The following is a 57,409-nucleotide window of genomic DNA, read 5'->3' on the forward strand; positions in this document are numbered from 1 at the left end:
TGGGGTCCTTGCGGACCTTGACCTGGCGGTACTGCATCTCCAGCGCGTCGTAGATCATCAGGCGGCCGACCAGCGGCTCGCCCGTGCCCGTGAGGACCTTGATCGCCTCGGTGACCTGGATGGAGCCGATCGACGCACACAGCACGCCGAGCACGCCGCCCTCGGCGCAGGACGGGACCATGCCGGGCGGCGGGGGCTCGGGGTAGAGGCAGCGGTAGCACGGGCCGTGCTCGCTCCAGAAGACGGATGCCTGACCGTCGAAGCGGTAGATCGAGCCCCAGACGTACGGCTTGTTGAGGAGCACGCACGCGTCGTTGACCAGGTAGCGGGTCGCGAAGTTGTCCGTGCCGTCGACGATCAGGTCGTACTGGCCGAAGATGTCCATCACGTTGTCGGCTTCGAGCCGCTCTTCGTGAAGGATCACGTTCACGTACGGGTTGATGCCGAGGACCGAGTCCTTCGCGGACTCCGCCTTGGAACGGCCGATGTCCGCCTGGCTGTGGATGATCTGGCGCTGCAGGTTCGACTCGTCGACCTCGTCGAACTCCACGATGCCCAGAGTGCCGACACCGGCCGCGGCCAGGTACATCAGCGCGGGCGAGCCCAGGCCACCGGCGCCGACACACAGCACCTTGGCGTTCTTCAGCCGCTTCTGCCCGTCCATCCCGACATCGGGAATGATCAGGTGGCGGGAGTACCTGCGGACCTCATCGACGGTGAGCTCCGGAGCGGGCTCGACCAGGGGTGGCAGCGACGTTGTCATCAGTTCTTTCCTCCGGTTCGGTCCGCCTCGCAAGGAGAGACGGCGGTGGCCCGGCCGGCCCACTGCGGCACCGGGCGTGGGTCGGGCACGGGCGTCCAGCGTCCGGAGACGGTCTCGTAGGTCCACTTCGGCCCGTGCGTCACCAGACCGTTCAGGGCGTCGAGGAGCCGGTCGATGTCCGCGAGGGTCGACGGAACGCCGAAACTCGCCCGGAGCGCGCCGCTGGGTGGAGCCCCGAGCCGTTCCAGGAGCGGATGAGCGCAGAACCTTCCGCTGCGGACGCCGATGCCGCACTCAGCTGCCAAGTACGCGGCGGCCAGGCCGGAGTCGAATCCGTCCACGACGAACGGCACGATTCCCACGGCGTCCTGCAGGTCCGGCCAGATGCTGAGGGTACGCACGCCGGGTATCGTCCGGAGGCCGTCCTCCAGCCGTACGCGCAGCGCCTGTTCGTGCCTCGCCCAGTGCTCGGGGTCGAGCTCGCCGAGTACCTCGCAGGCCCGGGCAAGTGCCGCGACGCCCAGCACGTTCGGGGTGCCTGCCTCGTGCCGTTCGGGTGCGGCGGCCCAGCTGGTGTGCTCGATGCCCACTTCGCGCACGGCACCGCCACCGCGCAAGTAGGGAGTGGCCGCGTCCAGCCAGTCGCGTGGACCGACCAGTGCTCCGGCGCCGTACGGGGCGTACAGCTTGTGCCCCGAGAAGGCGACGTAGTCCACGCCGGACGAAGCCAGGCTGAAGCGCCGATGCGGTACGACCTGGGCCCCGTCGACGACCACTCTGGCCCCGTGTTCGTGTGCGAGCCGCACAACCTCGGCAACGGGGACCACTTCGCCCGTGACGTTGGACGCGCCTGTGATCGCAAGCAGGTGAACCGGTGCCGACGTCAGTTCCCGTTCCAGCAGCCGGAGCGTCTGCGCCCAGGTCGGGGCGGCGCGGACAAGCCTGTGATCGCACATGGCCCACGGCAGCAGGTTGGCGTGGTGTTCGGTCTCCAGGGACACCACACGGGCTCCCCGAGGCAGGCAGTGGGCCAGCAGGTTGAGGGCGTCGGTGGTGTTGCGGGTGAAGACGACTGTGTCCGTCTCACGGGCGCCGGCGAACCGGGAGACGCCCATACGGGCCTGCTCGTAGAGCCCCGAGGTCACCGAGGAGGTATAGCCGGCCCCCCGGTGCACGCTCGCGTAGTACGGCAGGACCGTTGCGAGGTGGTCGGCCACCAGGGTCAGGGCAGGACTGCTCGCGGCATGGTCGAGGTTGACGTATCCGACATCACCCCCTGATACGACGGGGATTCGCAGGTCGGCGCCCACCGCCGCGAGCAGCGGCCGGTCGGGGGCCGCCAGAGCGCCGGCCGAACCGGCGACGACCGTGTTCGGGGTCATGCGCGCCCTTCCTCACGGTCGGACAGTTCGATACGGATGCGGCGCTTACCCGTGCCCTTGCTCTCGCACTTCTTCACCCGCAGACGGCCGATCTGCTTGGTGGAGCCGACGTGAGTCCCGCCGTCGGCCTGGACGTCGAGGCCCACGATGTCGACGACACGTACGTCCGTGATGTCAGGCGGCAGCAGGTTGGTGGCTGTCCGGATCAGGTCGGGGTTCTGGAAGGCCTCAGCGGCGGGCAGGGTCCGCACGTCAATCCGCCGGTCCTGCTCGATCTCCACAGCGCAGAGCTCTTCGATGTGTTCCTTGAAACCCGGCGCGAGCTCGGACAGTGTGAAGTCCATGCGGCCGACACCCGGGCCCATGTCGCAGCCGGTCACGAGTGCCCCGAAGTCGCGATAGACCACACCTGACAGCAGGTGCAGCGCGGAATGCGTGCGCATGAGCGCCGTGCGCCGCGGATTGTCGAGAGCACCGGTGACGACCGTGCCGATGGGAGGCAGGGGATCGTCTTCGGCCGGGATCAGGTAGAGCTCGTCCTGTTTGCGGGTGCCGACGATCGCGGTCTGCACTCCCTGCCACAACAGGACACCATGGTCCGGCGGCTGCCCACCACCGCCGGGGTAGAAGGCCGAGCGGTCCAGGACGATGCCGTCCACCGTCGCCGCGAGGACCACAGCCTGCCACTCCCGCAGATCCTGGTTCTCCAGCCACAGACCTTGCGTGCGGTGTACTTGCTTGGTCACGTCAGCTCCGAGAAGAGTTCCAGATAGTCGTGGCTGGTGTCGTAGGCGAAGGTCAACAGCGTCGCCGGTGCCGGGAGTTCGGCTGCCAGGCGCAGGGTGGCGGCGATGTTCGCTCCGGACGAGGGGCCGGCCGCGATGCCTTCCGTGCGCATCAGCCGCCTCATACCCTCGATGGCCTCGCGTTCGCTGACCGTCAGCATGTCGTCGACCACGTCCCGGTTCAGGACGGGCGGGATGTATCCCACCGACAGGCCCTGGACACGATGTCTGCGGAACTTCTCAGCGAACAGGTCGCAGCCTTCTGGCTGCACGCCATGGACCTTCAAGTCCGGCATGTGCTCCTTGAGCACTTCTCCCACCCCGGTGATGTGCCCGCCGGTACCGATGCCGGCCACGAGGTGGTCGACCGCGACCCCGTCGAGGTCGCGCAGGATTTCAGGGCCGGTGGCCTGGCGATGCACCTCGGGGTTGGCGGGGTTGGCACCTTGGTTGAGCAGGACCCAGTCGGGGTTTTCGAGCAACAGCTGGTTGGCGAGCTCGCCATGCGAGTTGTTGCCGCGGGTGCTGTCGGACAGCCGGATATCCGCGCCGAGTTCGGCGAGCAGCTGCTGCTTGGCGGGGCTGTAGTTGTCCGGGATGACCAGGACGACGCGGTAACCGAGTACGGCGGCCGCCATGCAGATGCCCATGCCGGTGTTACCACCGGTGGGCTCGATGATCGTCTGCCCGGACCCGCGGACGAGGATCCCCTGGTGTTCGGCCTCAAGAACCATGTTCATCGCGATGCGGGCCTTATGGCTGCCGCCCGGGTTGAGCTGTTCCAGTTTGATCAGAACGGTGCAGCCGGTGCCGGCCGCTAACCGGTCGAGCCGGATGAGCGGGGTATCCCCGATCGCGTCCAGTACGGACGACCTGATCCCTGTCCGTGCCGGGCTCAGAGAGGTCAACAACAGACACCTCCGGCGGTTGCGAGCAGCACCCGCAGTTCGTCGTCGGCGCCGATCTTGTCGTCGGCACTGACGCGTTCACCGCCGACGGACAGCAGTACGTGCCCCTTGGGCTTGCCGTTGGCGTGCACCAAGTGCTTGCCGAGCTCCGGGTGTTCGGCGCACAGCGCGGCCAGGACTTCGCCGACCGTCTCGCCACTCGCGTTCAGTGATGCGTCCACGCCGGCCGTATGGGCCAGGGTCTTCACCAGAATGACCGTCGCCATGATGATTTCTCGCTTTCAGCTCGTCGACTGAGTGGGATGGGGGTGCGGGGCGCGATGGGCCAGTTCGGTGAAGCCGCCCTCCAGGAAGGCGAAGAGTCGCGCCTCCCGCACGCCGGATTCATCGATGCCCACCACGAGTTGGAGCAAGTCCGGGTAGACGGGCTCCCCGCAGTGCAAGGCCCGTCTGGTGTCTTCCTCACTGAAGTAGGCGTGCCCGTTGGGATGAGAGTGATAGACCGCGAGTACGGGCCTCGGGGTGTCGAAGCTCCCATCCAGGAACAACGCGTCCTCAACGCTGAGGGCGTATCCCGTGGCCGAGGAACGCTCGAATGACTCGGGGTCGGCCGCATGCAGTTCGTCGATGACGTTCCGGGCCCTGCGCACGCCGTCGGCCAGGATGAACCCGCAGCACTCACGCGGGAATTCCCGGGCCGCATGGGCATAGATCTCCGCGAGATTCCCAGGTGAAAGGATGGTCGTGATCTCGGAACGCACGGCCTGTCCGGCGCGGGGGTTCACAACGCCACCTCCTGCTTCGGTGCGGCATCGGTTGCCTCCGCCGTGTCGCGCTTCTTGGTGAGAGCGAAGGAGCCGAGCATCGCCGCAGCCGATACCAGAGCCACCGGCCCGAGTTCGGAGTGCTCCAGAAGCGAGGAGACGAAGACTGCGATCACCGGGAAGAAGACGAAGACGAACGACAGTGACACCGGGTTCATGTGCTTGAGCAGGTAGAAGTAGGCCGCGAAGCCCACCACGGAGGCCACTACAGCCAGGTACACGACTCCCATCCAGGACTGTGCGGTAACGGCACCGAAGTCCGGATGTTCCACGGCGGCGCCCAAGCCGAGCAGCAGCACCCCGCCCATACCGATCGGCAGTACCTCCACGGTCAGCACGTTGATGTCTCCTGCGTGGCGGGCGAGCATCGCGTACGTGAAGGCGTGCAGCACGGCGGCGATGAGAACCGCCCCCGGCGCCAGCAGGTTTTCGGTGGAAAGGTCTCCGCCGGTGTCGAGAATGAGCACGACGAGGCACGCCAGACCAAGCAGGATTCCCAGCCACTGCCGCCCCGCCACCCGCGTTCCGGAGATGATGCGTGAGAACACCAGCAGAAAGACGGTCACGGAGGCGAAGAGAAGCGAGGCGAATCCTGAACTGATGTGCTGCTCACCGTAGTTGATGAGTGCGTACGGGACTGCGATGTAGACGACTGAGACGAAGGGGAAGAGCCAGCGTTTGCCCCGCGGGAACCTGAACGAGGCAGACGGGGACAGGGCCACCGCAATGGCGAGGAACGGGCACGCGATGACGAAGCGCAGGCCGGCGGCGGTGATCGGGGGAATACTCTCGACGCTCACCTTCATCCCGTACCAGGTGGTTCCCCATACGGCACAGACGAACAGGTAGATGGCAAGGAGGCGGATCCGTCGCGCCTTCCCTCCCCGTTGTCCGGTGGCGGATTCGGCCGGGAGGGGATCTCCCTGTCGCCGCGGGCGGGTGGTGACGTCCATCAGGACGGGCTCCAGTCAGTTCGCATGGAAGAGGAATCCAGATGACGCCACGTGACTTCCATCTGGGTGAGCAGAACGTGGTTTCCGTCGGGCATCGTGATGCGAAGCATCTCTCGCGAGGGCGCCTGCCTGCCGTGAAATCTGCAGTCGATACGACGACTTGCGCGCGAAAGGATGTCCACTTTCAGATATGAGACAGAAGTTCCCTGAGCGTCGATGAAATCAACCGTGGCACCATCAAGTCCAGAACCAAATATCTGAAACTTCCCCGGCCCGTCAGGTATTACCCCAAGGATGACACACCTTGCCCCTGCGGACCTGACTTGGCATTGATTCACTATCCTGACCCGCGACCCCTCAGGCACATCACTCACTATCAGTGCATGCGGGCTTATGTGACTGCCCGACCCCACGGTTACGGGCCCTAGGATTCGAGCGAAAGCTCCCACCTGCACTCGATTGCCCAGCGTGGGGTGGCGCTTGTCAGTGGGGTTCCCCGCAATGCCCGACGCACCAAGGATCACTCCTTGCAGCACGTAGCAGTCGTCGCCGATGACCGATGTCTCTCCGATCACGGCTCCCACGGCATGGTCGAGCACAAACCTCCGCCCGATCCGTGCGGCCGGGTGGACCTCCACCCCGGTCGTGACCTTGGCACGCTCCGATAACGACCTGGCCAAGGTACGCAGTTCCACCGAGCTCGACAGTCCTTGCGGGCGTTCCGCAGAGCGGTAGACGGCATGTGCGAGGCGGTACGACAGTGTGGCTCGGTACGCGGCATAGCTTCCCAGCACATAGCGCCACGACCCCCGGCTGGCCGGATCGAGCACCGTGAGCTCATTGAGGTCTTCGACCGCCAGGGAAGCGACCAGGCCCAATCCGTCAGCCAAGATCCGGTCAAATTGAGCCGGCCGTACGTATGGCAGGAGCAGAGATTTCAGTTCAGCAAGTACGGCAGCGCGACAAGAAGGCTCCGCATCGTCCGTATTGCGAACGAACTGTCGCGCCGGAAAACCGACGTCTGATCCGTTCGAGAGACTGGACCGTTGCAGCACAATGCCTTCAATACCGCTCACTTCAAGCCCCCCGTGACGAATGGCTTTGATCAAATCACTCGCCGCCCAGCCGAAGCAACCCCCAACCTGGAGATCGGGATCACTTCTCGCGATTCTCATCACCGACTGCAGCGAATTCTTATAGATCACTCAAGGGGCCCTAATAGGTGGTCAGCTATTGAACTACTGACCTCGATTCGTCAGCGGTGATGCCGCCGTGAGGTGATCGGTTCACTCCGGTTTGCGCCTTTGGCGTGAGCTCGGGGCGACATCGCTGGTGGGCGGCGCCGAGCATCACCTTGCGGATCGCGGCGACCAGTCGCTGTGGTGGTCGGCGATGACCAGACGCACTCCGGCCAGGCCGCGGGAGCGGAGTGAGCGCAGGAACTCGGCCCAGAATGCCTCGGTCTCGTTGTCGCCGACCCTCACACCCAGGACCTGGCGGTTGCTGTCCTCGGTGATGCCGGTGTCGATGACCACGCCCTGCGAGATGATCTGGTGGTTGACACGGACCTTGCAGTAGGTGGCATCGAGGCAGATGTAGCGGAAGCGGGTGTGGCCCAGGGGCCGGTCGCGCAAGATGGTCAGCTGTGCGTCCAAGTCACCGCAGATCCGGGAGACTTCGCTCTTGGAGATCCCCCTGTCCCCGCCCGGCGCCTTGACCGGCTCGTCGACCGAGCGGGTGGAAACACCCAGGACGTATGCCTCCATGATGACGGCGTAAAGCGCCTGGTCGATGCGGCGGCGACGCTCCAGCAGGCTCGGGAAGAAGGCTCCGGTGCGGACCTTGGGGATGGCCAGGTCCAGATCGCCGGCCTGTGTGTTCAGCAGCTTCTCCCGGCGCCCGATACGCCAGGTCGTGCGCGTGTCGGTGTGCTCGCCCGGCTCGGCATGGATTGCCCGCAAACCTGGCTGTGGCGGGAAGGGTCTCCGCGCCATAGCGGTGATGGGAAGGCACGTCCGTCGAAGCCGAGGCGGTGCGGGGGTGGGTGGCGAAGTGCTCAGGTGGAAGGGCTCGTTCGGGTAGTGCGGATGATCTTTCACTGAGTAGTGTGAATCATCGGATAGTGGGCAGCCGTGCGCACGCTGCCCTCGTGACTCCGCGCTCGACCGCTGACGCTTGCCATGCACGAAGACGTCTCTGCGGCTGGATGGTGCGCCTCAGGACGACGTCTCGTTCCTCGGCCGCGAGGTGGTTCGCGGCGTCGGGAAGAGCGACGCGCGTGCCGCCGACGCCGCAGAGGACCAGAAAGTGAGTGTAGACAGATGCAACCGACGTTCGTACTGGTTCACGGAGCTTTCGCGAACTCCTTCTCCTTCGCACCACTCCAGGCCGAACTCGGCCTCCTCGGACACCGTTCGGTCGCCATCGATCTTCCGGGGCACGGGTTCGCCGCGACGTACCCACGGGCCTATCAGGCGCCGCAGGATCTCGGAGGGCTCGCCACCGCGCCCGGGGCCATCAAGGGCGTCACGCTCGCCGACAACGCCGCGCACCTCATAGGGATACTGGAGCGGGCCAAGCGGAACGGGCCCGTCATCCTCGTCTCACACAGCCGCGGCGGCATGACGGCCACCGTCGCAGCCAACCAGCGGCCCGACCTGATCGACCGCATCGTCTATGTCTCCGCCTGGTGCCCCGTCGACCTCGACGTCAGCGCCTACTATGCCGAGCCCGAGATGGCCACGGTCGACGCCGCAGGGCTGGCATCGGCGATGGTCGGGAACCCTGCCGAGCTCGGGCTTCTGCGCTCCAACTTCCGCACCGCCAACCGCGGCGTCCTCGCGGCCTTCAAGGCGGCTTTCCTCGCCGACGGGACGGACGAGGAGTTCATGGTTCTCCTCAACACCTTCCAGCCCGACGAGAACCTCGACGCCGGCACACCCGATGACCGGGCGCAGCCCGACAGCTGGGGGCAGATCCCCAAGACGTACGTCCGGCTGGCCGAGGACACCAGCGTGCCGCTCGCCATGCAGGACCGGATGATTCGCGAGGGCGATGCGCTGACGCCGGAGAACCCCTACGACGTCCGCACGCTCACCAGCAGCCACCTGAAGTGGCTGGTCGACCCGGCACCGGCGGCCCGGGTTCTGGGGGAAATCGCCGCGCTCTTGCCTGCCGAATCATGATCGGAGCCAGATGAGGAGAGCGGCGGCGGTGACAGTGCCGAGGTAGACGTGCCCTCGCTTGTCCTATCGGGTAGCGACGGCTCTGAACTGCTTGAGCTTGCCGATGGCTCTCTCCACCGTGTTGCGATCCTTGTACCGGTCCTTGTCGAAGCCCGGAGGCCGTCCGCCGCGTGAACCCCGTCGCAGGCGGGCGGCTTTGTGGTCCTTCTTCTCCGGGATGACGTGTCGGATGCCACGCTTGCGGAGGTAGGTGCGGATCTTGCGGTTGCCGTACGCCTTGTCGGCGCCCACGCTGTCCGGAGTGCGGCGGGGACGCCCGAGCCCTGTGCGGGGAACGCGGATCTTGTCCATCGCCGGCTCGAACTGGGTGCAGTCCGCCTGCTGCCCCGGCGTGATGAGCAGCGACAACGGGCGGCAGCAGCCCTCTGCGGCAACGTGGATCTCGGTCGTCAGCCCGCCGCGAGAGCGGCCGAGGGCCTCACCCGGCGGTCCACCTCCTCCAGCGGGTGCCGCAGGGTGATGTGCGCGCAGACGAACTGGGCTTTGCAGTGCCCCTTTTGAGGAACTGGGTGGGTCGGGTGGCGCATTCTTGCGTGCGCCGGCGAAGTGCTGGTGGGCCGATCGCATCGACCCTGGATCCTGGATCTCGATCCGCCGCGGTGGGCGAAATCCTCCCTCGGCGGTTGCAGGCGGTCGTCCACGGCATGCCAACCCCTGGATCGCCTCGCCGCTGTTGTCCACGACAACGGCCGGCGCCACCGTCACGCCGAAGTCATGGCGCACCGGGCCCCGCCCGGTGCGCCCTGCCGCGTCTCCGCCAGGGCGAGGCCGGACAGGCCACGGCCACGGCCCGCCCCGAAGGTGCGCAGGCGCGCAGGGCATCTGCCCCGGCTGATCAGTCGAGTTCGATGGTGAAGTCCCAGACGGCGATGGTCCTGCCGTCGTGACGCCAGGTGAGTTCGGCCGCGCCCGCCTTGTAGGTGCCGGTCAGGGACAGGGTCGTGGTCTGCCCGGGGCGGGCGGTGACGGTCGCGGGGCCGTGGGCGGACAGGGGGATGGAGCTGCCGTTCTCGTCGCGGGAGGTGAAGTCGGCGGCGTCGAGGGTGAGGGGGCCGGTGGCTTCGCGGACGGTTACGGCGATCGTGCCGGTGGCGTGGTCGGGGACACCGCCGGGCTTGGCGATCGGGTTCTGTGTCGGGCCGCCGGCGGTGACCACCGCGTTCACGCCGGGCAGTTGGGCGTGCACGGAGTAGCCCATGGCCAGCAGTTGCAGGTGCTTCTCACTGGCGGTGGGGGTGGCCTGTGCGGTCGGGGGGCCGGGGATGGGGACGGCGCCCAGGTTCTTGACGGTGTCGGCCGCGTCGTCGGTCGCCTTCGGCGCGGAGTGCCCACCGCATCCGGTCAGGGCCAGGGCGAGGGCGGTGCAGGCGAGCGTGGCCAGGGGGGTCTTGGGGTGGGTGCGCCACGCGCCGGGGCGGCGGTTGCCGGCCCGGCGTGGTGCCGCGGTACGCGCAGCGGTCATCGGCGGCAGGTCTTTCCCTTCCGGTCTGCTGCCCGGGTCAGGGCTTCTTGGTGACGGGGTGCTCGGGGTCGTTGATGCGGGCCACGGCCGGGTAGACGGTGCTGCCCGAGGGCGCCGGGGCCAGGGCCTTGCCGGAGGGGTTGTTGTAGACGTCCGCACCGAACGGGCGCAGGCCGTCGGCAGCCGCGTAACCCAGGTGTCCGTGGCCGTCGGTGCCCCCGCTGCGGACGCCGAAGAGGTCCTCCATGCTGCGCAGCCACGAGTAGTGGTTGTAGGGCTGCTGGCTGACGGACCCCGGCTTGATGTAGCGGGAGAGGAACACGGCGCCGGTGATGCCGCCGCCCGGGGTGGTGTCCTGTCCGAACGCCTGGAAGCCGGGCTGGGCGGTGTTCGGGCCGGGCAGCTCGCTGCAGCACGCCACGACCGACTGGGCAGTGTCGGTCGGGGTGTTCAGCGTCTTGTCCGAGTTGCCGTTGTAGTCGGCGATGGAGTTGCCGTACATCTTGTAGGGCGGGAACGCCTCGTCGAAGATGACCTGGATCATGCCGTCGTGCTGGTACGCCGGGGAGGCCATGATCTGGGGGATGACCTTCTGAAGGAACGTGTCCGAGGCGTACAGGCCGCCCTGGTGGTTGTTCGGGTCACCGGAGAGGTTGTCGCCCTTGCAGGTGGCGTCGTGCGCGTCGGAGCAGTTGTTGGGACTGATCCACGAGAAGCGCGGCGTGGTCCTCTCGCTCTTGAGGTCCTGCGCCAGGCCGGAGACGGCCCGGTGCCCGGCCGTCGCGGCGAGGCCGCCCAGGGGCGCGACCTTGGCGCAGTCCTTGGGGTTGTCGATCAGCGAGTGGAACCAGGGCACCGGGTTGTGCTTGGGCACGTACTGGTCCGCCGCGGTCGCGCCGCCCGGGTCCGGCACACCGTTGCCCGCGGGGCTGCCGGGGATGCCGCACTGGTAGGCGTTCTCGCGGGTGGGGGTGTTGCCCATGTCCTGGGCGTACACCTTCCACGGGACCTTTTCCGTGTCGAGCTGGTTGAAGAGGGTCTTGACCGAGGACGGGTACACGCAGCCCGTCTTGGCGTTGACCTGGCCGTCGGCGGCCGAGGTGCCCGGGGAGACGTTCTTGTACTGCGGGCAGTCGTTCTGGTTGTCCGGCGCCGGGGACTGTCCGGACACCAGGCTGATGTAGTTGTCCAGGCTGTAGTGGCCGGTGCCGTAGTACTGGGTGAGCAACTCGCCGTAGGACGGGAGCGTCTTCCACAGGTAGCTGTTCTGGTTGAGGCCGGTGAAGGTGGCCTCGTACGACTTGTTCTCCAGGATGATCGTCCAGACGTGGCCGATCTTGTGGGCCGTGGGGTGGTGCTCCTCACCGGCCGATGCCGAGCCCGGCACCAGCGTGATCGCGGCTATCGTGCCCACGACCGCTGTCCCCGCCGCAAGACGCCACTGTCTGCGCCCGCGTATGAACCCTGCCATGTCGCTCCCTCACAGAAGGCAACGCGCGGCGAAGACCTCCCCCGCCGCCCGAGGCACTGTGTACCCACAGCCGACACACATCTCGACGCCACACCCAACTCCCGGTGGTGCGCTGGTGAACAGTGGCGGTACGCAGCGCTGTCCGATCGTCAAAGAGCGGCAGGACGCGGTGGATTCGAGCCGTAACGCCTCGGCATCCGCCCGTCGTCTGGCGGCCCTGCGCCCATCCGGCGTAACCCACCGGGCTGCGCGATTCCGATCTCCGCTGCGGCCCGTCCGACATGCAGGTGTTTCGCCAGAAGGGCAAAGTACTGTAACCGGCGCAGTTCCACAGCCTTCTCCCCCGTCAGATCCGCCATCGGCCGCAGCATGTTCCCGCCGAACCACGACGCCCTGCTGCCCCTGGCCGTCAGCCTCCTCGGCCTCCCGGCCGCCTTCCGCATGCGGGAGACCTACGGCGTACCCCTGCGGCACGAGGCGGCGGCAACGCCTGAAAGCACCCGGGTGCGCCGTGCGGCCGCTGACCGCGGCATCTGATCCGCCCCACCACCGTCATCCGCGCGGCACCTCCGGGGCGAGGACGACGAACTCCGCACCGGCGGGGTCCGTGCAGACGGCCATCCGGCCGACTCCCTCGGCGGTGTGCGGGCCCATGTGCACGGCGCCGCCGTGGTCCTTGACCAGGGTGGCCGTGGCGTCGCAGTCGGCGGAGCCGAACACCGGGTGCCAGTACGGTGTGCCGCCGTCCCGGAACATCTCCGGGACCTCCATCAGACCGCCGTGCATCCGCTCCTCGCCACAGCTGGCGGGCGTGAGGAGGGTGTAGGTGCCTCCCTGGCCGCCGGGGAGCGGCACGTCCTGGGCGGACCAGCCGAGGACGCTGCCGTAGAAGCTACGGGCGGCGGCCCCGTCGGTGGTGTACAGCTCGGTCCAGCTCAACTCGCCGGGGCCGTCCGCCGCCTCGAAGCCCGGATACGCCGCGGGCTGCCAGACGGCGAACCGCGCGCCCTGCGGGTCGGTGAACAGAGCGTAGTGCCCGTCACCGGCGCCGACCGCGGTGGGCGGGGTGTGGACCTCGCCGCCCGCCTGCCGGACCGCCTCGGCGGTGGCCGCCGCGTCAGGGGTGTGGAAGTAGACCGTCCAGGCCGGGCGGGCGCCCGCCTCCGGGAGCGGACCGACCGCGGCGACGGCCTTCCCGCCGAGCCGGAAGAGGGTGTACCCGCCCTCCTCCTGGTCGCCGTAGGCCGCGGCCTCCCAGCCGAAGACCGCGCCGTAGAAGGCGGTCGCGGCGCGGACGTCGGGCGCGCCCAGATCGAGCCAGCACGGCGAGCCGGGGACGAAGTCAGTAGTGATCATGGTGATCGCCTTTCGCGGGTGCTCGGATGTCGGATGCTCGGATGCGCCGCGGAAACGCTCCCCGGCGCAGGCTGATCTCTCCGTGCCTTCAGCCTGACACCCACCACTGACAATCGCCCGCCGGCGGGCAACTGGCCCCCGGCCGAACCCCGTTCACCCCCGGTACGGCGCGGGTCACGCCCGTACCGCCGGGTGGGCCGTGCGGTACAGCTCCTTCGCGATGATCGAGCGCTGGACCTCCGTGGCGCCCTCGTAGATGCGCGGGGCGCGCACCTCCCGGTAGAGGTGCTCCAGCAGATGGCCGCGGCGCAGCGCCCGCGCGCCGTGGATCTGGACGGCCGCGTCGACGACGTACTGCGCGGTCTCGGTCGCCAGCAGTTTGGCCATCGCCGAGCGGCGCGCGATGTCGGGGGCTCCGATGTCGTACGCCGACGCGGCGGCGTAGACCAGGAGGCGGGCGGCCTCGACGCGGGTGGCCATCTCGGCGAGCTGGTGGCCGACGGACTGGAGGTCGCGGAGCGGTCCGCCGAACGCGGTGCGCGCGCCGGCGTGCGCCAGCGCCGCGTCCAGCGCGGCCTGCGCCATGCCGACCGCGAACGCGCCCACGCTCGGCCGGAAGAGGTTCAGGGTGCGCATCGCGACACCGAACCCGCCGCCCACCTCGCCGAGCACGTCCGCCCCGGTCACCGGGACCCCGTCGAAGACCAGCGTGCCGATGGGGTGCGGGCTGAGCATGTCCAGGTGCTCGCCCGTCAGGCCGGGCCGGTCGGCGGGGACCAGGAAGGCGGTGATGCCGCGGGCGCCGGGTGCGCCCCCGGTACGGGCGAAGACGGTGGCGAAGTCGGCCTCGGGGGCGTTGGAGATCCAGCACTTCTCGCCGGTCAGCCGCCAGCCGCCGGCGCCGTCGGGGGCCGCGGCCAGGGCCAGTGCGGCGGCGTCCGAGCCGGCGCCCGGCTCGCTCAGCGCGAAGGCGGCGACCGCCCGTCCCGCGGTGACCTCCGGCAGCCAGCGGGCGCGCTGGGCGGCGGTGCCGGACTGCACGATCGGATAGGCCCCCAGCCCCTGGAGCGCCAGCGCGGTCTCCGCCTCCGTGCACTCCTGGGCGAGGGACTCCCGCAGCAGGCACAGGTCCAGGGCGCGCAGGTCCCCGCCGGCGGGGAAGAGGTGGCGCAGCAGGCCCAGTTCACCGAGCGCGGCGACCAGCGGACGGTTCACGCGGCCCGGCTTCCCCTCCTCCGCCAGCGGGCGCAGCCGTTCGGCGGTGTCGGCGCGCAGCCGGGCGCACCATTCCTGTTCGTCCGGTCCCAGCGCGAATGCGGTCACGAGCGGCTCCCCTGGTAGCGGTACCGGTGGCGGCGGTCGGTCCGATCGTCGTCGACGGCGATGCCGGCGCGCGGCCGGACGCCGCGGACGGTTATCGCGATCTGTTGACTGCCGTCACGAACACGTTACGCTGACGACCGATCCGTACGGCAGTCCCCGACCCGTCCCCGCCCGCCATCCGTCCGGCGGGACCGGCCCCGGAAGCGGCCCAGGCACGGCCGTACCGGCCCGCTCCCCGCCCCCTCTCCTCCACCCCTCTCCCGGCCGCCCGTCGGCCACCCGGCCCAAGGGGGCGCACCCCGCATGGAGCTACGGACCTCGGCCCACACCGACACCTTCGCGCGCGACCGGCTGCCCCCGCCCGAGCAGTGGCCGCACCTGACCGACCTGGGCTATCCCGACCGGCTGAACTGCGGTGCGGAGCTGCTCGACGGCACCATCGCGCGGCTGGGCCCGGACCGGCCCGCGGTCCGCGACGCGACCGGCGCCGTGTGGTCGTACGGGCAGCTGCGCGATCAGGTCGACGCGATCGCGCACGCGCTCAGCGGCCCGCTGGGCGTCCGGCCGGGCAACAGGGTGCTGCTGCGCGGGCCGACCACGCCCTGGCTGGCCGCCTGCTGGCTCGCGGTGATGAAGGCGGGCGCGGTGGCGGTGACCGTCCTGGCGGCGCAGCGGCCGGACGAGCTGGCCACCATCTGCCGGATCGCGCACATCGGCCATGCGCTGTGCGACGCCCGGTCGGTGGGCGACCTGGTGCGGGCGCAGGCGCCGGGGCTGCGGATCACCGAGTTCGGCGGGGACGGTCCGGGCGATCTGCGGCGGCTGGCGCGACCGGGCGGCGCCCCGTACGAGGCGGTGGCCACCGCCGCCGACGACGTCGCGCTGATCGCCTTCACCTCGGGCACCACCGGCCGCCCCAAGGGGTGCATGCACTTCCACCGCGATGTGCTCGCCGTCGCGGACACCTTCTCCGCCCAGGTGCTGCGACCGGAGCCTGACGACGTGTTCGCCGGCAGCCCGCCACTCGGCTTCACCTTCGGCCTCGGCGGACTGGTGGTCTTCCCGCTACGGGCCGGCGCCTCGGCCTATCTGGCGGACTGGGGCGGGCCGGAGCGGCTGCTCGGAGACATCGCCGAACACCGGATCTCGGTCCTGTTCACCGCACCCACCGCCTACCGCGCGATGCTGCCCGCACTCGGCGGGCGCGACCTCTCGTCGCTGCGCCGGTGCGTGTCGGCGGGCGAGAACCTGCCCGCCGCCACCTGGCAGTCCTGGTACGACGCGACGGGCCTGCGGATCATCAACGGGATCGGCGCCACCGAACTGCTGCACATCTTCCTGTCCGCCGCCGACGACGCGATCCGGCCGGGGACGACGGGGCTGCCGGTGCCGGGCTTCGAGGCCCGCGTGGTGGGCACCGACGGCGTGCCGCTGCCGGACGGCGAACCGGGACTGCTCGCCGTCCGGGGGCCGACCGGCTGCCGCTACCTGGCCGACGACCGGCAGACGGAGTACGTACGGGACGGCTGGAACCTCACCGGCGACACCTATGTCCGGGAGGGCGACGGCTACTTCCGCTATGTGGCCCGCGCGGACGACATGATCGTCTCGGCCGGGTACAACATCGCGGGCCCCGAGGTGGAGGACGCGCTGCTGCGGCACCCGGACGTCACCGAGGCGGCCGTGGTCGGGCGGCCCGACGAGGAGCGCGGCCAGGTCGCCGTCGCCCATGTCGTGCTGCGCGCCGGCGTCGCCTCCGGGGGCGAGACGGTCGACGCGCTGCGGGCGTTCGTCAAGGGCCGTATCGCGCCCTACAAATGCCCGCGCGTCTTCGTCTTCCACACGGCGCTGCCGCGCACCCCCACCGGCAAGCTCCAGCGCTTCCGGCTGCGCGAAGCCGATCTAGAGTGACCCGGTGAGCGACCAGCAAGCCCAGCAACCCCAGCACACCCCACGGTCCCTGATCGTCACGTTCTACGGCGCCTACGGGCGCGGCGGCCCGGACCATCCCGGCGGCGTGCCCGGACCGGTGCCGGTGGCGGCGCTGATCCGGCTCCTCGGGGCGCTAGGGGTGGATCCGCCGTCGGTGCGCTCCGCCGTCTCCCGGCTCAAGCGCCGGGGGCTGCTCGTCGCGGAGCGCACCGCCGCCGGCGCCGCCGCCTACGGACTCTCCGACGCCGCCCGGCAGCTGCTGGAGGACGGTGACCGGCGGATATTCGGCCGGCCGGCCGCCCGGCTGTCCGACGGCTGGGTGCTGGCCGTGTTCTCCGTCCCCGAGGAGGAGCGGCACAAGCGGCACCTGCTGCGCTCCCGGCTGTCCCGGCTGGGCTTCGGCACCGCGGCGCCCGGCGTGTGGATCGCCCCGGCGCATCTGTACGAGGAGACCCGGCACACCCTGGAGCGGTTGGAACTCGGCCCGTACGTCGACCTGTTCACCGGTACCCACGCCGGTTTCGCGCCCACCGCGCAGGCCGTCGCGCGCTGGTGGGACCTGGACGCCATCGCCGCACGGCACCGCGCGTTCCTCGCGGAGCACGAGCCGGTGCTGGCGCACTGGGCACGGCGCCGGTCGGTTCCCCCCGAAGCGGCCTACCGCGACTACCTGCTGGCGCTGGACGCCTGGCGCCGCCTCCCGTACGCCGACCCCGGTCTGCCCTCTCCCCTCCTCCCGGAGGACTGGCCGGGCGGCCGGGCGGCCGAGGTGTTCGGCCGGCTGGACGCCAAGTTGCGGGTGGCGGGCGCCCGTTACGCGCGTGAGGCGACGGCCGGGCCCCACCGCACCCGGGGAGCCGTCTGACCGGCTCGCCCTCGTACGCCCGTACGCCGTCGCCTCTCCTGCCCGCGGCCGGTGTCCCCCTCGGCCGCGCGCCCGCCCCCCGTCCCCGTCGTGTCAGCGTCGCCGCTGCTGCGCCCCTACCGTGACGGCGGCCGTCGGCCGCGGCCGGGCGGCGGCGATCACCGAGACCACGTCCTTGAAGGAACTGCACATGCGCGTCCCGGCGACCGCGGCGAGTTCACCGAACGTCCCGTTGCCGTAGGTCACCGCCACCGGCTCCATGCGCGCGGTGACCGCCATCCGCATGTCCCCCACGGTGTCCCCGACATACGCGCTCTGCCAGGCCGGGACCCCCAGCCGGCCGGCCGCGCGCAGCACCATCTCCGGGTGCGGTTTGCCGCGCCGGACCATGTCCTGCCCGATGACCGGGCCGACCAGGTCGCGGATGCCCATGACGTCCAGCAGGGCCTCGGCGCCGCGGGTCGTCTTCGACGTGGCGACGGCGAGTTCGACGCCGTGGGCGCGCAGCGCGGACAGCCCGGCCGTCACTCCGGGGAAGAGAAGCTGCGGCCCCTGGCACAGGACCTCGTACGCGAACAGCTCGCGGTAGCGGGAGATGGCGGCCTGCACCCGGCCGTCCTCCTCGGGCCGGCCCAGCAGCCGACCGAAGGCGGCGCCCGGGGGCTTGCCGATGGCGGCCGCCGCCTGCCGGGCGGTGACCGAACAGCCCTGTTCCGAGGCCACCTTGACGAGCAGTTTGCTGATCGCGGGGAGGGTGTTGGCGAGGGTGCCGTCGAGGTCGAAGACGGCGGCTCTGATGGTCTCGGCGCCGGCGCTCCGCGCGCCTCTGACAGGACGTTCGCCGACTTCCATTGATACGCGCATGGGGTGGAGACCTTTCCGGGTTCCGATGGGTGCGGGGGCTCGGGGGGACGTTGCTGGCACAGCTGGTCGGGCGGCCAGCGGTCGACGACCGGTGCAGGCAGAGGCGGTCTCGCCACGGCGCACCGCTGTCCAAGGGCGGTACGCGGCCGTCGGGGCGGCGGCATCGGAAGGGATCGTCCCGTTTACCGCCTTCGGAGATTTAAAAACCGCCTGCGCTGTTTGTCAATGCGCCTTTGTCACACCCTGACGGGTCGACAACACCCCACGGCCGGCGCCACACTGGTTACCCGCGGGTCTCCCCCCGCCACCGGAGCCGGATCATCGGGCGACCGACGGCTTCGCGACAGCGCCGGGCAGTTCCGGCCAATTACCCCGAGCATACCGAACCGCATGGTTGGTTTTCTATGTAGACTGCAAGGAGGTTGCAGTCGTACGAGAGACGGGACGGACACCGTGCCCACGCAGCATCGCGCCATCCAGAGTCGCCAGGCGCTCATCCGCTCGGCCGCAGAGACCTTCCTGGAAAAGGGAGTGCCCGCCGCGGGCATGGTCGAGATCAGCCGGCGGGCCCGGCTGAGCAAGGGAGCGCTCTACTTCCACTTCACGTCCAAAGACGACCTGACCCTCGCGGTGCGGGACGCCGCGCTGGCCACCCTGCAGGAGATCGAGGACGGCTTCCTCCGCTCCCCGAAGCCACTCTCCTTCGCCGTACGGGACTTCGCCGCCGAGCTGTTCGGCCGGGTGCAGTCGGACGCGGTGCTGCGCGCCGGACTGCGGCTGCGGCCGGAGACCGCGCCGGGCCTGGAGATCCACCCCCTGGAGCAGCGGTGGTACGCGCTCTTCCTCGACAAGGCGGTGACCTGCGGCACCGGCGGGCCGGTCGGCACCGCGGACGGCCCGGCCGGCCCGCGCCACTCGGACGCCGAACCGCGGCGCACCGCCCAGCTGCTGACGTCGATGGTGGTGGGACTTCTGCACCTGGGCGCCGCGGACCGGACGTGGTGGGACCAGGAGGCCGTCACCGGCCTGTGGGCGCTGCTGCCGGGCGCACCGGGCCGGGTCGCGGCCGGCTGCATCCCGGCGCCGGCGCAGGCCGCGGCCGGCTGACCCGCCCGGCCCGCCGCGACCGGACGGGCCCGCGCCGAGTCCGCGCCGGGCTCACAACTCGACGAGTACGGCCCCGATATGGCGCCCCTGCACGAGTTCGCACAGCGCCCGCGGCGCCTGCTCGATCCCCTTCAGCAGGGTGTGCGGGAAGACGAGGGAGCCGTCCCGCAGGCCCTGGCCGAACTCCCTGGTCCACTCCTCGGGCAGGTCGGGATGCGCGTACAGCCCGAAGCCGCGCAGCGCCACCCGGCGGGTGATGATCAGCCCCGCGTCCAGTTCGACCGGGGCGGCCACGCCACCGCCCTCGCCCAGCTGGCTGGAGAGCGCGCCGACGAGCACGAACCGGGCGTCCGGGCGGGCCACCGCGAGCGCCGCGGCGAGCTGCTCGCCGCCCACGGTGTCCAGCAGGACGTCGATCCCGTCCGGGGCCGCCCGGCGCAGCTGCTCCTCGATGGGACCTGCGCCGCGCACGATCGTGTCGTCGTACCCCAACTCGGCCCGCAGCACGGACGCCTTGCGCTCGGAGCCGGTGCTGCCCACCACCCGCCGTGCCCCCAGCCGCCGCGCCAGCTGCCCGGCCAGGCTGCCCACGCCGCCGGCGGCGCCGCTGACGAACACGGTGTCGCCCGGCCCTACCCCGGCCGCCCGGCGCAGCGCGCCCCAGGCGGTCGCCCCCTGGGAGAGGTGCGCGGCCAAAGAGGGCAGCGCGTCCGGGGCGAGGCGCCTTAGCCTGCCTTCCTCCACCACCGCAAACTCCCGCCATCCGTAAGGGTGATGGACCAGTTCGCCGGGGGTGAAGCCGCCGCCGGGGGCCGCCACGACCTCGCCGACCGCGGAGCCCCACAGCGCCTCGCCCGGGACGAACGACGGCATCGGCAGCCGCGCGCCGGTCATCTGCGTCCGCATCGCCGCGGTCACCGCCATCACCCGGGTGCGTACCAGCACCTGCCCGGGTGCCGGCTGCGGCACCGGGGCTTCGACCAGGGTGAAGTGACGCTCCGTCAGCTCATGGCCCGGGTGGGCGGCGAGCCGCACCTCCCGGTGCGTGGCGGGCACATCGGACGGGACGGGGACGGGCATCGGGCAGCTCCTTGAACGCGCGCGGTGCCGCATGACACCGCTCCGCCCGGGTGCGACCCGCTGCCGTGGCGGCGGGTCGGCGTGTGAATACCGCATGGTTGGCTTCTTTATGATGCGGAAATAGACTGCGCCGCCACGGCAGCGGGTCGCACTCAGGCACAACAACTCCAAGAAAGCATACGGAGGATGATCGGTGGTCAAGCAGGCACGCGCAGTGCGCACCCGGCGCGCCGTCCTCGAAGCCGCGGCCCATGTCATCGGCACTCGTGGATACCAGGCCGCCACGATGGCCGAGATCATCCAGCGGGCCGGGGTCACCAAGGGCGCGGTCTACTTCCACTTCCACTCGAAGGATGCACTCGCCCGCGCGGTCATCCGGGAGCAGACCGAACCGTTCGTGCCGCAGGTGAGCGAGTCCCGGCTGCAGGACGCCATCGACTTCACGCACCAGGTGGCGCTGGCGCTGCGCAGCGATCCGTTGCTGCAGGCCGGGACCCGGATCGCGGTCGAGACGACCTTCAGCGAGGATCCGCTGGTCCCCTATCAGGCGTGGACCGACATCATCACCACGATGTTCAGCGAAGCCCGGGACAACGGGGAGTTACTGCCCGCCGTGGCGCCGGAGCGGGCCGCCGAGTTCTTCGTCTCCGCCTATATGGGCGTGCAGTTGTTCTCGCGGGCCGCCACCAACCGCGCCGACCTTCCGGAGCGGGTCACGATGCTCTGGAAGCACACCCTGCCGGGTCTCGCCTCGCCGGGGGCGCTGAGTCATCTGGACCCGCAGGGCCGCTCCGTGAAGATCGCCGTCTGACCGACCGCACCTCGTCGCCCTGACGGGGTAATGGTCCACTCGGCACTGGAAAACAAACCACATGGTTCGTATCTTGGTGCCCCGGGCCGGAGACCGGACTCGGTCCGTCAGGGCGCTGAGCGCCGCCCACAGAAAGGGGCCCCATGGCCAGCGCCACCCTCACCTCGTTCGCGCCCGATCAGCTCCGCGTCGGCACCCACGGACGGTTCGCCGACGGGAACCGACCGCGGGCCCTGACCATGACCGTGCCCCGCGAGTACGTCCATCGCGCCGCCGTCTCCGAGGTGTTCCTGACGGACTGGCGGCGCGGCGGCCCCGACAGCTGGCTGGTGAGCGCCCAGTGGCCGCGGGCGCACAGCTTCTACCGGCCGGTGAACGGCCTGCACGACCCGCTGCTGCTGATCGAGACCGTGCGGCAGGCGGGGATATTACTGAGCCACGTCGCGCACGGCGTGCCGCTGGACCACCCGATCATCTGGCGCAGGGTCCGCTACGACCTCTCGCCGACGGCGCTGCGCGCCACGGACGCGCCGGCCGACGTGGAGCTGCACATCACCGACCGCGACGTGGTGCGGCACGGAAAACAGCTGGCCCGCGTCCGCCAGGAGTTCCGCATCGTGTGCGACGGCAGCGACCTGGCCTCCGCGGTGCTCGACTACTCCTGCCACAGCCCGGCCGTCTACCGCCGGCTGCGCGGCGACTACGGCGATCTGGCGCTGGCCAACTCCCTGAAGCTGCCGGTGCCGGAGCCGGTCGCCCCGGATCTGGTGGGCCGGGACCGCACCGGTGACGTGGTGCTCTCCCCCGCCGACGGTCCGGGCCGCTGGCAGCTGCGGGTGGACACCTCGCATCCGGTGCTGTTCGACCATCCCGTGGACCACGCGCCCGGCATGCTGATGATCGAGGCCGTCCGGCAGGCCGCGCTGGCGCTGACGCCCGGCGGGGCGCTGCCGGTCGCGCTGGAGTGCTCCTTCGAGCGGTACGCGGAGATGGACGCGCCCTGCTGGGTGGCCGCCCGGACCGCCGGGCGCTCCGGCGGCGGCTGCCGGGAGGTCGAGGTCGGCATGGAGCAGCACGGCCGGCGGGTGCTCGCCGCCAAGGTCGGCAGCCTGCCGATGCCCTGAGAGCCTCCCTCCCGGCACCGCGCCGCCCTCCAACGGCCCCGCCTCCCGCTGCTTGCGGCCTCCCCGTCAGTGCAGCGTGAGGCGGGGCTTCGGCGCGTCGGTGCGGCCGGTGGGCGGGGTGCGGCTGCCGGCCTGGTAGGGCGGCGGCCAGGGGGCGCCCGGCCCCGTGTAGCCCTGGTCGGCGGCGGCGTGCAGGGTCCAGTGCGGGTCGTAGAGATGCGGGCGGGCCAGGGCGCACAGGTCCGCGCGCCCGGCCAGCACCAGGGAGTTGACGTCGTCCCAGGAGGAGATGGCGCCGACCGCGATGACGGGGATGCCGAGGCTGTTGCGGATGCGGTCGGCGAACGGCGTCTGGTACGAGCGGCCGAAGTCGGGGCGCTCGTCGGGTACGACCTGTCCGGTGGAGACGTCGATGGCGTCGGCGCCGTGTTCGGCGAAGGCGCCCGCGATGGCCACCGCGTCCTCGGCGGTGGTGCCGCCGTCGGCCCAGTCGGTGGCGGAGATGCGGACCGTCATGGGCCGGTCGTCCGGCCACTGTTCGCGGACCGCGTCGAAGACTTCGAGGGGGAAGCGGAGCCGGCCTGCCAGGGAACCTCCGTACGCGTCGGTGCGTTGGTTGGTCAGCGGCGAGAGGAACCCGGAGAGGAGGTAGCCGTGGGCGCAGTGGAGTTCGAGGAGGTCGAATCCGGCGCGCGCGGCAGCGGCGGCGGAGCGGGCGAACCGGTCGCGCACGGCGGTGAGTTCGGCGGTGGTCAGGGCGTGCGGGATCTGGTTGACGCCGGGGCGGTAGGGCAGTGCGGAGGGGGCGACGAGCGGCCAGTTGCCGTCGGGGAGCGGCTGGTCGATGCCGTCCCACATCCGCCGGGTGGAGCCCTTGCGCCCGGAGTGGCCGAGCTGCACGCCGATGGCGGTGCCGGGGGCCGAGGTGTGGACGAAGTCGGTGATCCGGCGCCAGGCCGTCTCGTGGGCGGGGGTGTAGAGGCAGGTGCAGGCCGGGGTGATCCGCCCTTCGGGGCTGACGCACACCATTTCCGTCATGACGAGTCCGGCGCCGCCGAGTGCGCGGGCGCCGAGGTGGACGAGGTGGAAGTCGCCGGGGGTGCCCTCGCCGTCTGCGGAGTACATGTCCATCGGGGAGACCACGACCCGGTTGCGCAGGGTCAGTCCGCGCAGCCGGAAGGGGGTGAACATGGGCGGTGTCCCGGTGGGGATATCCGCCTCCTTCGTCACCGCGTCGACGAACTCCCGGTCGCGCAGCCGCAGATTGCCGTGGGTGACCCGGCGGCTGCGGGTGAGGAGGTTGAAGGCGAACTGGTGCGGCGGCTGGCCCGTGTAGGTGGCCAGGTCCTCGAACCACGCGAGGCTGGCGCGAGCGGCGCGCTGGGTGGAGGCGACGACGGGGCGGCGCTCGGCCTCGTAGGCGGTGAGCGCGTCCGGCACGGTGGCGTGCTCCTGGAGGCAGGCGGCGAGGGCGAGGGCGTCCTCGACGGCGAGTTTGGTGCCGGAGCCGATGGAGAAGTGCGCGGTGTGCGCGGCGTCGCCGAGGAGGACGATCCGGCCGTGCGACCAGCGCTCGTTGACGACGGTGCGGAAGGCGGTCCAGCAGGAGTTGTTGGACCGCAGCGGGCGGCCGCCCAGCGCGCCGGCGAAGAGCGCCGCGCACCATTCGGCCGAGGCGCGCTCCTCATAGGCGTCCAGGCCGGCGGCCCGCCAGACCTCTTCGCGCATCTCGACGATGACGGTGCTGGCGCCGCCGGCGGGCTCCGCGGAGCCGGCGCCGGGTCGCGGGCGGGCGTACGGATAGCCGTGCAGCTGGGCGATGCCGTGGCCGGTTTCGGCGATCTCGAAGCGGAACGCGTCCAGCGCGAAGTCGGCGGACAGCCAGATGTAGCGGCAGCGGTGAGTGGTCAGCCGCGGGCGGAAGACGTCGGCGTGGGCGGTGCGGGTGGTGCTGTGCACGCCGTCGGCGGCGATCACCAGGTCGTGGTCGCGGGCGAGTTCGGCGGCCGGCGGTGCCTCGGTGCGGAAGACGGTGCGCACACCGAGCGAGCGGCAGCGTTCCTGGAGGACGGCGAGCAGCCGGCGCCGGCCGAGCGCGGCGAAACCGTGGCCGCCTGAGGTCAGGGTGCGGCCGTTGTGCACGGTGTCGATGTCGTCCCAGCGGACGAACTCCGCTTGCAGGGCGCGGTAGACGACCGGGTCGGCGTGCTCGATGCCGCCGAGGGTCTCGTCGGAGAGGACGACACCGAAGCCGAAGGTGTCGTCGGGGGCGTTGCGTTCCCAGACGGTGATCTCGCGAGCCGGGTCGAGGCGTTTGAGCAGCGCCGCCGCGTAGAGCCCGCCGGGTCCGCCGCCGAGGACGGCGACCTTCAGCGGCCGGCCGTCCCGCGCCGCGGACATCGTCATTTCCCCTGCCACTTGGGGGTCCGCTTCTCGGTGAAGGCGGCGTGGAATTCGGCGTAGTCGGCGCTGTTCATCAGCAGTGCCTGGGTGGCGGCGTCCATTTCGACGGCGGCGGCCAGCGGCATGTCGAGTTCGGCGGTGAGCAGCGCCTTGGTCTGGGCGTGGGCCAGCGCGGGCCCTTCGGCGAGCCGCCGGGCGAGCGCGGCGGCCGTCTCGTCGGCGCGGCCCTCCTCGGCCAACTCGCTGATCAGGCCGAGGCGTTCGGCCTCGGGCGCGCGGATCGCGTCGCCGAGCATCAGCACCCGGGTGGCGTGTCCGAGGCCGATGACGCGGGGCAGGAGGTAGGCCGCGCCCATGTCGCCGCCGGAGAGGCCGACCCGGGTGAAGAGGAACGCGAAGCGGGCGGAGGGGTCGGCGACGCGGAAGTCGGCGGCCAGCGCGAGCACCGCGCCGGCGCCGGCCGCCACGCCGTGCACCGCCGCGATGACCGGGAAGGGGCACTCGCGCACCGCCCGTACGACCTGGCCGGTCATCCGGTTGAAGTCCAGCAGTTGTGCGGTGTCCATGCCCAGGGTGGCGCCGATGATCTCCTCGACGTCGCCGCCGGAGCAGAAGCCGCGGCCTTCCCCGGCGAGGACCAGGGCGCGCACGGAGCGTTCTCTGGACAGTTCCGCGAGCAGGTCGCGGAGGTCGGCGTATGCCTCGAAGGTGAGCGCGTTGAGCTTCTCGGGGCGCGCGAGGGTGACGGTGGCGATGCCGTCTTCCCTGGCCACCCGGATGTGCTGCCAGGCGCCGGTGCTTCGGGCGGATCCTGCGAACGGGCTCATCGGTCTGCCTGCCCCCCTCAGCCGGACGGCTGGTGTGTGCGGTGGCTGCGGATGCGGTGGCGGTGCGCGTGAACCCCTCGAAGCTATCACTGATTTGTGACTGTCGTCATGAGGCCGCGATACATTGTCCCGTGTGCGCCGCATGCTGCGGGCGGGTTGCGCGTGGGCCGAACGTCCCATCCGGCGGGTGACCCAGGTCCCGGTCGGCCCTGCCGGTCGGCTCTGATGCCCGGCCCGGCCCCGGCCCTACGGTGAAGGTGTCCGATGGGGCCATGAGGGATCCGACCCGGCCCCGGGCGAACGGAACACCTCATGCCGGAACCGCTCCTGCCGGAAGCCAGCGCCCCGCCGCTGCCCGAACCGTCCGACGTCACCTCCTGGCACGTCGCGCTGCCGCACACCGCGGCCGCCGTGCCGATCGCCCGCGCGCTGATCAACACCGCGCTGCTGGACCTGCGGGTCACCGCCGACCACGACACCGCGGCCCTGCTGACCGCGGAGCTGGTCGCCAACGCCGTGGCGCACACCGGCGGTTCGGATCCGATCGAGCTGGTGGTGAGGCTGCGGCCGGCGGGCTGCGAGGTCGAGGTGCACGACGGGGACCCGGCGCCCCTGGCGGGGCTGGAGCGGCCGGAGGGCGCGGCGTACGGCGCACCGGCGGCGGGGCCGGTTCCGGAGGCCGGGAGCGCCGGCGCGGCGGCCGACCGGTGCCCGGCCGCGCGCCGCGGGCTGCGGCTGGTCCGGGGCCTCAGCTCCGCCGCCGGCTGCCGGCCGACCGCGCACGGCAAGGCCGTGTGGTTCGCCCTGCCCCCACTGCGGGAGCCGCGGCTGCCGCAGCGGCCCTGACCCACTGCCCGCCGGGACCGCGTCGGCCCGGCCCGTGCCGGGCCCGTGCTGCGCGGAAACCGCCGAGCCGCTTCCGCCGGCTTCCCGGACCGGCTACTCCTGGACGGCCCCGACCCGGTCCCGGATCCCGCCCTCGGTCCCGCCGGCGTCCGGACCCCCGTCCGCTCCCCCGTCCGCTCCCCCGTCCGCTCCCCCGGCGGCGTCCCCGCCCGGCTCCCGGGTCCCGTTCCCGAGGCGGGAGTGGCGGCGCCCGTACAGCGCGTAGACCAGCGCGCCGACGGCCAGGAACCCGGCGAACTGCAGCCAGGTCGCCGAGCCGGTGCCGTAGATCAGATAGCCGCAGAAGGCGATGCCGAGGACCGGGCTGACCGGGAAGAGCGGGACGCGGAAGCGGCGCGGCAGGTCGGGCCGGGTGCGGCGCAGGACCAGCACGCTCACATTGACCACGGCCATGATCGCCAGGGTCCCGATGGTGGTCAGGTTCATCACCACGTCGAGCGGGACGACCGCGGCGGGGACCGCGAAGACGGCCGCGACGATCCAGGTGTTGGCCACCGGGGTGGAGGTCCGGGGCGAGATCCGTTCGAAGATCCGCGGGATCAGGCCGTCCCGGGACATCGACATCAGGATGCGCGTCTGCCCGTACATCACGGCGAGGACGACGGAGGCGATGGCGACCACCGCGCCGAAGGCGATCACGCCGCCGCCGAGGGTGGAGTGGGTGACGCGGTTGACGATCAGCGACAGCGCGGCCGGCTGCCCCGCGACCTTCCCGGAGGAGAGCGCGCCGATGGCGCCGAGCGCGACCAGGCAGTACAGGACGGTGACCACGCCGATGCAGATCATGATCGCGACGGGGATGTTGCGCCGCGGGTTGCGGACCTCTTCACCGGCGGTGGTGACGGCGTCGAAGCCGATGTACGAGAAGAACGCGACGGAGGCTCCGGAGGTGATCCCGGCGATGCCCTCCGGGGCGAACGGCGCGAGGTTTCCGCTCCGGAAGGCGCTGAAGCCGATCACGCAGAACAGCGCCAGGACCGCCAGTTTGAGCACCGCCATCGCGGCGGTGGCACGTGCGCTCTCGCGGACGCCGCGGACGAGCAGCAGCGCGGCGAGCAGCATCACGACGACGGCGGGGACGTTGACGATCCCGCCGGCACCGGGCGGGCTGGAGAGCGCGGCGGGCAGCTGCCAGCCGGTCAGGCTGCCCAGCAGTTCGTTGAGGTACTGGCCCCAGCCGACGGCGACCGCGGAGATCGAGATGCCGTATTCGAGGAGCAGGCACCAGCCGACGAGGAAGGCGGTGCGCTCGCCGAGGGTGGCGTAGGCGTAGGAGTACGAGCTGCCGGAGACCGGGATGGCGCCGCCCAGTTCGGCGAAGGAGAAGGCGGTGAAGACGCAGGTGATCGCGGCGAGGACGAAGGAGACGATGACGGCGGGGCCGGCCTGCGCGACGGTGTCGGAGAGGCCGACGAAGATGCCGGTGCCGACGATGGCGCCGATGCCGAAGCAGACGAGCTGGAAGAGGCCCATGCTGCGCCGCAGGCCGTTGCCTTCGAGGTCCGCGCCGGATTCGGCGATGAGGAGGTCGGGGGACTTGATGCGCAGTCCGGACGGGCCTGAGCGGGACATGGGGTGGTTCTCTCTCTGGTGGTGCGGTGCGTGCGGCGGGGTGGCCGCCGGGCGCGGAGCGGGGTCCGAACCGGTGGGTCCGGACCCCGTGAGCGGCTCGATGGTAACCGCCGGAACTGCATGATCGCCCATTGAACCGTATGGCTATGCACCGACGCGGGGTGCCACCCGGGACCGCCGCCGGCTTCCCGCGGGGACCCAGGGGCCGTCCGACGGTCAGGTCAGGGCCGGGCCAGCGTCGCCACCAGCACCGCCTTGATCGTGTGCATCCGGTTCTCCGCCTCGTCGAAGACGACCGAGTGCGCGGACTCGAAGACCTCGTCGGTGACCTCCAGCGACGACAGGCCGTGCCGGGCGTGGATCTCCCGGCCGACCGCCGTACCCAGGTCGTGGTACGCGGGCAGGCAGTGCAGGAACTTCACGTCGGGCCGGCCCGTGGCGTGCAGCACGTCCATCGTGACCGCGTACGGGGCGAGCAGCGCGATCCGCTCGTCCCAGACCTCCTTCGGCTCGCCCATGGAGACCCAGACGTCGGTGGCGACGAAGTCCGCGCCGCGGACGCCCTCGGCGACGTCCTCGGTGAGGGTGATCCGGGCGCCGCTCGCCTCGGCCAGCGACCGCGCCTGCGCGATGACCGCCCCCTCGGGCCACAGCTGCTTCGGTGCCACGATCCGCACGTCCATGCCGAGCAGCGCACCGGTGACGAGGTAGGAGTTGCCCATGTTGTTGCGGGCGTCGCCGAGGTAGGCGAAGGCGGTCTCCTCCAGGGGGCGGCCGTTGCCGTGCTCGACCATGGTGAGCACGTCGGCGAGCATCTGGGTGGGGTGCCAGTCGTCGGTCAGCCCGTTGAAGACGGGCACCCCGGCGTACGCGGCGAGTTCCTCGACGTCGGACTGGCGGCTGCCGCGGAATTCGATACCGTCGAACATCCGGCCGAGGACGCGTGCGGTGTCCTTGACCGACTCCTTGTGCCCGATCTGCGAACCGGACGGGTCCAGGTAGGTGGTCGAGGCGCCCTGGTCCGCGGCGGCGACCTCGAAGGAGCAGCGGGTACGGGTCGAGGTCTTCTCGAAGATCAGGGCGATGTTGCGGCCCTTCAGGCGCGGGACCTCGGTGCCGGCGCGCTTGGCCGCCTTCAGCTCGGCGGCCAGGTCGATCAGTCGGCGGAACTCCTCTGCGCTGAAGTCCAGCTCCTTGAGGAAGTGGCGGCCCGTGAGGTCTGTCGCCATGGGTCGGCTCCTGGTTCGCGGCAATCGGGGACGGGATCGAACACTGGAAGTGTATACGACACGCCGTATCTCTATACGGGATCGTCGGGTGGGGCACGCGGCGGGACACCGCGCCCGAACGCACCGGCCCGGCCCCGCCCCGCTCACGCCGCCCCCGGTACCGCCTCCCTCGTCACCGGGCAGCTCATACAGCGCGGACCGCCGCGCCCCCTCCCCAGCTCGCTCCCGGGAATGGTGATCACCTCGATGCCGCGCTTGCGCAGGAAGGTGTTCGTGGTGACGTTCCGCTCGTACGCCACCACCACCCCCGGCTCCACCGCCAGCACGTTGCATCCGTCGTCCCACTGCTCGCGCTCGGCCGAGTGGACGTCCTGGGTCGCGGTCAGCACCCGGATGTCGGAGAGGCCCAGGGAGGCCGCTATGGCGCGGTGCATGTGCTCCGGCGGATGGTCGGTGACCTTGAGGTCCTGGTCGCCCGAGCCCGGTTCGATGGTGTACGAGCGGAGCATGCCCAGGCCCGCGTACTGGGTGAAGGTGTCCCCGTCGATCATCGTCATGACGGTGTCGAGGTGCATGAACGCCCGCCGCTTGGGCATGTCCAGCGCCACGATCGTGCGCGCCGAACCCGCCGCGAACAGTCCGCGCGCCAGCAGTTCGACGGCCTGCGGCGTGGTCCGCTCGCTCATCCCGATCAGCACCGCGCCGCTGCCCAGGACCAGCACGTCGCCGCCCTCGATCGTCGAGGGGAAGTCCGCCTGCCCCTCCGACCAGACGTGGAAGTCCTCGCCGCGGAACAGCGGATGGTGGTGGTAGATCGCCTCGTAGTGGACGGTCTCGCGCTGCCGGGCCGGCCAGCGCATCGAGTTGATCGACACCCCGTCGTAGATCCAGGCGGAGGTGTCGCGGGTGAAGAGGTGGTTGGGCAGCGGGTCCAGCAGGAAGTCGTCCAGATCCATCACATGGAAGCGGACCGAGGTCGGCTCGGAGTGGCGCTCCAGGAACTCACGCTTGGTCATACCGCCGACCAGCGCCTCCACGAGCTCGGGCACGGGCAGTTCATCGAACACCGCCCGCAGATGGTCGGTGGCCAGCGGGCCGTACTCCTTCTCGTCGAAGACCCGGTCCAGGACCAGCGTGCGCGCCTCGGGGATCTGCAGGCTCTCGGCCAGCAGATCCCCGAAGAGGTGCACCTCGACGCCGCGGTCCCGGAGCACGTCCGCGAACCCGTCGTGCTCGGCCCGCGCCCGGCGCACCCACAGCACGTCGTCGAACAGCAAGGTGTCCTTGTTGGAGGGCGAGAGCCGCTTCAGCTCCAGATCAGGGCGATGCAGGATGACCCGGCGCAGCCGCCCGGCCTCTGAGTCGACATGGAATCCCATCTCCCCATCTTGTCCGCTCCGGCGGCCCGGCGTCGGGACTCGACGCGATGTCGACGCGATGTCGGGGAGATGTGGGGGTGAACCTCCGGGAGGCCCCGGGTCCCGTCCTCAGGGAGATCCCGGGGCCGTTCCTCAGGGAGATACCAGGGGCCGGACCGGGGCCCATCCCCCCACCCCCGGGAAGGATTTGGCGTGGGGCCGCCTCATCCGGAGCGGGAGCCTCCACGTCCGGATCACACGCCTCGGCCTCCGGATCACGGGCCTCCGCGTCCCGAGTCGGGGCCGTGGTACTGCCTCCCCACGTCCTACCCCGCCCGCACCGTCCACGCCCGGCCCACCGCGTACCGTCACGCCGGCCCGCCCGGCCCACCCGGCCCACCCGGCACCGTCATACCGACGTCATCCGGTCCTCCGCGCACGGTCACCGACCTCACCGACCTCACCGACCTCACTGGCCTCACCCGGCCCCCGCGTACCGCCCCGCCGCAGCGTCAGCGCCGCCGCCACAGCGCCCGCCGAGGTCACCGCGGCGACGATCCAGCCGGCGCGCAACGCCCCGAAGTCCGGCTGCTGCCCGCCACCCATGACGGCTACCAACACGGCCACCCCCAGCGCCGTACCGGCCTGCCGCGACACCATCAGGACGCCGGAGCCGAGGGAGAGTTGGCGGCTGGGCAGCAGTCCCGTCGCGGCGAACATCACCGGCTGGTACAGCCCGGTGCCGAGCCCGGCGAAGATCAGGCCGGGCAGGAAGTGCGCCACGTAGTGCGCACCCCCGCCTCCCCGTCCGTCGTCGGCCAGCGCCAGCCACCACAGGGTGGCCGCCACGAAGCACAGTGCCCCGATGACGCCCGTCGCCCGCGCCCCGACCGTCCCGACGATGCGGCCGGAGAGCGCGGAGACCAACAGCACCGTCAGCGGCCAGGGCGCCAGCGCCAGCCCGGCGGTCCGCACCGAGTAGTGCCACACATCGGTGAACAGCAGGCTCGCCCCGAGCACCATCGCCCCGTAGGCCACGAAGTAGCTGAGCAGCCCCAGCGTGGCCGCCGCGAACCCGGGCGTCCGGAACAGCTCCGGGTGCACCACGGGATCCGCGGCCCGCCGCACATGGCGTACGCCGAGCGCGCCGGCCAGAACTCCGGCGGCCAGGACCGTCAGTGTGGCGGGGGCGGAGTAACCCCACTCGGGGGCCTCGACGCACGCCGTCACCAGCGCGCCGACGCACACCAGCACCAGCGCCGTCCCCGGCAGGTCGAGCGCCTGCCGCCCGCCGCGTTCGGAGCGGGGCAGCAGCCGGACGCCCGTACCCACCGCGAGCACCACCACCGGGACGTTGATCAGGAAGATCAGCCGCCAGTCGGAGGCGGCGAGCAGTCCGCCGATCACTGGGCCGGAGCTCGCCGCCACCGCGCTGACCGCCGTCCAGGCACCGACCGCGGTCGCGCGTTCCCGGGGTGGGAAGGCGGGCAGCGCGAGGGAGAGGGAGGTGGGGATCAGTACGGCGGCCGCCACGCCCTGCACCACCCGCGCCACGATGAGCAGCGTGAGGGTGGGCGCCATCCCGCAGGCCGCCGACGCCAGGCCGAACAGCAGCATCCCGGTCAGGAAGCAGCGCCGCCGGCCGGCACCAGGAGCGCGGCGAGCACGACGGTGTAGCCGTTGAGCACCCAGGAGAGCGCGGAGGCGGGCGCCGGCGCGAAGTCCTGGCCGATCGCCGGGAACGCGATGGTGACCGCGATCAGATCGAGCACCGCCAGGAACTGTGCGGCGGAGGCGATGGCCAGGATCAGCCAGCGGCGCGGGTCGGCGGCGTCGGGCCCGTCGGCGTCAGGCCCGTCGGCGTCGTCGTCGGGAGGGATCGTGCCGGCGCCGCGACGGACGGCAACGGCGTCACGAGGGACGGCTTCGGCATCACGAAGCGCGGCCTCGGCATCACGAGGCGCCGCTTCGACGTCATGAGCCGCCGCTCCCGCATCACAAGGCGCGGCTTCCGTGGTGCGCCGGACCGCCGCGGCGGCAGGAGCTGGGTATACGGGCGCGGTGCACGCAGCGACGGTACGTGCGGAGGAGGTTCGAGCGGGAACGGTGCGTGCGGGGGCGCCGGGAGCGCCAGGGTCGCCCGGTGCGGAGGCCCCGCGGGAGGGCACACCCGTCCCCCGGCCGCCCGGAAAAGGAGTGGTCATGTCGATCAAGCATCCGCCCCCCGCTCTCCCGCCACGAGTGGCAGCACTGCCACCGTCCGCTACGTTCCTGCCACGTCTTCTGCCACACTCCCGTCATGGCCTCCCTCGCGATCGCCGTCACCACCGGCATGCCGTTCCTCGAACTCGCCATCCCCTGCCACATCTTCGGCACCGACCGGATCCAGCCGCCCCCGGACTGGTACGACCTGCGGGTGTGCGCGATCGGCCCGGGCGGCGAAACCCCTCTCGCCGGGCCGTGGTTCAGCACCCGCACCCCGTACGGCGTCGCGGAACTGGTCACCGCGGACACGGTCCTCGTACCGGCCTCGGCCGATGTGCACGGCGATCCGCCGGACGAACTCGTCGCGGCCCTACGCACCGCCCACCGCCGGGGCGCACGCGTGGTCTCCCTCTGCTCGGGCGCCTTCACCCTCGCCGCGACCGGCCTGCTGGACGGACGCACCGCCGCCACCCACTGGATGTACGCGGAACTGCTCGCCGAGCGCTACCCGGCCGTCAGCGTCGACCCGTCGGTCCTCTACGTCGACCACGGAGATGTGCTGACCGGCGCGGGCTCCACCGCCTCCATCGACGTCTGCCTGCACCTGATCCGCGAGGACTACGGCACCGAGGTCGCCAACTCCCTGGCCCGCCAGCTGGTCGCGCCCGCGCACCGGCCCGGCGGACAGGCCCAGTACATCGAGACGCCGCTCCCGGAACGCAGTGACGACTCGCTCGCGCCCCTCCTCCACTGGGCCGCGGAACGCCTCCGGCACCCGCTCACCGTGGCGGACCTGGCCCGGCACGCCAACACCAGCCCGCGCACCCTCGTCCGCCGCTTCCACGCCGCGACCGGGACCACGCCGATGCAGTGGATCCAGTCCCAACGCATCGCACGGGCCCGGGAGTTGTTGGAGAGCACCGATCTGCCCGTGGAGCGGGTCGCGGAGATCGCCGGCCTGGGGACGGCGGCCAACCTCCGCCGCCACTTCGCCCGGGCGATGGGGGTACCGCCGGTCGACTACCGGCGGACGTACCGGGCGGCGCGTGCAGCGTGAGCGGCGTCAGTGGCATCGACAGCTTCAGCAGCGTCAGTTGGAGATGAACCCCCGAGCGGGGCGGAGTACCCCCGAGAGACAGACGCCGTGCCCTGGGAAACAGACGAGGTCCCCGGCGAACAGACAACGCCCCGGTGAACGGACCGGGTCCCGGCCGCGGGCGACCTGCCGTCGGGCCCGGGGAGGTACGCGACACCCCGGACCCGGCGGGCACGCCGCCGGCTCCCCCACCGCTACAGCCGCGGATCCACCGGCTCCGACTCCAGCGCAAGCACCGCGAAGACCGCCTCGTGCACCCGCCACAGCGGCTCACCGGCCGCCAGCCGGTCCAGCGCCTCCAACCCCAGCGCGTACTCGCGCAGGGCCAGCGAGCGCTTGTGGCCGAGATGGCGTATGCGCAGCCGCTGCAGATTCTCCGGGCGGGTGTACTCCGGCCCGTAGATGATCCGCAGGTACTCGCGGCCACGGCACTTGACGCCCGGCTGCACGAGCCGGCCGTCCGTCTGCCTCACCAGCGCCTGCACCGGCTTGACGACCATGCCCTCACCGCCGTCCGCGGTCAGATCCAGCCACCAGGCGACACCGGCCGCGACCGACGCCTCGTCCTCGGTGTCGACGACCAGCCGACGGGTCGGCGCGAGCAGCCGCGTCCGCTCACCCTGCACACCGTCGCCCGCCTCGGCCGCGCCCTCGGCGACACCCTCGTCCGAAGCCTCGGCGCCGTTCCCGGCCGCCGTACGGTCACCATCACCGTCCCGCGCCACCAGGGTCTCCTCGGCCGCTATCAGCCGGTCGATCAGCGCCAGCTGTTCGGTGTGCGGCAGCCCGGCAAGGCTGCGCCCCTGCGCGGCGAGTATCTGGAACGGCGCCAGCCGGATCCCGGCCGGCACGCCGAGCCCGGCACCGCCCGCCGCCCCTTCGGGACCGGCCGCGTCCGCGGTCGCGCCCACCCGCCAGCAGTAGCGCCGGTACGCCGCTGTGAACGCCGCGGCATCGGCCGCCCGACCACGCTGCCGTTCCAGCAGCGCCGACACGTCCACACCGCGGGCCTGCGCCGCCTCCAACGCGCCGATCGCCCCCGGGAAGACCGCCCCGGACGCCGCGCCGACCGCCGCGTACTGCCCGCGCAGCAGACCGGTCGCCTTCAGGGACCACGGCATCAACTCCGCATCCAACAGCAGCCAGTCCGTGTCCAGTTCGCCCCACAGCCCGGCCTCGGCAACACAGGCGCCGACCCGCCGCAGGATCCGCTCGGATATCGCCGCGTCGTCGAAGAACGGCCGTCCCGTACGGGTGTACACCGCGCCGGAGACGCCCTTGCCCGGCACCCCGAACCGCTCGCCGGCCACCGCCTCGTCGCGGCAGACCAGCACCACCGCACGGGACCCCATGTGCTTCTCCTCGCACACCACTTCCCGGACGCCCGCCGCGCGGTACTCGGCGAACGCCTCCGCCGGGTGCTCCAGGAAGCCCTCCCCCTGCGCCTCCTCCTTGGACGTCGCACACGGCGCCATCGTCGGCGGGAGGTACGGCAGCAGCCGCGGATCGATCGCGAAGCGGCTCATCACCTCCAGCGCCGCCGCGGAGTTCTCCTCCCTCACCGCGAGCCGGCCCATGTGGCGGGTCTCCACGGTCCGCCGGCCCGCCACGTCGTTCAGGTCCAGCGGCCGGCCGTCGGCACCGCCGGGCGCCTCCGTGGCGAGCGGCCGGGCCGGCTCGTACCAGACGCGCTCCGCCGGTACGTCCACCAGCTCCCGCTCCGGCCAGCGCAGCGCGGTCATCCGGCCACCGAAGACGCAGCCGGTGTCCAGGCAGATGGTGTTGTTGAGCCAGCCGGCCCGCGGTATCGGCGTATGGCCGTAGACCACGGCGGCGCGGCCCCGGTAGTCCTCCGCCCACGGGTAGCGCACGGGCAGGCCGAACTCGTCCGTCTCGCCCGTGGTGTCGCCGTAGAGCGCGAACGACCGCACCCGGCCCGACGTCCGGCCGTGGTACTTCTCCGGCAAACCCGCGTGGCACACCACCAATCCACCCCCGTCCAGGACGTAGTGGCTGACCAGTCCTCTGATGAACTCCGCGACCCCGGCGCGGAAAGCGTCGTCCTCCTTCTCCAACTGCTCGATCGTCTCGGCAAGGCCGTGCGTGTGCTGAACCTTGCGGCCGTTGAGGTAACGACCGAGCTTGTTCTCATGGTTCCCGGACACGCACAGAGCGTGACCGGCCGCGACCATGCCCATCACCAGCCGCAGGACACCCGGGCTGTCCGGCCCCCGGTCGACGAGGTCGCCGACGAAGACCGCCGTACGGCCCTCCGGGTGCACGGCGTCCACCGCCCGGCCCGTGGCATCGCGCCGCATCTCGTATCCCAGCCGGCCGAGCAGGCTCTCCAGCTCCGAGCGGCAACCGTGGATATCGCCGACGATGTCGAACGGGCCCGTGAGATGGCGCAGATCGTTGTAACGCCGCTCCCGGACGATCCCGGCGGCGTCGACCTCCCGCTGCCCCCGCAGGATGTGCACCTTGCGGAAGCTCTCGCGCTCCAAATGCCGTATGGAGCGCCGCAGTTCCCGCTGGTGCCGCTGGATGACCCGGCGCGGCAGCCCGGCCCGGTCGGCGCGCGCGGCGTTCCGCTCGGCGCAGACCTGCTCGGGCACGTCCAGCACGATCGCCACCGGCAGCACGTCGTGATCGCGCGCCAGCCGCACCAGCTGGGCGCGCGCCTCCGCCTGCACGTTGGTGGCGTCCACGACCGTCAGCCGCCCGGCCGCCAGCCGCTTGCCCACGATGAAGTGCAACACCTCGAACGCGTCGCCGCTGACGCTCTGGTCGTTCTCGTCGTCGCTGACCAGCCCCCGGCAGAAGTCCGACGAGATCACCTCGGTCGGCTTGAAATGCCGCGCGGCGAAGGTCGACTTGCCGGACCCGGTGGCCCCGACCAGCACCACCAGCGACAGATCGGGCACGGGGAGCAAACGGCCCTGCCCGTCGGCGGTGGACGAGGACGGCGGCTGACGGTGGCCCTCCGGCCGGTCCCCCGATCGCTGCTCGCGCAACCGCCCCTGCTTCTCCTGCTCCTGCTCGGGCCCTCGCACCTGCTGCCGCTCCGTACGCTTACCATCCGTCATGCCGCCGCCCCCTTTCCACTGTCCGAGCCACCACGGCCGTCACACCTGCCACCATTGTCCCTGCTGTCACCCATGCCGCTTTTGCCGCCGGCACTGCCCGCACCACCGCTGCCGGTGCCCCCGCTACCACTGCCGTTGCGTGGTGCCGCGGGAGCATCGCTCTCCTCACGGGTGAAGCACGCGAGCTGAGTGGGCGGCCCCACCTCCGGATCATCCGGCCCCACCGGGCCGAACGTCACCGCGTAACCGTGCCGCGTGGCGACCTCCCCCGCCCACCGGCGGAACTCCTCCCGCGTCCACTCGAACCGGTGGTCCGCATGCCGCACCTGCCCGGCGGGCAGCGAATCCCAGCGCACGTTGTACTCGACGTTCGGCGTGGTCACCACCACCGTCCGCGGCCCGGCCGCCCCGAACACCGCGTACTCCAGCGCCGGCAGCCGCGCCGGATCCACATGCTCGACGACCTCGCTCAGCACCGCCGCGTCATATCCCGTGAGCCTGCCGTCCGTGTACGCCAGCGAGCCCTGCACGAGCCGTACGCGCGCCGACTGCCGCTCGGACACCCGGTCCAACCGCAACCGGCGCCGCGCCTCATGAAGCGCCCGCATCGACACGTCCACCCCGACGATCTCGGTGAACTGCCCTTCCTTCAGCAGCGCACCGATCAACTGCCCCTGCCCGCAGCCCAGATCGAGCACCCGCGCCGCCCCGGCCGCCCGCAGCTCCCTGAGGATCGCCTCCCGTCGCTGCACCGCCAGCGGCACCGGCTTCTCCTCAGTGTCGGCCTCCTCGTCCACCGCGTTGTCGATCTCCTCTGCAAGGGTGTCATCCGCCTCGGCCAGCCGCTCCAGCTCCAGCCGCGCCATGGCCTCACGGGTCAACGACCAGCGCCGCGCCAGATAGCGGCCGACGATCACCCGCTGCTCGGGGTGGCCCTCCAGCCAGCCCTCACCGGCCCGCAGCAGCTTGTCCACCTCGTCGGCCGCGACCCAGTAGTGCTTGGCGTCGTCCAGCACGGGCAGCAGCACATACAGATGCCGCAGCGCCTCGGCGAGCACACACTCCCCGTCCAGAACCAACCGCACATAGCGCGAGTCGCCCCACTCCGGGAACGTCTCGTCCAGCGGCAGCGGCTCGGCCAGCACCGACCAGCCCAACGGCCGGAACAGCTTCTCCACCAGCTCCGCGCCGCCTCGGGCGGGCAGCACCGGCACCTCGATACGCAGTGGCATCGCCCGCCCGACCAGCTCCGGCCGCGCCACGCACTGCCCCTTGATCGCGCTCGCGAACACCGTCCGCAACGCCACCGCCAGCAACGACGACGCCGCGTACGGACGGTCGTTCACATACCGGCCCAGCGCCGCGTCCGGGGCTCCGCCACGCCCCTTGCCCTGCCCGCGGCGGACGAGGGCAACGGGATCGACCTCCAACAACAGTGCCGCCGTGCACCGTTCCGCATTCGCCTCGGGGTAGAGGACGTGTGCGATCCCGTGCGACGTCGAGAACTGCTGCGCCTTCCCGGGATGCTTGTGCAGCAGAAACCCGAGGTCAGTGGCGGGGCGGTCGGTGGTACCGGTGGTCGTTATCGTCAGAAACACATGACCAGTATCTGCGGTCGCGATACCGATGCCCCAGCGAATTTCCCCCTTCCCCTCCGACACACCGAACCGTCACGCGCGTTCCTCCCTCACTGCCCGCTCCCGGCATCCGTCTGCTCCCGGAGCAGGCGGCGCTTCCGGCTTCCGGCTTCCGGCTTCCGGCAGCACCGTCCGTACCCCGGCCCGGCCGGGCTCAGCTCAGCTCAGCTCAGCTCAGCTGGGACTGCACCTGCGCGGAGATCAGTTCCAGGTGGTCCAGGTCGTCGAGGTCCAGCACCTGCAGGTAGACGCGGGACGAGCCGATGGCGGCGTACTGGCCGATCTTTTCGACGACCTCGGCGGGCGAGCCCGCGAGGCCGTTGGCCTTCAGCTCGTCCACGTTCCGTCCGATGGCCGCGGCCCGCCGTGCCACCTCGGCGTCGTTCTTGCCGACGCAGGCCACGAGGGCGTTGGAGTACACCAGGTCGTCTCCCCTGCGCCCGACGGCTTCTGCGGCCGCCCGCACCCGTCCGAACTGGCGCTCACTGTCTTCGAGTGAGGCGAAGGGGATGTTGAACTCGTCGGCGTACTGCGCCGCGAGTCGCGGGGTACGCGTCGCACCGTGTCCGCCGACCAGCACCGGCACCTTGTGCTGAGCGGGCTTGGGCAGTGCGGGCGACTTCTCCAAGTGGTAGTACCGGCCGTCGTAAGAGAACTCCTGTCCTGTTTCAGTGGCCCACAGGCCGGTGACAATCGCCAGTTGTTCTTCCAGTCGTGCGAACTTCTCCTTGGGAAACGGAATGCCGTACGCCCGGTGCTCTTCCTCGAACCACCCCGCGCCGAGGCCGAGTTCGACCCGTCCGCCGGACATCTGGTCGACCTGGGCCACCTGGATGGCCAGCACGCCCGGCAGCCGGAAGGTGCCCGCCGTCATGAGCGTGCCGAGGCGAATGCGCCGGGTCTCCCGGGCCAGGCCCGCCAGGGTGATCCACGCGTCCGTCGGGCCGGGCAGCCCGTCGGCGTGCCCCATCCGCAGATAGTGGTCGGAGCGGAAGAACGCGTCGAACCCGAGGTCCTCGGTGGCCTTGGCGACCCTGAGGAGGGTGTCGTAGGAAGCGCCTTGCTGGGGTTCGGTGAAGATTCGTAGGTCCATACCTCCATCCTGCACGTTGAGCTGCGGACCAACCGCCGGGGCGTGTCAAAGCACCGGGTCGGGTCATACCGGTGTGCGTAGTGGGTTCACAGGTGTGAGTCGTGAGCGCGAGTCATGAGTGGCGTGCGGAGTCATGGGAGCCGGGCAGCGGGTGGTCGGCGTGACGGGCGGGAACCCGTCTGCCCCAAAGCAATTGCTGCACGCGCGTGATGCGGCACCTCGGGGGACGGCCCCAGCTCGAACCGGCTGTGGGCGCGAAAGCGACGGCCGTGGGGGTGGCGGCGGTGCCGGTGCCGGCAGATGAAGTGCCGCTTGCGGTAAAGGCACTTGAGGTGTTGGTTCGACGCCGTGGACACCATGCGGATGGTGTCGATCACGAGGACGGTAGCGGCGGTGGCGGCCGGGGGCTACGGGAAGGGGCGGGCGCGGATCGGGGCGTGGCCGGGCCGAGCCGGGGCACGGGTGGGCGGGCACTGCCCGGGCATGCCGGGTGGCGCGATCAGCCCGCGTGGTCGGAGCCATGACGTGCCGACGTCTGCCGTGGGAACGGCCGGTCAGCGGCTCTCCCCTCCGTCAGGCAGGATGACGGTCGCGCACCTCCAGCTTCTCCAGTATTCCGGCAACGTGGTCCCTGGATTCGTCGGCGGTGTCCATGGCTTCCACGCAGGTCCAGTACATACCCTCCTCGTCTGCCGAGATCACTACTCCCACCAGCGCCTCGCACACCTCCCGCAGCAGTTGGCAGAGGCCGGTCAAAGCCGCCTTGACGTCACGTATTTCGGTCAGTTGAGCCGCCCGGAGCCCGCCGGCGGTCGCTGTCGAGCACAGCAGTCCCCCGCTGAACCGCCCGCCCGCATCGCCCAGCCCCCGGGCTCTGGACCGCACTTCGTACGGCCCGAATATCGCGAGATGGCTGCCTATCGCTTCCGCCAAGGCTTGCGCCTGCCACGCCTCGACGATCACGTCATGGACCGAGTTCGCCTGCGCCAGGTCGCGGCGACTGGCCGCGATGATCCGCACCGCGTCCATCTGCCCCCTCCTTCCTTCTTCCTTCGCATGCACCCCGCACTCCTTCCACTACCCAGCGTGAGGGTTAACAGGCAAAAAAGCCAGGGGAATTCGCAAATCTGTGGACAACCAAGGCGTTGTGGAAAGATCGACAACTCCGAAGAGTGACGACAGGCGGTTCGGGTGCGGTCGGGACGCGGCCTTGGCTCCACTTCGTCCGCTTCGCGCCCCCACGCGTCACTCAACTCCCGCCCCGCTCATGGGACTCAGTCCGCCACTCACGTCTCGCGGGACACTCCCGCAGCGCCGGTCACCATGATCCCTTCGGTCGCCTCCCACCACATGGCAGTTCACCGTGCAGGAAACGGATCGAGCCGTGCGGATCAGGGCGCGACGGCGCGGATCAGCGTCAGGCGGCCCTGCCCGGGAGCGGTCGTCCGGCGGTGGACACCGCACGGGCCGGAGGCGGGAGCGGGGGCGCCGGCGCACAAACGAGAGGGGCGGAGCCGCCGCCTCGCCCCGCCCGGCGATCCACCCGCCCGCGTCCTGCTACTCGGCATCCCGCGGCCGGTCCGGCGGAGCCTGGCGGACCGCCGGGAAGCGCGTCTCGTTGCGCTCGATCTTCGCAGCCAGCGCCGTCAGCGCGTCAATGCCCAGCGCCTGGCAGAACTGCAGCAGATACGCCAGGACATCCGCGACCTCGTCCGCGACCCGGGCAGCCGCCTTCGGGTCGGACATCACCGTCGCCGACTCCTCAGGCGTCAACCACTGGAAGATCTCGACCAGTTCCGCGGCCTCGACACTGAGCGCCGCGGCCAGGTTCTTGGGCGTGTGGTACTGCTGCCAGTCCCGGGCAGCCGCGAATTCGGCCAGACGTCGCTGCAGGGCATGAAGATCCTCGCTCATACCCCTAGGTGTAGCACCTGTACGCCGGGCAGCCCTTCGGCGACCGTCGGATCCCGCACCGTCCCCAGGAGCCGGACGTGGCCGCGGTCGGCCATCCGCACGGCCAGCGACACCAGCTCGCGGGCCTGTCTGCGGTCCATGCAGCGGTCCATGCCGTCCGCCATGACCGTCATCTGCTGCTGCGCCGACGGGATCTCCCCGGCGGGATCCATGGCGAGCACCCCGGGGCCGGTGAGGAGGACCAGCGCCAGCGCGAGAAAACGCAGTTCGCCGTCGCCCAGCTGCTCGACGGGCATCTCGCCGAGGGCGCCGCGGTCGAGGACGGCCTGCAGGGCTTGCGGCCCCTGTGCCGTCTGCGCCGCCCGGGCGCCCGCTGCCCCGCCGTCTCCGGCGCCTACCGGAGCTGCGGCGGTGCCGGCCGCCGCGGGGCCCGGCTGCCGGGGCACCGCACGCAGTCCGTCGACGGTTCCGGAGCAGGCTTCCCGTACCGCCGCGACCAGAACGGCATGCCGGCGGGCACATTCGCGGCTCGTACGGTCGAGGACGGCGGAGAGGTTGTCGCAGGACGACCGGAGCCGCCCTTCGTCCCCCTGGTCAGCGTCGCTGCCCCAGCCGCTGGCGTCGCGACCACCGCGGACGGCCTTGCGTCCGCGCGTGCCCGCCGGACCACCGGCCGCAGCCGGACCGCCGGACTTCCTCGACCGGCCCGAGGCACTCGTGCGTGATCCGCTTCCGCGTCCGGAGCCTCCCCCGCCTGACGCACCGTCCGCCGCGGAGCCGTCCTCCGCACCCACCGCCGGCCCCCGCATGGCCTCCGGCCGCGGATCGCACACAAAGGCTGAACGCAGGGCGACCACGACTTGTTCCGCCGCCGCCAGGACCAGCCGCTGACCGGCTGTCTTGCCAGCGACGCGAAGCGGCAGCAGGGAGGTGCCGAGCCGGTCATCGGGGAGCGGCGCGCGGGTCACGGGGGTGGCGCCGGCGGTATGCCAGGCGGCTTGGACGGCGGGGCGGGTCGGGTCGGTGAGGGCGGTGGTGAGGAGTGTCTCGCCGCCGCCGATCAACCGCTCGCCCACGATGCGGAGTTCGGGTTCGGCCTGTACGGCGAGATCGAGCTGTACCGGTCCGGCCGGGCCTTCGACCGTGCACCCGATACGGAAGCCGCGCCGTCCTTGCTGGTCGGGGTGTGCGCCCGCCGGGACGCACGCGCTCGCCCCGCCCGCCACCACCCCGACGGCTCGTGCCAGCGGTTCCCCGCTGCCGAGCCGGGCGAGGATCTCGTACGCCTGCAGCGCACTGGACTTGCCGCTTCCGCTCTCGCCACTGAGCAGGGTCAGCGGACCGAGCGGGAGGGTGACGCCTCGATGGGCCTTGAAGGCGGACAGCCGTAATTCGGTGACCGCCGGTCGTGCACTGTCAGTGTCCATGTAGGGACGCTATGCAGCCACCCGACCGGAGAACCGTTACACCCAACTGCTCTTCCTACGAATGGGGGATGGTGCCCGCCGCCGCTTACGCCACCTCGGTGCCGACGGGCGCCAGCAGGAACACATTGGTGTCGACGCGGTGCATCCCGCTGCCGAGCCCGAAGACGACCCCGCTGGAGAAGTCCAGGATGCGCTTGGCGACGTCGGCGTCGGCGCTGCTGAGGTCCAGGAGCACCGGCAACTGCGCCATGAGGTACTCGGCGACCTCGCGGGCGTCCGCGAAGGTCTGGACGCGGATGACGATGAACCGCCGTGCCTCTTCTGCCGGTTCATCGTCCGGGAGGGCACGGTGGTCGGGCCAGGAAGGCCATTCGCTGCTGCTGCGAAGCGGTACGACCTCGGCGAGCCCTTCCCACTGCTCGTCGGTGGCATCGGGGCCGTTCACCGAATCACCTCATCCAGAGGGGCGCTGACTATCTGCGGTATCTGCATCGCACGATTCTAGAGATAAACCTACAAACGTTGCCGGATGCGACACACGCGGCGCCACAACCTCTCCCCATCCTGCACCATGGCCCCTGACCAGTGCAGACACGCCAGGCAGATATCCTGCGTCGAGTTTCTGTGTGCCCGTTCATCCTCTCTTGTGACGGAGGCCGCTTCCGCCGCGAGCCTTGAGCCCCCGGCCGCTGGCCGCGTGGCCTGCGCGGTCTGCACAAACCGTCGAGGAACCGGCCCGCCACACCCTCGCCCACCGGGGCCGCGGCCGTAACCGAAACCCCGGAGTCGTCCACCGAGGCCCCGAACAGCGTCATCAGTACAGCCCTGTACCGAGACGGACGGCATGTCAGCAGCCATGGGCGCGCTCGCCGACACCGTCGGGTAGCCGCGCGCCACCCGCGACCCGCTGGCGTGGATCGGCGGCCTGCACCGCCCCACATCCTCCGAACTGGGCACACCGGCATCGGAGTTCGACCTCCATCCGCTCGCCGTTGAGGACGTGCTGGAGGCTCATCAGCGGCCGAACCCGGAGCGGCACGGCGCGCCCTCTTCGTCGTACTGCGCGCGGCGCGCTCTCTGGACGATGCCGAAGAGGTGGATCTCGGCGAGGTGCACGTCTTCGTGGGCCGCGGCTTCGTCATCACCGTGCGCCACGGCGGCGCACCCGACCCCTCCGTCGTCCGTCCGGGCGACTTGCGTCCGGCCGGCGTGACGCACCACCTCAGGGCTCCCCTTCACTGGCGCCCCCAGGCTGCCAGGGCCCATCCCGCTCCCCAACCGCCCACCCCGGCCGCGGCGCTCGGAGCGCGGGTCCCCTGCGCCCTTCCCATCCCGCCCGCCTCGCCCTCAAGGAGGATTCCGCAGGCCAGGGGCCCTGTCAGTGGCCTGCCGTACGGTAGCCACATGACTACTGAGCGTTGTTTCATCCCGAGATGTTTCCGCAGACAGCGGGTGCGGGCGGGGCCCGGCTCGCCGTGCCTCGCCCTGCCGCCGGACGGCCGGGCGACGGTGGACGAGAGCGCCTCAGCGCGCCAGACGGCCGAGGAGGGAGGAAGCCGCGGCGATGCCGAGGACCGCGGCGCCGGTGAGAACGGCGAAATCCAGGCCCAGATGGGAGGGGGTACCCAAGAGCAGTCCGCGGAGGGCGTCGACCTGATAGCTGAGGGGGTTAGCCTTGCTCACCGCCTGAAGCCAGCCCGGCATGACCGCCACCGGGTAGAGGGCGTTGGAGGCGAAGAAGAGCGGCATGGTGATGGCCTGGCCGATACCCATCAGACGGTCACGGGTCAGCACGATTCCGGCGATCGTCATCGACAGACAGGAGAAGAAAGCCGAGCCGAGGATCACGGCGACGACCACACCCAGCAGGCGCAACGGGTTCCACGTCATGGCCACACCGAGCAGGGCAGCGATGACGATCACCACCACCGCCTGGAGCAGCGCTTTCACTCCGGCGGCGAACGCCTTGCCCGCAATCAGGGCGGACCGCGGAGTCGGAGTGACCAGCAGCTTGGTGAGGATGCCGGCGTCCCGCTCCCAGATGATCATGATGCCGTAGAAGATCGCGATGAACATGGCCGACTGGGCGATGATCCCGGGCGCCAGATAGTCGATGTAGGGGGTGCCACCGGTGGGGATGGCCTTGATACGGGTGAAGGTCTCACCGAAGACCAGCAGCCAGAGGGCGGGTTGGACGGCCCGGGTGTACAGCTCCGTCCGGTCGTGACGCAGCTTCTGCAGCTCGACCATGCACATCGCGACGACCCGGGCGGGCAGCACCCGCCAGCCGGTACGGGCACGCGGCGGGGCCAGCAGCAGGTCCAAGTGGACTGTGGCAGAGGAGGGTTCAGCCGACGCGAGATGCGGTGCGGCGGGTGCTTCGGACATCGCGGAAGTCTCCTGACTGCTCGTCGAGGCCACTGCCGGCGACGTCCCGGAAGACGTCCTCCAGCGTCGGCTCCGCGTCGGACGAGGGAAGCGAGGGAGGAGAGGAGGAGGGAGAAGGGGAAGGGGCGGAAGGGGAGGAAGGCAAGGACGATGAGGAGAAGGGTGAAGAAGGGGGTGCAGTGTGCGAGGGCAGCGGTGTCGAGGGGAGGGACGAGGATGGGGGTGGGGTGAGGGGCACGCCAGGGGCGGTGGCGGCACGAGCCCGGCGGGCCCGTAGCGCGGAGCGGAGTTCTTCGGGTGTGCCGAGGGCGCGGATGCGTCCGCGGTGCATCAGGGCGACCCGGTCGCAGTACTGCTCGGCCTCGTCCATGTAGTGCGTGGTCACCAGAACCGTCATGCCGGTCGCGGCGCGGACTGCGTTGATGTGCTCCCAGACCGTGGTCCGGGCGATCGGGTCGAGACCGATCGTGGGTTCGTCGAGCATCAGCAGACGGGGCGCACTGACCAGCGCCTGGGCGAGTTCCAGACGGCGGATCATGCCGCCGGAGTACGTCTTGGCGAGCCGGTTGGCTGCCTCGGTGAGGTTCATGGCCTCCAGAGCCTGGGCGACACGGGCCGCGCGCTCACGGCGGGAGACGTCGAAGACCCGGGCGAACAGCTCGACGTTCTCCCGGCCGGTCAGCCCGGCGTCGGCGGACAGCTGCTGCGGTACGTAGCCCAGGAGGCGCCGGACCGCCATGCGCTCTTTCGCCGCGTCGTGCCCGAACACCCGGACCATGCCTGCCGGGACGGGGAGGAGTGTGGTGATGCAGCGGATGGCGGTCGTCTTGCCGGCGCCGTTGGGGCCGAGCAGACCGAAGACCTCGCCAGGCCGGACGGAGAGGTCCACGCCGTCGACGGCCTTGGTCTCTCCGAAGGCGTAGTACAGGGCGCGGCAGGTGACGGCGTCCGGGGACGCAGCCGGGGCGGAGGCATCGGAGGACGACCGGCCGGCCGGCTCGTCCGGGGGCTCGGGGGCCGTGGCGGGGGCCTGGGCGGTGGCGGTCCACGGGACTGTCCGGCCGGGGTCTTCGGTGGTCATGGTCCCTCCGTCTCCTCGTGCAGGTTGTGGGCAAGCCGGCGCAAGGCCGGAAGGGCGGCGGCCAGTGCCGCCCGGTCAGCCTCGGTCAGCCGGGCGACCTGTTCGCGTACGAGCGCGCTGCGGCGGGTCTCCCAGTCGTGCAGCCGCGACCGGGCCTCCGGGGTCGGGTACAGCAGGGCCGAGCGCCGGTCGTCGGGATCGGTCTCCCGGAGCAGGTATCCGGCCCGGCTGAGCTGGTTGACCAGGGTGGAGACCGAGTTGCCCGCGAGATAGAGATCCTTCGCGGCGGCGGAAACCCGGATACCGGGCTGGGAAGCGACCAGCCGCAGGAGTTCGACCTGCGCGCCGCGCAGTCTGGGGGCGGTCAGGCCGCGGCGCAGCCGCCGGCGGATCAGCCGCTGGATTCCGGCCAGTACGTCGGCCAGCGAGTCGGGGAGGTCCCCTGTGGCCACACCGCCAATTTTAGCTCTGAGTGAGAGATAGGGACCAGACGAGGAGCGGGACCGGTGGGAGCCGGGGCGAGGGGTCGGCCGGCGTCCGGCGGGGTGCGCGCGAGACGGGCCGCGGGGGGGCGCCGGTGTCCACCAGTAGTCCGCCCGCCACCCGGATCGCCTCCGATGACGTTGGCCGCATGCCTGTCAGGCGACGGCTACCGGGCGCGGACGGTAACGGCTCCGCGAGCAGGTCGGGTGCGAGCAGCGTGGCGGACGGGTCGGGTACATCCTCCGGCCGTACGCCGAGCAGTGCTCTCGGGCCGTTCAACGACGCCTTGCAGGCGGGCGGCCGGGCGTGGAGGGAAGGCGGAGCGCTGGACGGGGAGTGCGGAACGGCCGTGGAGAGGGTGAATGAGGAGGCGGATGCGAATGGGGATGCGGATGGGGATGGGGATGCGCAGCGACCTTACGGGGCTCGACGAAGGTGCCCCTACAGGTGGCTGACGGGGAGTCGGTATTGTGACGCCACGTGGGTGACAGCACGGTGTGGACTCTGGCGATCGCGGCGGTGACCGGCGGTACTGCGGTACTGGCCAGTTGGGTGACGAGCCGGGGCAGTGCGCGGGCCGCCAGGATCCAGGCGGAGACCGCCGCGCAATCGCAGCGTGCGGAGCGGCTGCGCGAGAGCCGTCGTACCGCGTATCTGGATCTCATTGAACAGACCCATCGGATGGGCGAGTTGTACTGGGACATTTCCGCCCAGCTTCGGCTCCCCGCCTCGGACAACCGTACCCAGGAGCTCAACAAACTGCACGACCAGGAGGTCGCCGGGTACGCGAAGATCCGGCGCTGCGCTCGGGTGGTGGAACTGGAGGGGCCGCGCTCGGCCGCCGCTGCGGCACTCGCCCTCCAGAAGGCGACCGGTCCCTTCTACGAGGCGCTCAAGTCCGGCCTGACCGATGGCATCGACTGCCGCGAGGAGTTCGATGCCGCCTACACTCCGTTCTGGGCTGCTCTGGAGCGGTTCGTGGACACGGCCCGGGACGCGCATCAGACGACGGGCTGAGGGACCGGCGGAGCAGCCGGGCCACAGCCGAGGTGGGGCGACGGGCGCGTTCCGCTTTCCGGATCCGTAGCCGGGCATCGGAGCCGTACCGCGTACTCGTACCCCAGAGGCGGCCCTTCTGGAGTGCTTGCCTGCGGTAGGTCTCCCCCTGGTTCTCGGATCTCCAGCTCTCCGATCTCCGGCTCTCCATGCCCGCTGATCCAGGCCGTCGGTCCGGGCCACCGATCGGGGCCGCCGGACCTACCGCACCCGTGGCTGACGTGTCAGCTCGGCGGCTCAGCCGTTCTGTGCGCGCCGACGTGCACGGTAGGCACGCAGGTTGGCCGCGTTGCCGCAGCTCTTGACGTCGTGCCACACCCCGCTGTTGTTCCGCGAGCGGTCGTAGAACGCCACCCGGCATCGGAGGTTGCGGCAAGTCTTGAGGCGGCGCCGGGTATCGGCCTGCTGCCCCTCGAAGGCGGCGGCCAGCGCCAGCGAGGTCAGCCGCCGCCATCCAGATCCCCGCGGCTCCAGCCGGACCAGCCCGCTATCGCCCAGTTGGAGCGCGGCGGTCGCGGAGTGCAGTACGAGCGCGAGCGCGCCCGGCCCGGATCCCGCATCCTGCGCCTTGGCCGTGGCCTCCTGGAGGTCGTTGCGGAAGGCCCGCAGCTCCGTCAGCCCGTCATCGTCCAGCGCAACCCGGGGCACCCGCTGTCCGGTGACCGCCGCCCACTGCGCCGTCGCCTCGTCGACCCATGCCTGAGCCTCAGCGACCTCGGCGAGCAGATCGGGAATCCGCGGGGCGCCCGCGCCAACGGTGTTGAGCAGATCCTGTACAAGACCGAGGCCGCCAGGAGCGGGGTCCAGGCCGTACCGGGCGGTCGCTGACCAGGACATCGTGGATCACACCTCCTGTGGGAACCGGCGTACGACTGGGGTACGCCCGTCGGGGGCGGCTCATCTTCGCACAGCCGCCGTTGCCAACGGCCAGGGAAGTGGCCGGGCTCGATCGGACCGCCCAGCCGCCTGCGGAACCGGAGGCGTACAGGGCGAGCGGCCCGCCCTGAGGACACTCGGTCCGCGTCCCTTCCGGAGCCCTCCGACGCCCCCACAGCGTCCGTGGCAGCCATGAACAACCCGACATTACTCACGCCGCGTCACCGGCGCCATGGCGATCCGGTTCTTCACGGTGTCAGGTCACCGATGGTGAACGGCTGCCCCAGAAGCCGCCCGGCCCGCGAGCCCTCGGTCACTCATCGTGCACTCCCCCGCTCCACTGGAGCCAGCAGACCAACGATCAATCAAGCCATCAATCGACCGGCCGATCGATCAACCGGCTGGCCGGCTAGCCGTCCGGCATGACTGTAGCGTTCTTGGCTATGTCTCCAGGGGGCCTTGTCTTGGCGATCTCCTCGCCACTGCCCTTCCGGAGCAGAAGGAGTCCGCCGCGCGGACCTGCGGCCCGCGCCCCACGGCACCGCCCGCAGGCGCGGTCGCTCCGCAGCCCCGTCCCACATCCGCCGCTCACCCATCACCCAATCGGTCTAATAATTCGGCCGGGTACCCCGTCCCGTAATACACAGGGGAATTACGGGCGCCACGTACCGGACCCCGTACCCGCGAATTCGGCAGCGAAGGCGGTGCCGCTTCTCGATGGCTACGCTATCCGGGATGAATTGGCGCCCTCGCGGCCGAAAAGCGCGCACATGCGACGCACGGAGAGCATGTGCCGATTGCCGAGGGCAGGTACGTCCTCGACGGTGCACCCGCCGCATCGAGAAAAGCCAACCCTCACACCTCACTCCGGGAGTTCAGAATGGCATCAGAATCCGGCTCCACCGTCTGGGACTGCCCATTCGACTACGCCGAGGCCCTTGAGTTCGATCCGACGCTCAAGCGCCTGCTGACCGAGGAACCGGTCGCCCGCATTCGGCTGCCGTACGGCGAGGGCGAAGCATGGCTCGTCACGCGGTATGAGGACGTGCGCACGGTGACGACGGACCGGCGGTTCAGTCGTCACGCCATCATCGGCCGGGACTTCCCCCGCATGACGCCGGAACCGATCGTCCAGGCCGAGGCCATCAATGTGATGGACCCGCCGGCCAGCAGCCGGTTGCGGAGCCTGGTCTCCAAGGCGTTCGCCCCGCGTCAGGTGGAGCGTATGCGAGAGGGGACGCAGCGGGTCGTGGACGAACTGCTGGACCGGATGATCGAGAAGGGTTCTCCGGGTGACCTGATGGAGGATCTGGCGTCGCCGCTGCCGCTGACGACGATCTGCGAGGTGCTCGACATCCCCGACGGCGACAGCGCGCAACTGCGTGCCCACGCCCGGACGATGATGAACGTCAGCCTCGACAACAAGGAAAACGCCATCCACGCCAAGGCCGAAATGCGCAAGTATTTCGAGGAGTTGACGGCTCTGCGGCGACGGGAGCCGGGAGACGACCTGATCAGCGCGTTGGCCACGGCTCGTCACGAGGGCGAGGTCCTCGACGAGAAGGAACTGACCGTGATGGCCATGGTGCTGCTCATCACCGGTCAGGACACCACCACGTACGAAATCGGCAACCTTTCGTACACGCTGCTCACCCGTCCCCGAGAGCTCGCCATGCTGCGCGAGCGGCCGGAGGCGCTTCCGCAGGCGATCGAGGAAATGCTGCGGTTCATCCCGTTCCGCAAGGGAGTTGGTATTCCTCGCGTCGCCCTTGAGGACGTGGAACTGAGCGGGGTGACGATCCGGGCCGGGGACATCGTGCATGTCTCGTATCTGACGGCGAACCGGGACAGTCGCAAATTCGACCGCGCCGACGAGCTGGATATGGAACGGGAAGGCTCGTCCCATATGACCTTCGGCTGGGGTGCGCATCACTGCCTGGGCGCCCCGCTCGCGCTCACGGAACTCCAGGTCGCACTCAGCACGCTCCTGAAGCGTTTTCCGGAGCTGAGGCTTGCCAAGCCGGCCGAGGAAGTACGCTGGAACAAGACCTCGATCTGGCGCTATCCACTGGCGTTGCCGGTCATGTGGTAGAGGAAACGGCCACGGTGCCGGCGCCAACAGCAGCATGCGGAACCTACTCCCCTGGCGTACGGTTACTCGTAAAGATGACCCACCTGTAGGGGAGAGTTCTTTCTTCGACGGATGGTCCGCTCGCGTCCCGCCCAGGGTCTTGGACGTCAGGCCGCCGGAACGACCGTGATGATATGTCCCGCGAAATGCGAGCACATCACCGCTGCGAGTTCCGTCGGCCGACGAACGGAAACGGTGACGCGAATTCAGAGCAGAAACTGCACTGGCGGACCACATCTGCAAGGAGTGCATCCCATGGCGGTTCTGTGTAAACCGGCGATCGCGGTCCCTGAGTACATCATCACCAGGGAAGACACCCTCGAACTGGCGCGTCAGCTGCACAGCGATCATTCGCAGCTCAATCTGGTGCTCCGGCTGATCGAGCACACTGGCGTGGTCAGACGGCATTTGATCCAGCCGATCGACAAAGTGCTGGAGCACCCGGGATTCGACGCCCGAAGTGCCATCTACGAAGAGGAGTCCAAGGCGCGCGTCCCGGACGTGGCACGGCGGGCGCTCGACAACGCGGAGCTGGAACCGCAGGACATCGACCTCATCATCTATGTGTCGTGCACCGGGTTCATGATGCCGGCACTGACGGCGTGGCTCATCAACACGATGGGTTTCCGGTCGGACACCCGACAGATTCCGATCGCCCAACTCGGCTGTGCCGCAGGGGGTGCCGCGATCAACCGGGCACACGACTTCTGCCGGGCCTATCCGGACGCAAACGTGCTGCTCATCGCGTGTGAGTTCTGCTCACTGTGCTACCAGCCCACGGATGTGGGTGTCGGATCACTGCTGTCCAACGGTCTGTTCGGCGACGCGGTCGCGGCGGCCGTGATGCGGGGCACCGGCGGCACCGGCGTCCGTCTGGAACGCAACAGCTCGTACCTCATTCCGGACACCGCGGACTGGATTTCCTACGCGGTGCGCTCCACCGGATTCCATTTCCGGCTGGACAAGCGAGTTCCGGGAACGATGGAACCGCTCGCGCCCGCCCTGCGTGCACTCGCGGAGGAGCACCAATGGGACGCGGGCAACCTGGACTTCTATATCGTCCACGCGGGCGGCCCGCGCATTCTCGACGACCTGAGCCACTTCCTCGGCGTGCCTCCCGAGGCATTCCGTTTCAGCCGGGCGACGCTCACCGAGTACGGCAACATCGCCAGCGCGGTGGTACTCGACGCCCTTGCGCGGATGTTCGACGAGGCGTCGGCCATCGACGGCCAGCGCGGCCTGATGGCGGGCTTCGGCCCCGGCATCACCGCCGAAATGTCCCTGGGCACCTGGACATCGGAGACGTGACCGGATCCCGGGGGAAGAGAGAAGCACGGCGGCTACCCCTCTTTCCCGACGTGAGAGGCAGGAAAGAGGGGGGGCCGCAGGTCAGTTGCGAGGTGTGACCGCGCTGAGCGGGCCTGCGGACGCCCGGCGCAGCCACACGGGCGTCACGACCAGCCAGAGCAGCGCCGCTGCCCGGCCATACCGGCAAGGTCCCCCGTCGTGGCGGGGCATCCCCATCACCTTGGCGACCTCATGCCCTCCACCGTGGAGGGGGCGGTGGCCTTCGAGGGTGAATCCCGGAACCGGCCGGCAGTTCAGGCGCCCTTCGCGGTCTTCTCCAAAATCGCCACGCACTCCACATGATGCGTCATCGGAAAGAGATCGAACGCGCGCATCCGTCGCGGTGAATAGCCCGCCTCGCGGAAGTAGTTGAGGTCGCGGGCGAGGGCGGCCGGGTCGCAGGCCACGTAGGCGATGCGGCGGGGGGTGAGGGAGGCGAGGTGCTGGACGGTCTTCTTGCCGGCGCCGGCGCGGGGCGGGTCGAGGACGATGAGGTCGACGTCGGTGATGCCGGTGCGGGGGAGGATCTGGTCGACCTTGCCGTGTTCGATGCGTACCCGGTCGAGGTCCTGGAGGTTGTGGCGGGCGTCCTCGACGGCGCGCTTGCCGGATTCGATGCCGAGGACCGCGCCCTTGTCGCCGACGCGTTCGGCGAGGGCGCCGGCGAAGAGGCCGACGCCGCAGTAGAGGTCGAGGGCCATGTCGCCCTTCTTGGGCATCAGGCCCTGCATGACGGCCTCGACGAGGAGGTCGGCGGCCTTCGGGTGGACCTGCCAGAAGCCGCCGTTGCCGACGCGCCAGGTGCGGCCGGCGGCGCGTTCGCGGACGAAGGGGCGGCCGTGGACGCGGTGGACGCCGCCGTCCTTCTCGTCGATCCGGAGGACGGAGACCGGCTTGTCGAGTTCGACGATGGGCAGGCGTCCGCCGGGGCGGGGGGTGAGGATGACCTGGCGGTCGTGGGAGCCGGTGGCGGCGATGGCCTCGACGGTGGCGATCTGCGGCCAGCTGCGCTGCTCGATGCCGAGTTCGGAGACACCGGGGGCGGCGATCATGCAGTGGGTGACCGGCTCGATGTCGTGCGAGCGGTGCTTGCGGAGCCCGGGGCGACCTTCGGCGTCGACCGCGTACTGGACGCGGGTGCGCCAGGCCGGGACCTCACCCTTGGCGACCTTGTCCCCGGGTGCGGGCTCGACGGTGCCGTCCCACCCGCTCTCCTCCGGGGTGAGTCCGGCCAGCCGCGCCAGCTGCTCGGTGATCACCGATGCCTTCAGGCGGCGCTGGGCACCGGGCGCGGGGTGCTGCCAGTCGCAGCCGCCGCACCGCCCGGGACCGGAGAACGGGCAGGGCGCCTCGACGCGGTCCTTGGAGGGGGTGAGGATCTCGACGGCGTCGGTGCGCAGGAAGCGGGCGCCCTCCTCGCCGTCGGTGACGCGGGCGAGGACGCGCTCACCGGGCAGCGCGTGCCGTACGAAGAGGACCTGGCCTGCTTCGGTGCGGGCGATGCAGTGACCGCCGTGGGCGACCGGGCCGACCTCGACCTCGTACTCCTCGCCGACCAGCGACTTCTTGGGTTCCGGCTGCATGGCGGACGAGCTCCTGGGGTGGGTGCGGGAGGCGGTACGGCCGGCCTCCGGGCGGAGGCCAGCCGTCAATTCTACGTCCCCTCGCGGGGTGCCCGGCTCCGGTGAAGGGGGCCGTGGCGCGCGGCAGCGTCGGGCGGTGCCGCGCGCCCGCGGCTACTTCTTGGCCGCGGCCCGTTCCCGCTTCTCGGGCTTCTCGGGCTTCTCCTTCTTCGGCTGGGCGACCGGGCCGCGGCGCACCGCACCCGGGGCGTTCCATTCCGCGCGCTTGCGGGCGCGCTTCTTGGCCGCTTCGGAGGAGTCCAGCTGCCAGGGCACGGAGGTGACCATGACGCCGGGAGTGAAGAGGAGGCGTCCCTTGAGGCGCAGCGCGGACTGGTTGTGGAGCAGGTGCTCGTACCAGTGGCCGACGACGTACTCGGGGATGTAGACGGACACGGCGTCGCGCGGGCTCTCAAGGCGCAGCGACTTCACGTAGTCGATGATCGGCCGGGTGATCTCACGGTAGGGGGAGGCGAGGACCTTGAGGGGGACCTCTATGCCGCGCCGCTCCCACTCGTCGCGCAGCGCCCGGGTGTCGGCCTGGTCGACGTCGACGCTGACCGCTTCGAGGGTGTCGGAGCGCATCAGCTTGGCGTAGTTCAGGGCGCGCAGGGTGGGCTTGTGCACCTTGGAGACGAGGACGAGGGAGTGCACCCGGGAGGGGCGTACGGCGTCGTCGTCCGGGGCGACCTCGGCGGCGATCTCGCCGGCGACCCGGTCGTAGTGGCGGCGGATGGCGGTCATGGTGACGAAGAAGACGACCATGCCGAGGAGGGCCACCCAGGCGCCGTGGGTGAACTTGGTGAGCAGGACGACGACCAGGACCAGGCCGGTGAAGAAGGTACCGAAGGCGTTGATGGCGCGGGAGCGGTACATACGGCGGCGGTTGGCCGGGTCCCTCTCGGCCAGCAGATGGCGGTTCCAGTGACGGACCATGCCGGTCTGGCTGAGGGTGAAGGAGACGAAGACGCCGACGATGTAGAGCTGGATGAGGCGGGTGGAGTCCGCGCCGTAGAGGTAGACCAGGACGGTGGCGGCGCCGGCGAGCAGGACGATGCCGTTGGAGAAGGCCAGCCGGTCGCCGCGGGTGTGCAGCTGGCGGGGCAGGTAGCGGTCCTGGGCGAGGATCGAGCCGAGCAGCGGGAAGCCGTTGTAGGCGGTGTTGGCGGCCAGGAAGAGGACCAGTGCGGTGGCCGCGGCAAGGACGACGAAGAGGAAGCTGCCCTTGCCGAAGACCGCCTCGGCCACCTGCGAGATGACCGGGTTCTGGGTGTAACCGGAGCCGACCGGCCTGCCGTTGCGGAGCAGGTCGGTGGCGGGGTTCTCGGCCATCCTGACGTGGGTGGTCATGGCCAGCGCGATGATGCCGCAGAACATGGTGACGGCCAGCCCGCCCATGAGGGCGAGGGTGGTCGCGGCGTTCTTGGACTTCGGCTTGCGGAAGGCGGGCACGCCGTTGGAGATCGCCTCGACGCCGGTGAGCGCGGCGCAGCCGGAGGAGAAGGCGCGCAGCAGCAGGAAGATCAGCGCGAAGCCGGCCAGGCCGCCCTGTTCGGGGTGGATGGTGTAGCCGGCGGTGGGGGCACGCATGGTGTCGCCCAGTACCAGGCCGCGGACCGCGCCCCAGGCGATCATGATGAAGACGCCGGCGACGAAGACGTAGGTGGGGATGGCGAAGAGCTTGCCGGACTCCCTGACGCCGCGGAGGTTCATCAGCGTCAGCAGCACGATGATCACGATCGCGCTGAGGGTCTTGTGCTCGACGACGAAGGGGACGGCGGAGCCGAGGTTCTCCACGCCGGAGGCGATGGAGACCGCGACGGTCAGGACGTAGTCGACCAGGAGCGCGCTGGCGACGGTCAGGCCGGCCTTGGGACCGAGGTTGGTGGTGGCGACCTCGTAGTCGCCGCCGCCGCTCGGGTAGGCGTGCACGTTCTGCCGGTACGACGCGACGACAGTGAACATCAGCACCACGACCGCGACGGCGATCCAGGGGCTGAAGCTGTACGCGGACACTCCGGCGACGGACAGGACGAGCAGCACCTCGCCCGGCGCGTAGGCGACGGAGGAGAGCGGGTCGGAGGCGAAGACGGGGAGTGCGATGCGCTTGGGGAGAAGGGTCTCCGCCAGCCGGTCGCTGCGCAGTGCGCGCCCGATCAAGATCCGTTTGGGCACGTCGGTCAGTTTGGACACCCGAAGAATGCTAAGGGTTCGTCAAGGTTCTCGCCCACCCGTCACCGGATCAGGTAAAGGGGCACGAGTGGGTTTCGCTGCACAGCCTTGCCGGGCTACGCAAGGAATGCGAAACATCCCCACGACTTCTACGTCTTGCATGCATGAGGCCACCGTCGTTGCGGGGAAGTCGCCCCGGCCGGCCCGCGGGTCACGGGTCACGGGTCACGGGGTTGCTCTACTCCCCCGCGGCGCCGGCCGTCCGCGGGTGCCGGGACAGCAGATCGCCCAACCCCTCCCGGGTCGCGGCCAACAGCACCCGGTCCTGGGGGCGCAGCACATATCCGTCGCCCAACTCTTGCGCCAGGAGCGCCGGCGCACGCTCCGCACCCGGCTGGGGCGCACCGGCCGCCGTGTCCGGCTCCGGGTTGTCGGGCGTGGAGGTGTCGACGGCCAGCACGGTCGTGGAGCCGTCGGCCCGGGGCGGTTCCTCGCCGCCCGCGCCGCGGCTGGCGGCGACCGCCGCCGCCTGGTCGAGCAACTCCTCCAGATGCTGGCCGAGTTTGCGGTGGTAGAGCCGGATGACCAGCCGCAGCCGGGGGTTGAGGCGGCGGGTGCGCAGGGCGGCGTGGATGTTGAGCTCGTCGTCGTCCTGGACCAGCGCCAGCGCGCCGGCCTCCGCAATGCCCGCCTCGGCCAGCACCGCGTCGTCGGCCTGGGCCGCCTCCAGGATCCGTATCGGCTCGGGCGGCGGCTCCGCGTCGGTGCGGGGCGCCGCGGGCGGCGGTACGGATGCGGCGGCCGCGGCGCCCGGCCCGGTGCGGGCCACCGCCGCCGAGACCCGGCCCAGCAGTGCGGTGGCTCAGCCCAGCAGTGCGGTGGCCCGGCCGAGGCCGCGGGCCGGCGGCGGAACACGGTGGCGGAGCGGCTCCCGGGCGGACGGGACGACGAGCGTCACCCGTTCGCGGTAGACGTCCCGGAGTTCGGCGGCGAGCCGGTGCGCGAGCGCGTCATCGCCGCAGACCACCATGTGCGGTGTGGGAGAGCCCAGTTGGGGCTGCTGTGGCAGGTGGGGCACACCTCGTCGCGCGCCCTACGGGCGCGGCGGCGCGCAGCCGGGCGCGCGATCCGGCGGCTGCGCGCGGCGCGCCCGCATCGAAACCGGTGGCCACCGCGCCCCCTACGGGACGCGGCATTGCGGCTACGGTTGTACCGGGCCACGGTGCCGCCGACGCTGCCGTGCGA

49 protein-coding genes and 2 pseudogenes are annotated in these 57,409 nt (G+C 70.8%); 12 read left to right on the forward strand and 39 right to left on the reverse strand.

Features of this window, described 5'->3' with window-relative positions; all coding sequences use genetic code 11:
* The 9 genes and pseudogenes from moeB to ACO1BR_RS25875 all read right to left on the reverse strand — a co-directional run.
* On the reverse strand, positions 1–763 hold a 763-nt coding region (gene moeB / locus ACO1BR_RS25835; RefSeq protein WP_426797494.1), incomplete at its 3' end, for a molybdopterin-synthase adenylyltransferase MoeB.
* Positions 763–2,145, reverse strand: coding sequence for an aminotransferase class V-fold PLP-dependent enzyme (locus ACO1BR_RS25840; RefSeq protein ID WP_426797495.1), 1,383 nt, complete (start codon positions 2,143–2,145; stop codon positions 763–765). The genes moeB and ACO1BR_RS25840, both read right to left, overlap by 1 nt.
* Positions 2,142–2,891 (reverse strand): alanyl-tRNA editing protein, encoded by a 750-nt coding sequence (locus tag ACO1BR_RS25845; RefSeq protein ID WP_426797496.1) that lies wholly within the window; start codon positions 2,889–2,891, stop codon positions 2,142–2,144. Before ACO1BR_RS25845 ends, ACO1BR_RS25840 begins: the two co-directional genes overlap by 4 nt.
* Positions 2,888–3,838: a PLP-dependent cysteine synthase family protein gene (locus tag ACO1BR_RS25850; protein WP_426797497.1), complete on the reverse strand. Its 951-nt coding sequence runs from the start codon at positions 3,836–3,838 to the stop codon at positions 2,888–2,890. Before ACO1BR_RS25850 ends, ACO1BR_RS25845 begins: the two co-directional genes overlap by 4 nt.
* Positions 3,835–4,104, reverse strand: a complete 270-nt coding sequence (locus tag ACO1BR_RS25855) for a MoaD/ThiS family protein (protein WP_426797498.1) — start codon at positions 4,102–4,104, stop codon at positions 3,835–3,837. Before ACO1BR_RS25855 ends, ACO1BR_RS25850 begins: the two co-directional genes overlap by 4 nt.
* 15 nt (positions 4,105–4,119) lie before the next feature.
* Positions 4,120–4,623: a Mov34/MPN/PAD-1 family protein gene (locus ACO1BR_RS25860; RefSeq protein ID WP_426797499.1), complete on the reverse strand. Its 504-nt coding sequence runs from the start codon at positions 4,621–4,623 to the stop codon at positions 4,120–4,122.
* Complete coding sequence (locus tag ACO1BR_RS25865; RefSeq protein ID WP_426797500.1) at positions 4,620–5,615, reverse strand: DMT family transporter; 996 nt, start codon at positions 5,613–5,615, stop codon at positions 4,620–4,622. Before ACO1BR_RS25865 ends, ACO1BR_RS25860 begins: the two co-directional genes overlap by 4 nt.
* Positions 5,615–6,820, reverse strand: a complete 1,206-nt coding sequence (locus ACO1BR_RS25870; RefSeq protein WP_426797501.1) for a serine O-acetyltransferase — start codon at positions 6,818–6,820, stop codon at positions 5,615–5,617. The genes ACO1BR_RS25865 and ACO1BR_RS25870 overlap by 1 nt, the downstream gene beginning before the upstream one ends.
* 115 nt (positions 6,821–6,935) lie before the next feature.
* A pseudogene (locus tag ACO1BR_RS25875) lies at positions 6,936–7,567 on the reverse strand (IS256 family transposase); the annotation flags it as partial.
* Positions 7,568–7,936: 369 nt separating this feature from the next.
* Here ACO1BR_RS25875 and ACO1BR_RS25880 point away from each other — a divergent pair.
* Entirely contained in the window at positions 7,937–8,800 is an 864-nt protein-coding gene (locus ACO1BR_RS25880) for an alpha/beta fold hydrolase (RefSeq protein WP_426797502.1), read from the forward strand.
* Here ACO1BR_RS25880 and ACO1BR_RS25885 read toward each other — a convergent pair.
* The 3 genes and pseudogenes from ACO1BR_RS25885 to ACO1BR_RS25895 all read right to left on the reverse strand — a co-directional run.
* Positions 8,795–9,418: pseudogene (locus tag ACO1BR_RS25885) on the reverse strand (IS5 family transposase); the annotation flags it as partial. The gene ACO1BR_RS25880 and the pseudogene ACO1BR_RS25885 overlap by 6 nt on opposite strands.
* Positions 9,419–9,695: 277 nt before the next feature.
* On the reverse strand, positions 9,696–10,322 hold the full coding sequence (locus tag ACO1BR_RS25890) for a hypothetical protein (protein WP_426797503.1): 627 nt from the start codon (positions 10,320–10,322) through the stop codon (positions 9,696–9,698).
* Positions 10,323–10,359: 37 nt separating this feature from the next.
* Positions 10,360–11,736 (reverse strand): alkaline phosphatase family protein, encoded by a 1,377-nt coding sequence (locus ACO1BR_RS25895; protein WP_426797504.1) that lies wholly within the window; start codon positions 11,734–11,736, stop codon positions 10,360–10,362.
* A 426-nt stretch (positions 11,737–12,162) separates the two neighbouring features.
* Between ACO1BR_RS25895 and ACO1BR_RS25900 the strand changes: the two genes are divergently transcribed.
* Positions 12,163–12,330 (forward strand): hypothetical protein, encoded by a 168-nt coding sequence (locus ACO1BR_RS25900; RefSeq protein WP_426797505.1) that lies wholly within the window; start codon positions 12,163–12,165, stop codon positions 12,328–12,330.
* A 15-nt stretch (positions 12,331–12,345) separates the two neighbouring features.
* Here ACO1BR_RS25900 and ACO1BR_RS25905 read toward each other — a convergent pair whose 3' ends face one another.
* Both ACO1BR_RS25905 and ACO1BR_RS25910 read right to left on the reverse strand, forming a co-directional pair.
* Positions 12,346–13,149: a VOC family protein gene (locus ACO1BR_RS25905; protein ID WP_426797506.1), complete on the reverse strand. Its 804-nt coding sequence runs from the start codon at positions 13,147–13,149 to the stop codon at positions 12,346–12,348.
* A gap of 174 nt (positions 13,150–13,323) precedes the next feature.
* A complete protein-coding gene (locus tag ACO1BR_RS25910) occupies positions 13,324–14,472 on the reverse strand; it encodes an acyl-CoA dehydrogenase family protein (protein ID WP_426797507.1) in 1,149 nt (382 codons plus the stop codon).
* 303 nt (positions 14,473–14,775) lie between these two features.
* On the opposite strand from ACO1BR_RS25910, the gene ACO1BR_RS25915 reads away from it, so the two are divergent.
* Positions 14,776–16,383, forward strand: a complete 1,608-nt coding sequence (locus ACO1BR_RS25915) for an AMP-binding protein (protein WP_426797508.1) — start codon at positions 14,776–14,778, stop codon at positions 16,381–16,383.
* Between the two features lie 4 nt (positions 16,384–16,387).
* The gene (locus ACO1BR_RS25920; RefSeq protein WP_426797509.1) at positions 16,388–17,269 is read left to right on the forward strand and encodes a PaaX family transcriptional regulator; all 882 of its coding nucleotides are present in this window, start codon (positions 16,388–16,390) and stop codon (positions 17,267–17,269) included.
* A 93-nt stretch (positions 17,270–17,362) separates the two neighbouring features.
* On the opposite strand, the gene ACO1BR_RS25925 is transcribed toward ACO1BR_RS25920, so the two are convergent.
* A complete protein-coding gene (locus tag ACO1BR_RS25925; protein WP_426797510.1) occupies positions 17,363–18,133 on the reverse strand; it encodes an HAD family hydrolase in 771 nt (256 codons plus the stop codon).
* A gap of 453 nt (positions 18,134–18,586) precedes the next feature.
* Between ACO1BR_RS25925 and ACO1BR_RS25930 the strand changes: the two genes are divergently transcribed.
* Entirely contained in the window at positions 18,587–19,240 is a 654-nt protein-coding gene (locus tag ACO1BR_RS25930) for a TetR family transcriptional regulator (protein ID WP_426797511.1), read from the forward strand.
* Positions 19,241–19,291: 51 nt separating this feature from the next.
* Here the strand turns inward: ACO1BR_RS25930 and ACO1BR_RS25935 are convergent, their stop codons facing one another.
* Complete coding sequence (locus ACO1BR_RS25935) at positions 19,292–20,320, reverse strand: MDR family NADP-dependent oxidoreductase (RefSeq protein WP_426797512.1); 1,029 nt, start codon at positions 20,318–20,320, stop codon at positions 19,292–19,294.
* 193 nt (positions 20,321–20,513) lie between these two features.
* Between ACO1BR_RS25935 and ACO1BR_RS25940 the strand changes: the two genes are divergently transcribed.
* Positions 20,514–21,131: a ScbR family autoregulator-binding transcription factor gene (locus ACO1BR_RS25940; protein ID WP_426797513.1), complete on the forward strand. Its 618-nt coding sequence runs from the start codon at positions 20,514–20,516 to the stop codon at positions 21,129–21,131.
* Between the two features lie 143 nt (positions 21,132–21,274).
* Positions 21,275–22,255 (forward strand): ScbA/BarX family gamma-butyrolactone biosynthesis protein, encoded by a 981-nt coding sequence (locus tag ACO1BR_RS25945; protein ID WP_426797514.1) that lies wholly within the window; start codon positions 21,275–21,277, stop codon positions 22,253–22,255.
* A gap of 66 nt (positions 22,256–22,321) precedes the next feature.
* Here the strand turns inward: ACO1BR_RS25945 and ACO1BR_RS25950 are convergent, their stop codons facing one another.
* Together ACO1BR_RS25950 and ACO1BR_RS25955 are read right to left on the reverse strand one after the other, a co-directional pair.
* On the reverse strand, positions 22,322–24,655 hold the full coding sequence (locus tag ACO1BR_RS25950; protein WP_426797515.1) for a bifunctional salicylyl-CoA 5-hydroxylase/oxidoreductase: 2,334 nt from the start codon (positions 24,653–24,655) through the stop codon (positions 22,322–22,324).
* A gap of 2 nt (positions 24,656–24,657) precedes the next feature.
* Positions 24,658–25,485 (reverse strand): enoyl-CoA hydratase family protein, encoded by an 828-nt coding sequence (locus ACO1BR_RS25955; RefSeq protein WP_426797516.1) that lies wholly within the window; start codon positions 25,483–25,485, stop codon positions 24,658–24,660.
* A 312-nt stretch (positions 25,486–25,797) separates the two neighbouring features.
* On the opposite strand from ACO1BR_RS25955, the gene ACO1BR_RS25960 reads away from it, so the two are divergent.
* Positions 25,798–26,331: an ATP-binding protein gene (locus ACO1BR_RS25960; protein WP_426797517.1), complete on the forward strand. Its 534-nt coding sequence runs from the start codon at positions 25,798–25,800 to the stop codon at positions 26,329–26,331.
* A gap of 93 nt (positions 26,332–26,424) precedes the next feature.
* Here ACO1BR_RS25960 and ACO1BR_RS25965 read toward each other — a convergent pair whose 3' ends face one another.
* The 5 genes from ACO1BR_RS25965 to ACO1BR_RS25985 form a co-directional block, all read right to left on the reverse strand.
* A complete protein-coding gene (locus ACO1BR_RS25965; RefSeq protein ID WP_426797518.1) occupies positions 26,425–27,963 on the reverse strand; it encodes an amino acid permease in 1,539 nt (512 codons plus the stop codon).
* A gap of 221 nt (positions 27,964–28,184) precedes the next feature.
* Complete coding sequence (gene argF / locus ACO1BR_RS25970) at positions 28,185–29,192, reverse strand: ornithine carbamoyltransferase (RefSeq protein ID WP_426797519.1); 1,008 nt, start codon at positions 29,190–29,192, stop codon at positions 28,185–28,187.
* Between the two features lie 143 nt (positions 29,193–29,335).
* A complete protein-coding gene (locus ACO1BR_RS25975; protein WP_426797520.1) occupies positions 29,336–30,571 on the reverse strand; it encodes an arginine deiminase in 1,236 nt (411 codons plus the stop codon).
* Between the two features lie 399 nt (positions 30,572–30,970).
* Positions 30,971–32,167 carry an MFS transporter gene (locus tag ACO1BR_RS25980; protein ID WP_426797521.1) on the reverse strand — a complete coding sequence of 399 codons (1,197 nt, stop codon included), beginning with the start codon at positions 32,165–32,167 and terminating at the stop codon, positions 30,971–30,973.
* A 5-nt stretch (positions 32,168–32,172) separates the two neighbouring features.
* On the reverse strand, positions 32,173–32,754 hold the full coding sequence (locus ACO1BR_RS25985) for a hypothetical protein (RefSeq protein WP_426797522.1): 582 nt from the start codon (positions 32,752–32,754) through the stop codon (positions 32,173–32,175).
* A 95-nt stretch (positions 32,755–32,849) separates the two neighbouring features.
* On the opposite strand from ACO1BR_RS25985, the gene ACO1BR_RS25990 reads away from it, so the two are divergent.
* Positions 32,850–33,812, forward strand: coding sequence for a GlxA family transcriptional regulator (locus ACO1BR_RS25990; RefSeq protein ID WP_426797523.1), 963 nt, complete (start codon positions 32,850–32,852; stop codon positions 33,810–33,812).
* A gap of 233 nt (positions 33,813–34,045) precedes the next feature.
* Here the strand turns inward: ACO1BR_RS25990 and ACO1BR_RS25995 are convergent, their stop codons facing one another.
* The 11 genes from ACO1BR_RS25995 to ACO1BR_RS26045 form a co-directional block, all read right to left on the reverse strand.
* The gene (locus ACO1BR_RS25995) at positions 34,046–36,937 is read right to left on the reverse strand and encodes a polynucleotide kinase-phosphatase (protein WP_426797524.1); all 2,892 of its coding nucleotides are present in this window, start codon (positions 36,935–36,937) and stop codon (positions 34,046–34,048) included.
* Positions 36,934–38,535 (reverse strand): 3' terminal RNA ribose 2'-O-methyltransferase Hen1, encoded by a 1,602-nt coding sequence (locus ACO1BR_RS26000; RefSeq protein WP_426797525.1) that lies wholly within the window; start codon positions 38,533–38,535, stop codon positions 36,934–36,936. Before ACO1BR_RS26000 ends, ACO1BR_RS25995 begins: the two co-directional genes overlap by 4 nt.
* 208 nt (positions 38,536–38,743) lie before the next feature.
* Positions 38,744–39,667, reverse strand: coding sequence for an LLM class F420-dependent oxidoreductase (locus ACO1BR_RS26005; protein ID WP_426797526.1), 924 nt, complete (start codon positions 39,665–39,667; stop codon positions 38,744–38,746).
* Between the two features lie 573 nt (positions 39,668–40,240).
* The gene (locus ACO1BR_RS26010) at positions 40,241–40,696 is read right to left on the reverse strand and encodes a DUF6099 family protein (RefSeq protein WP_159507622.1); all 456 of its coding nucleotides are present in this window, start codon (positions 40,694–40,696) and stop codon (positions 40,241–40,243) included.
* 528 nt (positions 40,697–41,224) lie between these two features.
* The gene (locus ACO1BR_RS26015; protein WP_426797527.1) at positions 41,225–41,581 is read right to left on the reverse strand and encodes a nucleotide pyrophosphohydrolase; all 357 of its coding nucleotides are present in this window, start codon (positions 41,579–41,581) and stop codon (positions 41,225–41,227) included.
* Positions 41,578–43,008, reverse strand: a complete 1,431-nt coding sequence (locus ACO1BR_RS26020) for a biotin transporter BioY (protein ID WP_426797528.1) — start codon at positions 43,006–43,008, stop codon at positions 41,578–41,580. Before ACO1BR_RS26020 ends, ACO1BR_RS26015 begins: the two co-directional genes overlap by 4 nt.
* Positions 43,009–43,093: 85 nt before the next feature.
* Positions 43,094–43,453: a cell division protein SepF gene (locus ACO1BR_RS26025; RefSeq protein WP_426797529.1), complete on the reverse strand. Its 360-nt coding sequence runs from the start codon at positions 43,451–43,453 to the stop codon at positions 43,094–43,096.
* A 569-nt stretch (positions 43,454–44,022) separates the two neighbouring features.
* Positions 44,023–44,163, reverse strand: coding sequence for a hypothetical protein (locus ACO1BR_RS26030; protein WP_426797530.1), 141 nt, complete (start codon positions 44,161–44,163; stop codon positions 44,023–44,025).
* A 369-nt stretch (positions 44,164–44,532) separates the two neighbouring features.
* On the reverse strand, positions 44,533–45,396 hold the full coding sequence (locus ACO1BR_RS26035) for an ABC transporter permease (RefSeq protein WP_426797531.1): 864 nt from the start codon (positions 45,394–45,396) through the stop codon (positions 44,533–44,535).
* The gene (locus ACO1BR_RS26040) at positions 45,356–46,477 is read right to left on the reverse strand and encodes an ABC transporter ATP-binding protein (RefSeq protein ID WP_426797532.1); all 1,122 of its coding nucleotides are present in this window, start codon (positions 46,475–46,477) and stop codon (positions 45,356–45,358) included. Before ACO1BR_RS26040 ends, ACO1BR_RS26035 begins: the two co-directional genes overlap by 41 nt.
* Complete coding sequence (locus ACO1BR_RS26045; RefSeq protein ID WP_426797533.1) at positions 46,474–46,929, reverse strand: MarR family winged helix-turn-helix transcriptional regulator; 456 nt, start codon at positions 46,927–46,929, stop codon at positions 46,474–46,476. The genes ACO1BR_RS26040 and ACO1BR_RS26045 overlap by 4 nt, the downstream gene beginning before the upstream one ends.
* Positions 46,930–47,440: 511 nt before the next feature.
* Between ACO1BR_RS26045 and ACO1BR_RS26050 the strand changes: the two genes are divergently transcribed.
* On the forward strand, positions 47,441–47,977 hold the full coding sequence (locus ACO1BR_RS26050; RefSeq protein ID WP_426797534.1) for a hypothetical protein: 537 nt from the start codon (positions 47,441–47,443) through the stop codon (positions 47,975–47,977).
* Positions 47,978–48,253: 276 nt separating this feature from the next.
* Here ACO1BR_RS26050 and ACO1BR_RS26055 read toward each other — a convergent pair whose 3' ends face one another.
* Positions 48,254–48,853 (reverse strand): CGNR zinc finger domain-containing protein, encoded by a 600-nt coding sequence (locus tag ACO1BR_RS26055; protein ID WP_426797535.1) that lies wholly within the window; start codon positions 48,851–48,853, stop codon positions 48,254–48,256.
* Between the two features lie 919 nt (positions 48,854–49,772).
* Here ACO1BR_RS26055 and ACO1BR_RS26060 point away from each other — a divergent pair.
* A complete protein-coding gene (locus ACO1BR_RS26060) occupies positions 49,773–50,984 on the forward strand; it encodes a cytochrome P450 (protein WP_426797536.1) in 1,212 nt (403 codons plus the stop codon).
* 294 nt (positions 50,985–51,278) lie between these two features.
* A complete protein-coding gene (locus ACO1BR_RS26065) occupies positions 51,279–52,331 on the forward strand; it encodes a type III polyketide synthase (RefSeq protein ID WP_426797579.1) in 1,053 nt (350 codons plus the stop codon).
* Between the two features lie 293 nt (positions 52,332–52,624).
* Here the strand turns inward: ACO1BR_RS26065 and ACO1BR_RS26070 are convergent, their stop codons facing one another.
* From ACO1BR_RS26070 to ACO1BR_RS26085, 4 genes are all read right to left on the reverse strand, one after another.
* Entirely contained in the window at positions 52,625–53,953 is a 1,329-nt protein-coding gene (locus ACO1BR_RS26070; protein WP_426797537.1) for a class I SAM-dependent RNA methyltransferase, read from the reverse strand.
* Positions 53,954–54,106: 153 nt separating this feature from the next.
* The gene (locus ACO1BR_RS26075; RefSeq protein ID WP_426797538.1) at positions 54,107–56,185 is read right to left on the reverse strand and encodes an APC family permease; all 2,079 of its coding nucleotides are present in this window, start codon (positions 56,183–56,185) and stop codon (positions 54,107–54,109) included.
* 217 nt (positions 56,186–56,402) lie between these two features.
* A complete protein-coding gene (locus tag ACO1BR_RS26080) occupies positions 56,403–56,993 on the reverse strand; it encodes an NAD-binding protein (protein ID WP_426797539.1) in 591 nt (196 codons plus the stop codon).
* A 33-nt stretch (positions 56,994–57,026) separates the two neighbouring features.
* Entirely contained in the window at positions 57,027–57,242 is a 216-nt protein-coding gene (locus tag ACO1BR_RS26085) for a hypothetical protein (protein ID WP_426797540.1), read from the reverse strand.
* Positions 57,243–57,409: the final 167 nt, after the last annotated feature.

Origin of the sequence: Streptomyces sp. YGL11-2 (assembly GCF_050054615.1) — a bacterium.
Taxonomy (GTDB): Bacteria; Actinomycetota; Actinomycetes; order Streptomycetales; family Streptomycetaceae; genus Streptomyces.

What these genes read in the sequence shown, in the direction of transcription:
- ACO1BR_RS25890 (WP_426797503.1), bottom strand. Translation starts at nt 10,322, where the DNA reads ATGACCGCTGCGCGTACCGCGGCACCACGCCGGGCCGGCAACCGCCGC.
- ACO1BR_RS26040 (WP_426797532.1), bottom strand. Translation starts at nt 46,477, where the DNA reads ATGACCACCGAAGACCCCGGCCGGACAGTCCCGTGGACCGCCACCGCC.
- ACO1BR_RS25990 (WP_426797523.1), top strand. Translation starts at nt 32,850, where the DNA reads ATGGCCTCCCTCGCGATCGCCGTCACCACCGGCATGCCGTTCCTCGAA.
- ACO1BR_RS25955 (WP_426797516.1), bottom strand. Translation starts at nt 25,485, where the DNA reads ATGAGCCCGTTCGCAGGATCCGCCCGAAGCACCGGCGCCTGGCAGCAC.
- ACO1BR_RS25865 (WP_426797500.1), bottom strand. Translation starts at nt 5,615, where the DNA reads ATGGACGTCACCACCCGCCCGCGGCGACAGGGAGATCCCCTCCCGGCC.
- ACO1BR_RS26060 (WP_426797536.1), top strand. Translation starts at nt 49,773, where the DNA reads ATGGCATCAGAATCCGGCTCCACCGTCTGGGACTGCCCATTCGACTAC.
- ACO1BR_RS25995 (WP_426797524.1), bottom strand. Translation starts at nt 36,937, where the DNA reads ATGACGGATGGTAAGCGTACGGAGCGGCAGCAGGTGCGAGGGCCCGAG.
- ACO1BR_RS26010 (WP_159507622.1), bottom strand. Translation starts at nt 40,696, where the DNA reads ATGGACGCGGTGCGGATCATCGCGGCCAGTCGCCGCGACCTGGCGCAG.
- ACO1BR_RS26035 (WP_426797531.1), bottom strand. Translation starts at nt 45,396, where the DNA reads ATGTCCGAAGCACCCGCCGCACCGCATCTCGCGTCGGCTGAACCCTCC.
- ACO1BR_RS25880 (WP_426797502.1), top strand. Translation starts at nt 7,937, where the DNA reads ATGCAACCGACGTTCGTACTGGTTCACGGAGCTTTCGCGAACTCCTTC.
- ACO1BR_RS25905 (WP_426797506.1), bottom strand. Translation starts at nt 13,149, where the DNA reads ATGATCACTACTGACTTCGTCCCCGGCTCGCCGTGCTGGCTCGATCTG.
- ACO1BR_RS25980 (WP_426797521.1), bottom strand. Translation starts at nt 32,167, where the DNA reads ATGCTGCTGTTCGGCCTGGCGTCGGCGGCCTGCGGGATGGCGCCCACC.
- ACO1BR_RS26055 (WP_426797535.1), bottom strand. Translation starts at nt 48,853, where the DNA reads ATGTCCTGGTCAGCGACCGCCCGGTACGGCCTGGACCCCGCTCCTGGC.
- ACO1BR_RS25900 (WP_426797505.1), top strand. Translation starts at nt 12,163, where the DNA reads ATGTTCCCGCCGAACCACGACGCCCTGCTGCCCCTGGCCGTCAGCCTC.
- ACO1BR_RS25915 (WP_426797508.1), top strand. Translation starts at nt 14,776, where the DNA reads ATGGAGCTACGGACCTCGGCCCACACCGACACCTTCGCGCGCGACCGG.
- ACO1BR_RS26020 (WP_426797528.1), bottom strand. Translation starts at nt 43,008, where the DNA reads ATGGACACTGACAGTGCACGACCGGCGGTCACCGAATTACGGCTGTCC.
- ACO1BR_RS25935 (WP_426797512.1), bottom strand. Translation starts at nt 20,320, where the DNA reads ATGCCCGTCCCCGTCCCGTCCGATGTGCCCGCCACGCACCGGGAGGTG.
- ACO1BR_RS26070 (WP_426797537.1), bottom strand. Translation starts at nt 53,953, where the DNA reads ATGCAGCCGGAACCCAAGAAGTCGCTGGTCGGCGAGGAGTACGAGGTC.
- ACO1BR_RS25960 (WP_426797517.1), top strand. Translation starts at nt 25,798, where the DNA reads ATGCCGGAACCGCTCCTGCCGGAAGCCAGCGCCCCGCCGCTGCCCGAA.
- argF (WP_426797519.1), bottom strand. Translation starts at nt 29,192, where the DNA reads ATGGCGACAGACCTCACGGGCCGCCACTTCCTCAAGGAGCTGGACTTC.
- ACO1BR_RS26005 (WP_426797526.1), bottom strand. Translation starts at nt 39,667, where the DNA reads ATGGACCTACGAATCTTCACCGAACCCCAGCAAGGCGCTTCCTACGAC.
- ACO1BR_RS25855 (WP_426797498.1), bottom strand. Translation starts at nt 4,104, where the DNA reads ATGGCGACGGTCATTCTGGTGAAGACCCTGGCCCATACGGCCGGCGTG.
- ACO1BR_RS26065 (WP_426797579.1), top strand. Translation starts at nt 51,279, where the DNA reads ATGGCGGTTCTGTGTAAACCGGCGATCGCGGTCCCTGAGTACATCATC.
- ACO1BR_RS25945 (WP_426797514.1), top strand. Translation starts at nt 21,275, where the DNA reads ATGGCCAGCGCCACCCTCACCTCGTTCGCGCCCGATCAGCTCCGCGTC.
- ACO1BR_RS25925 (WP_426797510.1), bottom strand. Translation starts at nt 18,133, where the DNA reads ATGCGCGTATCAATGGAAGTCGGCGAACGTCCTGTCAGAGGCGCGCGG.
- ACO1BR_RS25950 (WP_426797515.1), bottom strand. Translation starts at nt 24,655, where the DNA reads ATGTCCGCGGCGCGGGACGGCCGGCCGCTGAAGGTCGCCGTCCTCGGC.
- ACO1BR_RS25965 (WP_426797518.1), bottom strand. Translation starts at nt 27,963, where the DNA reads ATGTCCCGCTCAGGCCCGTCCGGACTGCGCATCAAGTCCCCCGACCTC.
- ACO1BR_RS25985 (WP_426797522.1), bottom strand. Translation starts at nt 32,754, where the DNA reads ATGACCACTCCTTTTCCGGGCGGCCGGGGGACGGGTGTGCCCTCCCGC.
- ACO1BR_RS25975 (WP_426797520.1), bottom strand. Translation starts at nt 30,571, where the DNA reads ATGGGATTCCATGTCGACTCAGAGGCCGGGCGGCTGCGCCGGGTCATC.
- ACO1BR_RS25840 (WP_426797495.1), bottom strand. Translation starts at nt 2,145, where the DNA reads ATGACCCCGAACACGGTCGTCGCCGGTTCGGCCGGCGCTCTGGCGGCC.
- ACO1BR_RS26015 (WP_426797527.1), bottom strand. Translation starts at nt 41,581, where the DNA reads ATGAGCGAGGATCTTCATGCCCTGCAGCGACGTCTGGCCGAATTCGCG.